Consider the following 56123-nt stretch of genomic DNA (forward strand, 5'->3'; position numbering starts at 1 on the left):
GAAGGCCCGGACGTACCCGGCGGTCCTCTTGGGTGGGGCGTCCACAGTGGCGGTGGCGGTCATGCCGAGCGGCGCGAACAGCCGGGTCTTCAGGTACTCCGCGAACGGCTGCCCGGCCACGACCTCGACGATCCGGGCGGCCACTTCGTAGTTCGGGTTGTGGTAGTGGAACCGCGTCCCGGGCTCGCTCGCCAGCTGCGCGTCCTGCAACCGCGAGACGGCCTCGGCGAGCGTGCGCGGCTGCGGCAGCGCCAGGTCGGGGAAGGCGGAGTCGGCCATCCCGGACGTCTGGTCCAGCAGCATCCGGACGGTGATCCGCGCACCGCGGCCGTCGGCGAGCCGGAAGTCCGGCAGGTAGCGCGTCACGGGTTCGTCCAGCCCGAGGTGTTCGGTTTCGACGAGCTGGAGCACGGCGAAGGCGGTCATGGACTTGCTCAGCGACGCGATCGGCAGCGGCGTCGACGCGGTGATCGGCGCGCCGGCGTTGTCGTGGCCGTAGCCGGCGACGCGGACGACGTCGCCCCCATGAGTGACGGCGACCGCGGCGCCGGGCAGGCCGGTGTGGTCGAGGTAGGCGCGGACGTACTCGTCGATGTCGAGCCTCTGCGCGGCGCCGGCCGGGGCCGCGGTGGCGAGCAAGAGCGTCGCGAGCAGGAGGAAAAGCCTGGTCATGGCGGTGAACGTAGGTCTTCCGCCGGGCGGCCGGCCGCTGCCGGACGACGTCGACCACCCCCGACTTTCGGCAGGTCTTGACAGCCTGGCTATATTCAACACATCGGTTGATAAACAGATTGGTTGATAAAGATGGCGGTTGACGAGGAGGCGCTGGACCGGGCGTTCACCGCGCTCGGCGACCCGGTCCGCCGGGCCTTGATCGCCCGGCTGTCGCGCGGCGAAGCGACGGTCAACGAACTGGCCGAGCCGTTCGCGATCACGAAGCAGGCGGTGTCCCGGCACATCCAGGTGCTGGAGCAGGCCGGCCTGATCACGCGCAGCCGCGACGGCCAGCGCCGGCCGTGCCACCTGGTGCCGGCCGCCCTCGAAGCCCTGACCGGCTGGATCGACACGTACCGGCTGGCCACCGAACGCAGCTACCGGCGGCTCGACGCCGTCTTGGAATCCTTGGAGGAGAAGAAATGAGCACGACGATCACCGCCCAGCCCGGAACGCCGTTCATCGAGATCACGCGCGAGTTCGCGGCCCCGCCGTCGGCGGTCCTGCGCGCCCACACGGACCCCGAGCTGATCGTGCAGTGGCTGGGCCCGCACCGGATGGAGATGGAGATAGTCGAGTTCGACGCCCGGTCAGGCGGCACTTACGACTACATCCACCGCGACTCGCAAGGGGAGCACCGCTTCCGCGGCGTGTACCACACGGTGAGCGCCGACCGGATCATCCAGACGTTCGAGTACCTGGGCGCGCCCGGCGAGGTGACCCTGGATTCGATGGTGCTGACGGACCTGGGCGGCCGGACGCGCATGGTGACGCAGTCGGTGTACCCCTCGGTCGCGGCGCGCGACGCGGCGCTGGAGAGCGGGATGAGCCGCGGGATCACGGAGTCGTACGAGCGGCTCGACAAGGTACTGGCGGACTGAGGTGGCCCGCGTCGTCGCGAGTTTCTGCATGTCGCTGGACGGGTTCGTCGCACGGCCCGACGATTCGGTCGGGCCGCTGTTCGACTGGTACACCGCCGGCGACGTCGAGATCCCGATGGTGGGGTACCCGATGACGTTCCGGGTTTCGCCGTCGAGCGCTTCGTATCTGCGGTCCTTTATGGACTCTGTCCGCGGTAGCGCTTTCGTTTGCGGGCGGCGGGTTTTCGACTACACCCAGGGTTGGGGTGGTCGACCTCCTGGTGGGGGTTCCGCCTTCGTCGTCACTCATCGTCCGCCACCTTCCTGGTCTTCTTCGGTTCTGGCGCCTTTCACCTTCGTCTCGGATGTCGCTCACGCCGTCGAGTTGGCTGCTGCCGCTGGGGATGGGACCGTTGGGGTTTCCGGGCCCTCCATTGCTCGGCAGTGCTTGGAGCTTGGGGTTCTCACTGAGGTTCGGGTCGATTTGGTTCCGGTGTTTCTGGGTTCCGGGGTTTCGTACTTCTCTGGTCTCTCGCCTTCTCGTGCTTCGCTTGAGCAGGTTGAGGTTGTGGTTGGGTCTGGTGTGACACACTTGGTTTATCGGGTTCACTACCCGGACTCTTGAAGATGACGGCTTCGCCGGGGCGTCGGAAATCGGCGCTTCTCATGGTCTTTCGCCGCTGGGTGCGAGAGCGCCGATTCCCCACGCAGTGGTGCCCCTGCCGGAGTTTTGTTCGGCACCTGATCGTGTGATGATCATGCGTTCGGGTTCGGCTAACCTTGTTGTATGGCAACGGAAGCGGTGTGGCAGACGGATGCGACGGTGCTGGCCGATCGCATCTGCGCGCTGCTCACCGTGGTGCGTTCCGCCGAGGCTTCGATCGGTGCGTTGCTGGTGGAAATCGAGTCCCGCGGGGTGATGGAGCTGTTCGGCTACCGCTCGGTGGCGCGGTTGCTTGAGCATCTGGCCGACATCCCCAAGTCCGCCGCGGAGACGATGGTCAAACGCGCCCGCGCCCTCCACCCCGGCCATCACCTCGACAGCGCCCCCACGGTCGCCCCCGCGACCGCTGCTGCCGCCGCGGAGGGCCGGCTGAGCAACCCGATGATCGACCCCATCGTCGGAGCGTTGACGCAGATCCCGCCCGAGCATCGCGAGGACGCCGAACAACACCTCCTGGGGTTGGCCGCCGACGCGGGCCACAAGCAGGTCGCCGCCCTGGGTGCCTGCATCATCGCCCACCTCGACCCCGACGGCCCCGAACCCGACACCGCCGAACCCGCGATCCCCGACCGCGAACTGTCCCTCCGCCGCAAAAGAACCGGAGTCTGGGAACTTCACGGCCGCTTCGACGACGAGACCGGCACGCGAGCCAGCGCCCTGCTGGACGCGTTGGCCGAACGCCGCACCACCACTGGCGAGGGCGCCGACCTGCGATCGCCGCAGGAACGCTACGGCGACGCCTTCTCCGACGCCGTCGACCTGGCCCTCAACTCGCCAACCCTGCCGATGCAGGCCGGCGAGCGAGCCCACGTGATGGTCGCAGTGCACTTGAAGGACTTGAAGTCAGGTCTCGGCGAGGCAACCCTGGGCGACACCGGCACGATGACGGCGGCCGAGGCCCGGATCCACGCCTGCGACGCCATGATCATCCCCGCGGTCCTCGGCGAGAAAAGCGAACCCCTCAACCTGGGCCGCCTCCGCCGCCTGATCTCCGCGGGCCTGCGCCGAGCGCTCTACCTCCGAGATCGAGGCTGCGCATTCCCCGGCTGCCACCGCCCGCCGAGGCATTGCCAGGGCCACCACATCCACCACTGGTCCGAAGGCGGCCGGACAGACCTGACCAACCTGGTGTTGATGTGCGCCCACCACCACCGGCTACTACACCGCTCAGGCTGGGAAGTCCGCATCGCCGCCGACGGCCTCCCCGAGTTCCTCCCACCAGCATTCCTGGACAAGGAACGAAAACCCAGGCGCAACAACCTGCATGACCCGCTGCCCTTCGCAGCGTGACAACCGAACACGGGAAAGGCCCGCAGCCAGACGGCTACGGGCCTACACCCACGCCCAGATCGCAAATCCCCGGCCCACATCAGCCGCACCAGGCAACAAGACAACCCCGATCCGCACGCGCGGGCACCGCGGACTACAGCGACGCCCAGCTGGAGACGGTCTTCGAGCGCGAGCTGGGCGTTTCCGGCGGCACCGCCGGCGAGCACGCGCAGAAGCTCGCCCGCGCGTGCTCCACAGGCCACAGCGACTTCAGCCATTACTCCGTCTGAAGCAAACCAGCCCCCGGGCACTGCACACACCACCCGCAAGCAGCCAACCAGGAACCGACTCGAGCCCGATCCGCAGCTGCTTCAGTAGCGCAGCAACGCCAGACACCACTCCGCCAGCCGACCGGCCGCAGGCAACTCCGAGCCACCCACTCCCGAGCGCGTAGCAACCCAAACCCACCATCAGCCGCTCGGCCGCCGGCATCCCCTAGCCAAGGCAACCCCATCCGCCCGCACTCGCGTCGAACCCGACGCAGGCCGTCAACAGCTCGCACCACCGCCAGCCCGGAGCACCGACCGGCTGGCAGCAAATCCCACCTCGGCAAGCGCAGCGCCACCATCCGACCCGGCCCCGGCTCGCCAAACCCAGCCAGTTGCTCCGGCAGCGATCGGCAGGAGACCGACCGAACCCACCTCAGGCGGCCGGCCAAAGCGACCGGCCGGCCAACCCCCTACTCCCCCACCTCGGCCAACAGCTGCTCAAAGGGAACAAACCCCGTTCCCCCACCACCGGCAACCCGACCCTCGACAGCCGCAGCCAACTCCGCCCCGGCCTTCTCGATCCGCCGCTGCAAAGCGCCCTCTCCGCTCCCCCAGTCCGAAGAAGCGGCATAAACCCCCGTAGCCACCGGATCCGCCTTCAAGTACCCGAACAACGGCCGCAGCTGGTAGTCCAGCACCAGCGAGTGCCGCTCGGTCCCACCCGTGGCCCCGAGCAGAACCGGCTTCCCCACCAGCGAATCCGCATCCAGCACATCGAAGAACGACTTGAACAACCCGCTGTACCCAGCCGTGAACACCGGCGTCACCACGATCAGCCCATCAGCGGAGACCACGGTGGAAATCGCCGACTGCAAAGCCGGGCTGGGAAACCCCGTCAGCAGGTTCTTCGTCACATCGAGAGCGACATCCCGCAACTCCACAACCGAGACAGAGCCACCCCCGGCAGCCGCAACAGTCGCAGCAGCCAGCCGATCCGCCAGCAACCGGGAAGACGACGGTACCGACAACCCCGCCGTCACCACCGCGAGCTTCATTCCGACGCCTCCGACGAAACCAGCGAAGCGTGCGTAGGCGCCTCAGGCACATGGGCCGGCCGCATGGAGTCCAACTCCTTCCGCAGCACCGGCACCACCTCCGACCCCAGCAGATCCAACTGCTCCAGCACCGTCTTCAACGGCAACCCCGCGTGGTCCATCAGGAACAACTGACGCTGGTAGTCCCCGAAGTGCTCCCGGAACGTCAACGTCTTGTCGATGACCTCCTGCGGGCTCCCCACGGTAAGCGGCGTCTGGTCGGTGAACTCCTCCAGCGTCGGCCCGTGCCCGTACACCGGGGCGTTGTCGAAGTACGGCCGGAACTCCTTCCACGCGTCCTGGGACCGCGGCCGGATGAACGCCTGGCCGCCCAGCCCCACGATCGCCTGGTCCGCCGCTCCGTGGCCGTAGTGCTCGAAGCGCTGGCGATAGAACGCGATCAGCTGCTGGAAGTGCGAGGTCGGCCAGAAGATGTGGTTGGCGAAGAACCCGTCTCCGTAGAACGCCGCCTGCTCGGCGATCTCCGGGCTGCGGATCGACCCGTGCCACACGAACGGCGGGACTCCGTCCAGCGGCCGGGGCGTCGACGTGAACCCCTGCAGGGGCGTGCGGAACTTGCCGGACCAGTCGACGACGTCCTCGCGCCACAGCCGGCGCAGCAACGCGTACTTCTCGATGGCAAGGGGGATGCCCTGGCGGATGTCCTCGCCGAACCACGGGTACACCGGTCCGGTGTTACCGCGGCCCATCATGAGGTCGACGCGGCCGTCGGCCAGGTGCTGCAGCATCGCGAAGTCCTCGGCGATCTTCACCGGGTCGTTCGTGGTGATCAGCGTCGTCGACGTCGACAAGATGATCTTGGACGTCCGGGCCGCGATGTAGCCCAGCATCGTCGTCGGCGACGACGGGACGAACGGCGGGTTGTGGTGCTCGCCCGTCGCGAAGACGTCGAGGCCGACCTCCTCCGCCTTCAGCGCGATGCGGACCATCGCCTTGATCCGCTCGTGCTCCGTCGGCGTGGTGCCGTTCGTGGGATCGGTCGTGACGTCGCCCACCGAGAAGATTCCGAACTGCATGACCTGACTCCCTTCGCGAGCCCCATCTTACATGCGCGTTCAACTACTTCCAAGCAAGAGATATTCCGGCCGTCAGTGCCGCGGGGGGCACCAAGTAAGGTCAGCACCATGGACGCGGAGCTCGGTCGGCTGGGTCTGGCAGAACGTTCGGTACGACTACTCACGGGCCGCGACATCTGGGGTTCGATCACCCCGCTGCTCGCGCCCCGCCGGAACCTGGTGGCGGCCTTCGGCCACGTCGGGCCCGGCGCGGCCGCGCTGCTGCCCCTGGAACCCGGCGACACGGTGATCACGGACGCCAGCCTGGACATGGTGCTGTCCGGGGCGACGAGCCCGCACGCCCTGCTGCACTGGGTGAAGGCGGGCGTGATCGTGCACTCGCTGCGGGGGCTGAACGCGAAGCTGGTGATCGCCGAGGACGACCCGTCGTTCGTGGTCGTCGGCTCGGCCGACGTCACCGCCGCCGGCCCGCGGCAGCTGTTCGAGGCCGTCACGGTCTCCCACGAGAAGCACACCGTCGAGGAGGCCCAGGAGGCCTGGCTCGAGTGGTGCGACCTCGCCGGACCAGCGCTGACGGCGGCCGACCTGGAGCCGCTCCTGGAGCAGTACGGCGCCGGCAAGCCGGTCACCGCGCCGCGCCCCGCCACCCCCACGCGCCCCGCCGCGCCAGCCCGGCCGGTCGTCACGAGCCGTCCGGCCGCGCCGGTCCGCCCCGCGGCCCCGGCGCCGGCACCCTCGCCGGTCCGGCCCGCCGCCGCGACCCCGCCGCCGTCCCCGGTCCGGCCGGCCCCCGCCGAATCCCCCGTCCGACCGGCCGAGGCGGAGCCCGAGGCCGAGCCGCGGCCCGCCGAGCCGGCCACCGAGACCGCGAAACCGGTTGCGGCCGCCGAGCCCCGAGCCACCGCGCCCGACGCCACCGCGTCCGAAACCGCCGCGTCCGAGAGCCCTGAGCCCGAGGCCGCCGACGTCCCCCGGCCCGCGTGGCCGCGCCCGGCCGAGCTGTACCTCGTCAGCCTCGTCGAAGGCGGCGAGCCGTCCGCCGAGGCCGAGTACCGCCTGGAAGAGCTGCAGCGCGAGTACACCCACCCCGGCGAAAACGGCGAACAGCCGTTCCGCGTCGAGATGTTCTGGGCCGACGACGGCCAGGGCCAGGACCCGCCGCGCACGCTGCGCGCGGGCGTGCACGTGATCCGCGTCTACAGCCAGAAACAGGGCCGCGCCCTGGTCGGCTCCCGGATCGAGGCCCCCGGTCTCGTGCTGCAGGCTTACGCCGACGAGTTCGCCTACCCGCGCCGCACGTACTGCTACATCCTGACCCGGGAGCCGGCCGCGCGGCCGGCGTTCGGCGACCTCCGGAAGGCGCTCGCCGCGATCGGCGAAAAGCCGAACTTCCGGAACAGCTTCCAGGTCCCGCGGAAGATCGAAGCCCTGCTGGGCCTGTGGCCCGACCTGGGCTACGACCCCCGTTAGGGGGCGGCGCGCGCCACTCCCGGGGCGACAGGGCGCGGAAACTGTCGGGGCGGGCGGATATCCTGCAGTACGGTGCAGGCCAGTCCGCACCGCCACCAGCACTTTCGCGAGCCACGATCCGGGAGAACGACCCTGTGACTGCCGAGACCTTGTACGGGGCCGACGACCTGACGCATCTCGAGGGTCTCGAAGCCGTCCGCAAACGCCCCGGGATGTACATCGGTTCCACCGACAGCCGGGGCATCAACCACCTCTTCTCCGAGGTGGTGGACAACTCGACGGACGAGGGTGTCGCCGGCCACGCGACGAAGATCGTCGTGACCCTGCACGCCGACGGCAGCGTCCAGGTGGACGACGACGGCCGCGGCATCCCGACCGGCACCCACGCCAAGTCCGGTTTGTCCGGCGTCGAACTGGTGCTGACGCGGCTGCACGCCGGCGGCAAGTTCGGCGGCTCCGGCTACAAGACCTCCGGTGGCCTGCACGGCGTCGGCGCTTCGGCGGTCAACGCGCTGTCGCACCGCTTCGACGTCACGGTGAAGCAGGACGGCAAGGTCCACCAGATGTCGTTCAAGCACGGCATCCCCGGCACCTTCGACGCGCCCGGCCCCAAGGCGAAGTTCACCCGCCGGTCCGGGCTGAACCTCGTCGGCAAGATGAAGCGCGGCGAGCGCAGCGGCACGTCGATCCGCTACTGGTACGACGCGCGCTACTTCGAGTCCGGCGCGGCGCTGGACGTCGAGGGCGTGCGGGCGAAGCTGCGCAACACCGCGTTCCTCGTCCCGGGTGTCACGTACGTGCTGCGCACGGCGATCGAAGACACCATCAACGAAGAGACGTTCCACTTCCCGAACGGCCTGGTCGACATGGTCGACTTCCTGACGCCGTCGGGCGAGAAGCCGGTCTGCGGCACGCTGCTGATCACCGGTGAGGGCACGTACAAGGAGAACGCGGCCGACGCCGCCGGCGTCATGCAGTCCAATGTGGAGCGCCACGCCGAGGTCGAGGTGGCGCTGCGCTGGGGCACCGGTTACGAGCGCACGGTCGAGTGCTTCACCAACACGATCCGCAACGTCCACGGCGGCACGCACCGCCGCGGCTTCGACCGCGCGGTCACGAAGGCGTTGCAGGAGGCCATCTCCAAGACCCGCGGGCTGCTCAAGCCCAAGGAGGACATGCCGACGATCGAGGACGTCCTCGAGGGCATGACCGCCGTCGTGCACGTCCGGCTGCCGGAGCCGCAGTTCACGTCGCAGACGAAGGACGAGCTGTCCACCGCCGGTATCACCCGGGTGCTGCAGGGCATCGTCGACAAGCACGTCAAGGCCTGGACCGAGGACCGCAAGACGAAGTCCGAAGCCAAGGTCGTGCTGCAGAAGGTGGTCGACGCCGCGCGCGTCCGGCTCACGCAGAAGCAGCAGAAGGACGCGGCGCGGCGCAAGACCGCGCTCGAAGGCGCGGCGATGCCGCCGAAGCTGGTCGACTGCCGCACCACCGGCGTCTCCCGCAGCGAGCTGTTCCTCGTCGAGGGCGACAGCGCGCTGGGGTCGGCCCGGATGGCGCGCGTGTCGGAGTACCAGGCGCTGCTGCCGCTGCGGGGCAAGATCCTGAACGTGCAGAAGGCGTCCTTGGGCGACACGCTGAAGAACGCCGAGATCGCGTCGATCGTGCAGGTCCTCGGCGCGGGCACCGGCCGCACGTTCGACCTCACGACGATGCGCTACGGCCGCGTCATCCTGATGGCGGACGCGGACGTCGACGGCTCGCACATCCGGACCCTGCTGATCACGCTGTTCGCGAAGTACATGCGCCCGGTGATCGAAGACGGCCGGCTGTACGCGGCGATGCCGCCGTTGCACAAGCTCGTCACGAAGGGCCGCAACCCGGAGACGCACTTCACGTACACGCAGCAGGAGATGGAAACCAAGTACGCCGAGCTGGAGCGGGCGGGCAAGAGCATCGTCACGCCGGTGCCGCGGTTCAAGGGCCTCGGCGAGATGGACGCCGACGAGCTGTGGGAAACCACGATGAACCCGGCCACCCGCTCGGTCCGCCGGATCACCATGGACGACGCCGAAGCGGCCGAGGGGGCGCTGGAGCTGCTGATGGGCGAGAAGGTCGAGCCCCGGCGGAACTGGCTGGTCGCCTCTTCGGACCGGATCGACCGCGACGCCATCGACGCTTAAATTTCGTAGCTACCAAGGAGTTCTGCCGTGGCACGCCGCAAGGGCACCACCACCAAGGTCGATCCCAGCGCGTTCGACTCCGCCGGGGCGCACGTCTTCGACAACTCGCTGAAGACCGAGATCGAAGACTCGTACCTGGAGTACGCGTATTCGGTCATCCACTCGCGCGCCCTGCCGGACGCGCGGGACGGGCTGAAGCCGGTGCACCGCCGGATCCTGTACTCGATGAACGAGAACGGCTACCGCCCGACGCACGCGTACGTGAAGTCGTCGCGCGTGGTCGGCGACGTGATGGGCAAGTACCACCCGCACGGTGACGTCGCGATCTACGACGCGATGGTGCGGCTGGCGCAGGACTTCTCGCTGAACGTCCCGCTGATCGATGGCCACGGCAACTTCGGTTCGCCGGACGACGGCCCCGCCGCCTCGCGGTACACCGAAGCCCGCATGTCGCCCGAGGCGATGCAGCTGGTCGGCGAGCTCGGCGAGGACACCGTCGACTTCCGGCCGAACTACGACGGCTCGCTCGAGGAGCCGTCCGTGCTGCCCGCGGCGTTCCCGAACCTGCTGGTCAACGGCACGTCCGGGATCGCGGTCGGGATGGCGACCAACATGATCCCGCACAACCTCGGCGAGGTCGTGGCGGCGGCGCGGTGGCTGATCACGCACCCGTCCGCGACGCTCGACAAGCTGATGGAGTTCGTGCCCGGCCCCGACCTGCCCACCGGCGGCAGCCTGCTGGGCCTCGACGAGGTCCGCCGGGCGTACGAGACGGGCCGCGGCGTGGTCCGGATGCGCGCGAACTGCGAGACCGGTCCGCTCGAAGGCAGCCGCGGCCGGCAGGCGATCACCGTCACCGAGCTGCCCTACGGCGTCGGGCCGGAGAAGGTGATCGAGAAGATCACCGACGAGGTCAACAAGTCCAAGCGGCTCACCGGCATCGCCGACGTCAAGGACCTCACCGACCGCGAGAACGGCACGCGGCTGGTCATCGAGTGCAAGGTCGGCGTCAACCCGCAGGCCCTGCTGGCCGACCTCTACCGGCTGACGCCGCTGGAGCAGTCGTTCGGCATCAACAACCTGGTGCTCGTCGACGGCCAGCCGCAGACGCTGGGCCTGAAGGAGCTGCTGGAAGTCTTCCTCCGGCACCGCTACGACGTCGTCACGCGGCGGACCAAGTACCGCCGCCGCAAGCGCGAAGAGCGGCTGCACCTGGTCGACGGCCTGCTGATCGCGCTGCTGAACATCGACAAGGTCATCAAGCTCATCCGCGAGAGCGAGAACGCGCAGGCCGCGAAGGACGGCTTGATGACGCGCTTCAAGCTGTCGGAGATCCAGGCGACGTACATCCTCGACACCCCGCTGCGCCGGCTCACGAAGTACGACCGGCTGGAGCTGGAGTCGGAGCAGGAGCGGCTGCGCGAGGAGATCGCGGAGCTGACGAAGATCCTCGACGACGACTCGGTGCTGAAGAAGCTGGTGTCGGCCGAGCTGGCGAAGATCGCGAAGGACTTCTCGACCGAGCGCCGCACGTCCCTGATCGACGGCGACCTGAAGGAGGTCCTGGCCGCGTCGAAGCCGTCGGGTCCCCTGGAGGTCGAAGACGACCCGTGCCAGGTGATCCTGTCGGCGACCGGCCTGGTGGCCCGCACGGCGGCGGAGTCCGAGGAGTCGACGGAGACGCGCCGCCGCAACGGCCGGGTGAAGCACGACGCCGTGGCGGCGGTGGTCCACACCACGGCGCGCGGCCAGGTCCTGCTGGTGACGAGCCGCGGCCGCGCGTTCAAGACGGACGTGCTCCCGTTGCCGGTGCTCCCGGAACAGGCGGGCACGGTCTCCCTGCGCGGCGGCATGGCGGCGCGCGAGCTGGTGCCGTTGGAGAAGGGCGAGACGGTCGTCGGCATCGCGCCGCTGGGCGAGCAGGCGGCGGGCTCCCCGGGCCTGGCGCTCGGCACGAAGGCCGGCGTCGTGAAGATCTGCTCGCCGGAGTGGCCGGTCCGCTCGGACGAGTTCGAAGTGATCTCCCTGAAGGACGGCGACGAGGTCGTCGGAGCAACGTGGCTGACGGACGGCTCGGAGACACTGGCGTTCGTGTCCTCGGAGGCGTCGCTGCTGAAGTACGCGGCATCGCTGGTCCGCCCCCAGGGCCTGAAGGGCGGCGGCATGGCGGGCATCAACGTCGGCGCGGGTTCGGTGGTCTTCTTCGGAGCGATCCGCACGGACGACGACGAGCACGGCGAGCCCCTGGTGATCACGTCCACGGGCCAGAGCGTGAAGGTGACACCGTTCAGCGAGTACCCGGCGAAAGGCCGGGCCACGGGCGGGGTTCGCGCCCAGCGGTTCCTCAAGGGCGAGACGGCGCTCCGAGTGGCCTGGATCGGCCCGCGCCCGGCAGGCGCGGCGAAGAACGGCGACCCGGTGGAGCTCCCGGAGATCGACGTCCGCAGGGACGGCTCAGGCCACGCCCACCCCGGCCCGGACGTGGTGGGCCACCTCATCGAGCGCGACTGACGTCGTGAGTGAGAAACAGTGTCAGAACACTGTTTCTCACTCACGACCCCTCAGCCCAGCGGGGCGACCGGACCCGGGTAGCGGGCCGGGTCGAGGCAGCTGCCGAGCCCGTCGACGACCGAGCAGAAGCCCGGCGGCCGCACCGGCGTGTAGCCGGCCGGGACGCCGTGGCCGGCGATCAGCTGCCGGTACGCCGCGACGGCGTCGGTCGGCCGCCGCGTCAGCGTTGCGTCCGAACTGGCGTCCACTGTGTACAGTCCGAACCGCGGCTGGTAGCTGCCCCACTCGTAGTTGTCGGTGAGGCTCCAGTAGTTGTAGCCGATGACGTTCATGCCGTCGGCCTTCGCGCGCTGCACCCAGTAGATGTGGTCGCGCAAGTGGTCCGAACGCGTGTAGCCGTCGGGGCGCGCGTTGCCGTTGTCGGTCGGCATCCCGTTCTCGACGACGTACAGCGGCAGGTTCGGGAACTTTCGCGCGTAGTAGCGCAGGGCGTAGTAGATCCCGTCCGGCTGCGGGGTCACCTTCCAGAACTCGCCGCTCGCCGCGTGGACGGCGCTGAGGTTGTCGAGGCTCGCGCCGTAGTAGTAGTCGACGCCGGCGAAGTCGAGCTTGTCCCGCACGCGGTCGAGGAACGACGCGTCGAGGATGCCCTGCGCCGCCGGGATGTAGGCGGTGTTGCTGGACACGAGCGCCCCCGGATCCAACGAGTGGATCAGGTCGTACGCCGCGCGGTGCACCGTCACCAGCCGGGTCTGCGCCCACGGCAGCTTCCAGCCGGCGAGCCCGCCGTTGGTGGTCTCGTTCTGCAGGTAGACGGTCGGCTCGTTGATCGTGATCCAGAGCGCGCCGAGCCCCTTGTACCGCTCGACGACGCGGCGGGCGTTGGCCAGCCAGGCGTCGACCGTGCGGTCGGAGTCCCAGCCGCCCTGGTCGGCGACCCAGCCCGGGTAGACCCAGTGGTCGAGGGTGATCATCGGCCGCATGCCCGCGGCGACGACGCGCCGGACGACGTCGTCGTAGTACGCGAGCTCCGCCTGGTCCACCTGGCCGGGCCGGGGTTCGATCCGCGCCCATTCGACGCTGAAGCGGAAGACGTTCACGCCGAGCTGCTTGGCGCGGTCGATGTCTTCGGCGTAGCGGTGCCGGAAGTCGACGGCGTCGCGGTAGGGCTCCTTGATCGACGACGTCTTCGCCTGCTCGTAGCGGCGCCAGTTGCTGTCGGGCGCCGAGCCCTCCGACTGGTAGCCCGAGGTGGCGACGCCCCAGAAGAACGCCGGCGAGGCGACCGCGGGACTCACCCCCGCGAACAGGCCCGCCAACAGGGCCAGGACGACGACGATCGCTCGGTTCCGGCGCACCACGGCACCCTCCTCAGCCAACGTGAAGATCATTCATGTTAGCTGAGGAGGCGCCGACCCGCTAGGCGACCTTGAACGACTGAGCGGCGCTGCCGTTGCAGGTTGCCTGGACCAGCTGGACGCTGTCCGCGGTGGAAGCGCCCGGCACGGTCAGGCACTTGCCGCTGTGGCGGGCGACGAAGTGGTAGTAGCCGCTGCCTTCCGACACCGGCTGCCACTGCTGGTTGGTCCCGCCGCCGTACGCCCACAGCTGCAGGCCGGCGTTGTCGGCCGTGGAAACGCCGGTCACGTCGATGACCTGGGCGGGGTTCGTGCGGTTGTTGATCCGGTCGTAGCCGCCGCTGGTCGCGGCGAACTGGTACTGCTGCGCGGTGGTGCCGTTGCAGGTGTACTGCTGGATGACGGTGCCGTTGGCGCTGGCCGCGGCGCGGGCGTCGACGCACTTGCCGCTCGCCTTGTTCGACACGGCGTACCACGCCGACGGGTCGATCGTGCCCGGGTCGGTCGGCGTGCTTGAACCGCCGCCGAGCCACTTCAGCCCGTCGAGCACGAACCGGTTCTGGTCGGCGCTCTCGAACGTCGACGACAGCGCGGTGTTCGTGTCGTAGTTCATCGCGTTGTGGCCGAAGTTGGCGTAGAGCATCTTGTAGTTCTTGTTCGTCCACGCGATCGGGTAGTACCCGCTGTACCAGGTCTGGTTCGGGTCGGTGCCGATCGGGAAGGTGGACTGGTCCATCGACGCCAGGATGGTGATGTTGCCGTTCTGGCGCAGGTCGTTCTGCCAGGCGTACCACTCCGACGTCGACGACTTGATCGTCGCCGGCAGGTTCACCGTCGAGGGGTGCGTGCGGTTCTCGATCTTCAGCGTCTCCGGCGTCGGGCCCCACGTGTTCGACGTGAACCGGCCGGTGCCGAGGAAGTCGTTGTGGAACCAGTTGGCGTACGACGGCGTCGAGCTGTCGTTGTACGCCGTGACGTGGAAGCCGAAGAACCCGCCGCCGTTCTGCATGTAGGCCTGGAAGCCCTGGAACTGCGCGGCCGACTGCGGCTGGTCGTCGAGGAACATGACGACATCCGCCGTGGACTTGGTCAGCGAAGTGAGCCGGTTCCAGTCGGTCGTCGAGGAGTAGGTGTAGCCGTTGGCCGCCGCCTGCTGGGCGAACCAGACGTTGGCCTCCTTCTCGAAGCTGATGTGCGCGGCGTCGTAGGTACCGCTGTAGAACGCGAGCACCTTGAACGGCGTCGCGGCCTGCACGGCGGGGCTGGCGAAACTCAGCCCCAGGCAGGCGGCGAAGAAGGCCAGGACTCTGACCAGGGGACGGCGGGGCATGCGATGTTCCTTCCGGTGGGGGACGGGGATCACCAGTGGCGCGAGTAGTGCAGGCCGTAGCCGAAGGGGAACAGCGCGGGCTTGCCGTCGCCGACGTTGATGGGCTGCTGGTCGGCGCTGCGCATCCACGTCACCGGCAGCTTTCCGGTCGGGTTGTAGTCGCCGAAGAGGACGTCGGCGACGCCTTGGCCCTCACTGCCCGGCAGCCACGATTCGACCAGCCCGGCCCAGTCCGGCAGCTGCGCCGCGATGTCCAGCGGCCGCCCGGACACGAGCACGACCACTGTCGGCACGCCGGAGTCCTTCAGCTTCTGCAGCGTGGCGAGGTCGGTAGCGTCCAGACCCATCCCTTGTGGACGGTCGCCCTTGCCTTCCGCGTACGGCGTCTCCCCCACGACGGCGACGGCGACGTCGTAGCTCTTGTCGATCCCGGTGCCGTCCTTGGCGTAGGTGACCTTCGAAGAGCTGCTTCGGATGCCCTGCAGGATCGTGGTGCCGGGGATGACCGGGCCGCTGGTGCCCTGCCAGCCGACCGTCCAGCCGCCGGACTGGTTGCCGATGTCGTCCGCGCTCTTGCCGGCCACGAAGATCTTGTCCCGCTTGGACAGTGGCAGCACATGGTTCTCGTTCTTCAGCAGCACCTGGGATTCGCGGACCGCCTGGCGCGCGAGGTCGCGGTGCTGCTTGCTGCCGATGGTGTTCAGGAACCGGCGGTCGGTCAGCGGGTGCTCGAACAGGCCCAGCTCGAACTTCTTGGTGAGGATCCGCTTGTTCGCGTCGTCGATCCGGGACATCGGCACCCGGCCTTCTTGGACGAGCGTGCGCAGCGTGTCGATGAACTTCTGCCACTCGTAGGGCACCATCACCATGTCGATGCCCGCGTTGATCGAGGCCTCGACCTCTTCGGGGGTGAACCCGGTCTTGCCGTCGATCTTGTCGACGCCGTTGTAGTCCGAGACGACGATGCCCTGGAAGCCGAGCTCCTTCTTGAGGACGTCGTTGATCAGGTAGGAGTTCGCGTGCAGCTTCACACTGTTCCAGCTGCTGTAGCTGATCATCACCGAGCCGACCTCGCGCTGGACGGCGGCCTTGAACGGCGGCAGGTGGATCTGGCGCAGCTCCTGCTCGCTGATCTCGGTGTTGCCTTCGTTGACGCCGCCGGTCGTGCCGCCGTCGCCGACGTAGTGCTTGGCCGTGGCCAGCACCGAGCCCGGCTGGTCCAGCCGGCGGCCCTGCAGGCCGGTGATGATCGACGTCATCTCGGTGGCCAGCTGCGGGACCTCGCCGAAGGACTCGTAGGTGCGGCCCCAGCGGTCGTTGCGGGCGACGCACAGGCAGGGCGCGAAGTCCCAGTCGATGCCGGTGCCGGAGACCTCTTCCGCGGTGGCGCGGCCGATGCGTTGCACGAGGTTCGGATCCCGCGTCGCGCCGAGGCCGATGTTGTGCGGGAAGACGGTGGCGCCGTAGAGGCCGTTGTGCCCGTGGACCGCGTCGACACCGTAGATGAGCGGGATGCCGAGCGGCGTGGCGAGGGCGGCCTTCTGGAAGCCGTCGTACATGTCGGCCCAGGTGACGGGCGTGTTCGGGGTGGGCTGCGAGCTACCGCCGGACAGCAGCGAGCCGAGCCGCCCGGTGGTGACGTCCTGGGGCGACTTCACGCCGAGGCGTTCGGCCTGCATCATCTGGCCGAGCTTGTCGTCGAGGGTCATCCGCGACATCAGGTCGGCCACGCGGACCTTCACCGGTCGCCAGGAATCCTGGTACACCGGGCCGTTCCCGGCGAGGGCGGGGGGTTCGGAAGCGAGCAGCAACCCCACCGCCAGCGCGCCGATGCCCAGTCTGCGTCCGAGACCCATCCGGGTCCTCCTCGTCGAGAGACCGAAATTCACGCCTTGAATTAAGACACAGGTTTTCGACGTTGGTCCAGACCTCTGCGCGAACTCGGTTTCCGCTCAGCGGGATCGTGGGTCCCGGCCGGGAACTGACACGGCGCGAACTCCACAGCGCAGCTGGCGTGACGGCACTCCGGTAGGCTGGCGGGTGATGCCGGAAACCCGCCACCTCACTCCCCCTGCCGGGAAAACGCCGGAAGGCAAAGGCTGGCTGCCGCACGGCTTCCACCTCGGCACCCACCGCCACACCGACGGCCAGCTGGTGTACGCGGCCGCCGGCGGCTTCGCCACGACCACCGCGCTCGGCACCTGGGTCGCGCCCGCCAACCGCGTCACCTGGACGCCGCCCGGGTTCGACCACTCCCACCGCTGCTACGGCCGCACCGACTTCCGGCTCGTCGTCATCCCGGCCGAGTCGTGCGGCGAGCTCGTGGCGCACCCCGGCGTGTTCTCGGTGAGTCCGCTCCTACGCGAAGCCCTTCTGGCGCTGACCGACCCGCGGGAGAGCCGGCCGGGCGCCCATCGCCGGCTGCGCGCGGTCGTGATCGACGAGCTCGCCGGGGCGCCCGAGCAGTCCCTGCACCTGCCCGAACCGCGCGACGACCGGCTGCGTGCCGTCACCGATCTCCTGCACGCCGACCCCGCGCGGCCCGAGACGCTGAGCGAGCTGGGCCGGACGGCCGGGGCGAGCGAACGCACCCTCAGCCGCCTGTTCCAGGCCGAGCTGGGCATGGGTTTCCTGCGCTGGCGCACCATCCTGCGCATCCACCACGCCCTGGTCCACCTGACCGAAGGCCGGTCGGTCCTCGACACGGCGATGGCGTGCGGGTGGTCCAACCCTTCGAGCTTCATCGAGGCGTTCACCGACGTCGTCGGCCAGACGCCGGGCCGGTACCAGGCCGAGCTGAACCGGCCGGGCTGACTTGGCGGGTTTCCGGTATCCGGTGTCGCCGCACCGGTTGGTGGCGGCCGCGCCCGGGTCCACAGTGGAGCCATGACCGAACACACCACCGTCGTCGTCATCGGGGCCGGGGTTGCCGGGCTCACCCTCGGGAACATCCTGCTGCGCAACGGAATCGACTGCGTCGTCTTGGAGAAGCACAGCCGCGCGTACGTCGAACAGCGGCAACGGGCCGGGACCATCGACAGCCGCGGCGTGCGCATGTTCCGCGAGTGGGGGCTCGAAGAGGTGCTGGCGACCGACGCCCCGACCGAGGTCGAGGGCGGCTTCTTCGTCGACGGCGAGGAACTGCCCATCGAGTTCGGCGACGACGACAGCGAAAGCGTCTTCCTGCCCCAGCAGGTCCTGGTCCGGAACCTCACGGACTTCTTCCTGCGCGCCGGCGGCGACCTCCGCTTCGAAGCCGACGACGTCACCCTGGAGAACCTCGACCGCCCCGTCGTGCGGTACGCGGACCAGGTCGTCACCGCCGACTTCATCGCCGGGTGCGACGGCGACCGCGGGGTCAGCCGGACGGCCGTCCCCGCCGGCGTCCTCACCCGGTATTCCCGCGAATACGGCTACGCCTGGCTGAGCGTCCTGGCCGAGGTGCCCGCGAACCCGTCGGGCATGGCGATCCATGCCCGTGGCCTGGCGGGGATGATCCCGCGCGGCCCGCACGCCAGCCGCGTCTACCTCCAGTGCGACCTCGACGACGGCCTCGAGCAGTGGCCGGACGAACGCGTCTGGAGCGAGCTGGGCGCCCGGTTCGGCCGGCCGGTCACGCCCGGGCGGATCGCCGACAAACGGCTGGTGCCGCTGCGGAACGTCGTCCACAGCCCGATGCACCACGGAAAGCTGTACCTGCTCGGGGACGCGGCGCACATCGTCCCGCCGATGAGCGCCAAGGGAATCCACCTCGCCCTCTTCGACACCGAGGTCTTCGCCCGCGGTGTCATCCGGCACGTCAAGGAGGACGACCCGAGCCTGCTCGACAGCTACTCGGAAACGTGCCTGCGCCACGTCTGGAACTACCAGGCCTTCGCGTCGTGGATCACCGACCTCATGCACGACGCCGGGGACGCTTCCCACGCCGGGGAGTTCCGCAAGCGGATCGCCCGCGCGGAGCTGGAGCGCCAGTTCACCTCGCCCGCCGCGAGCCGCCTGTTCGGCGAGTTCATGGCCGGGGAGAGCTAACGGTCCGAGCGCAGCGAAGCCGGGTCGAAGGACTCCCAGTACGCGTCTTCGTCCTCGGCGCTCGTCACCGGTCCGGGCGATTCCGCAGGCGCCGACCCGAGCCGCTCGGCCCGCAGCCGCTGGAACTCCTCGACCGTCATGCCCGGGTCGTCGTCCTCGGCGCGGGCCGGGGCCGGCATCCCGGTCATCTGCTCGATCAGGTACGTCATGTCTTCGCCCAGCAGCAACGCCACTTTGTTGTAGCCGTCCTGGGTCGCCTCGCGCATCGCCGCCTGGGCGATCTCCACGACCAGCGGCCCGAGCTGCTCGCCCAGGTTCACCGCCGACGGCGCCAGCCACAGCCGCAGCAGCTTGCCGCGGCCGTCGACCGTCGCCTCCACCTGGCCGTCCCGGTCGTGGGCGGTGCCGGTGGCGGACGCGAGCAGCTCGTCCACTTTGGACATCGCTTCTTCGCGGGCCCGGGCCTGGGAAATCAGGTCACGCGTCGAGATCACCGGTGCTCACCTTCCGTACGAGTAGGTGTCGGCGTCCGGGTCGTCGTCCGGGATCGGTTCGTAGCCGAGGACGTCCAGCTGCGACGCGTCCACCACCGGCGCCAGCGCGTGGTACATCTTGTCGCCCGCGCGGCGGGTCGCGCGCTGGGCCAGCTCGAGGATCTGGTCGGCGAGGACCGCCGACCCGTGCCGCAGCGCGGACCGGTGGATCGTCACGCCGGTCAGCAACCCGCCGGGCGCCACCTGGACCTCGATGGTGCTGTCCGAAGAGGACGCCTTGCCCACCACCGGACCCGAGCGCTCGAGCCGGGCCGAAACGTCGGCCTCCACGCGGTCCGCCTGCTCGGCGATCCGGGCGGCCGCCAGGTCCACGTCGAATTCAGCCACGACTCACCCCGTCGGCCGGTAGAAACCGATGAACGACTGTCCCGCGTTGGTGGTGCGGATCTTGCTGATCTGCACCGGGTCGCCGGCTTCGACCATCTGGCCGTCGCCGATCACCATCGCCACGTGCCCGGACCAGACGACGAGGTCCCCGGGCAGCAGCTGGTCGATCGAGGGCACCTCGGCCCCGACCGTCTGCTGCGCCGCCGTCCGCGGCAGCTGCAGGCCCGCGTCCTGGTAGGACGTCATGACCAGGCCGCTGCAGTCGAGACCGACACCGCGCGCGGTGCCACCCCAGACGTACGGCACACCGAGCTGCGAAAGCGCCGCGCGCACGGCCTTGGCCGCGGTCTCGTTCGGCGCCATGACCTGCTTGCCGCCGGGCAGGTTGATCGCCACGCCGGAGCCGGGCTGCGGCGGGATCGCGACCGGCAGCCGCGGCTTGTGGACGGCGCCGCCGCCCCCGCCCCCGCCGCCGCCTCCGCCGCCACCGCCGCCGGAATCGCCGCCCCCGGAGTAGCCGCTGTTGCTGTTGAAGGACGAGCCCACCTTCGTCGAGGACGCGCTGGACGTCGACGTCGACTGCTCGCCGCCGCCCAGCCGGGTGCCGATGTCGGTGAGCTGGTTGATGGTCTGCTCGCTGAAGGTCGCGGCCTGCCCGGTGAGCTGGCTGATCTTCGTCTGCAGCTTCATCAGGATGTCGCGCGACGCGGCGGCGCGGCTCTCCGGCGGCTGGATCGACTTCACCGCCGCCAGCGCCTTCATCGACGCCGAGATCTCCTTGATGATCTGGTCGCGGACCTGGTCGTTCTTGATCTCGCCGACGTGCAGGGTCTCGGCCGCGTCGGCGACGGCCTTCTCGATCTCGGCGCTCTCGTCGAGGAGGTCCTGGACCTCCTGCTCGAGGCTCTTCGACGTCGCGGTGGCGCGGTCGGTCGTCGAGCCGGAGCTGGCCGACGCGAGGTTGACGCGCTGGTCGGACGCGTGGTCCCGGGTCTGCCCCACCGACGTCTGCAGCGCGTAGTGCGCGTCCCGCGCGCCGCTGATCGCGACGGGGTCGTGCCGCAGCTTCTGCGCGAACTGGTTGGTGGGTTCCAGGCTGTGCCGGACGAGCTGGTCGGTGTGGTGCTCGGTCACGCGCGGTCCCCGAGGTCGGTGCCGAGTCTGCGCACGACGTCGCCGTGGTCGGCCTCGACGGCCGAGTAGTTGCGGTCGGTCTGCCGGGCGGCCTCGCCGACCTGCCGCCAGCCGCCGCCGACGCGGTGCATCTTCTCCTGCAGCGCGCGCATCCGGCCGCTGTAGGCGCCGGAGAAGCCGGACTCGCCGCCCATCTCGGAGAAGCCGTGGCCGCCGAGCGTCACGTGCGGGCCGACGTGCTTGTCCGCCGCGCCCTTGACGTCGTCGCCGAGCGGGTCGACTTCGCGCGCGTACCGCGCGTAGGCGCCCTCATCGACGTGAAACCCCTGATGCGAACCGTCCACTGGCCCTCCCTGTCACCGGGGGTGCGACGTGCGCGCGCGACCCCCGGTTCCCCTGTGACATCCGGGCTTCGCCCGGGCCGGGGGCTCCGCCACCCGGACCCCCCGAAAGAAATGGTGCGGGAACCAGCCTAGTCCACGGTCCGTACCCGGGTGGGCGAATTGCCCGGACTCAGCCGGTGACCTTCGAGAGCCAGCCCGGGTCCTGCCAGTTGACGATCGCGCCGTTCGCGGTGACGGTCGGCGTGCCGAAGCCGCTCTGCCCGTTGCCGAAGTCCTGCGCCAGCTTCGGGTCGGTCTCGATCTGCTGGAACGCGGTGTTGAGCTGCTGGTCGTACGTGCCCGCGTTGACCGTCTGGGCGAACGCGGGGTCGGTGATCCCGACGTCCTGGCCGAGCTTGATCAGCTGCGCCTTGTCGTAGCCGCGCTTGCCCTCCTCGGGCTGGTTCGCGAACAGCGAGTCGTGGAACTGGAGGAACTTGCCGGCGTCGGCCGCGGCCAGCGCCGCGTTCGCCGAATCGAGCGAGTAGCCGGGCGGGTCCGAGCGGTCGTTGAGCAGCGGCACCATGTGGTAGCGCACCTGCAGCTTGCCGTCGTTGATCGCCTGCTCGACGTCGGTCTTGTAGGTCTTCTCGAACTGGCCGCAGATCGGGCAGAGGAAGTCGGCGTAGACGTCGATCGAGGCCTTCGCGCCCGCCTTGCCGACGGTGACGACGACGCCGTCGCGCTTCTGCGTGACGTCGCCGGCCAGCGACGTCCCGCCGGGGGTGATCGTCTGGCCCTCGGTCTTGTTCTTGTCCGAGATCGTCCAGATCACGCCGCCGATGACCAGCGCGGCCACGACGACCACGGCGGCGATCCCGATGATCCACTTCCGCTTGTCGGCCGACGCGCCCCTGGCCTGGGCCACCGCCTTCGCTCCCCCGGCCTGTGCGGCCTGACGACGCTTCCGAGCGGTCCGCTCAGCTCCACCCACTGTGTATCAGTTCCCTTCCGCGATACCCGAGTAGTCGTGCCCGGGCTCGGTGGAGTTCCCGCGACCCCGCGCGAGCCAGCCGTCGACCGACAGCCACGTGCGCGGGCGCGCCAGCAGCCAGACGGCCAGCAGCGCGAAGCCGGAGTCGCGGAGGATCTCCTGCGGGTACTCGGTCTGCCCCGCCGCCACCTGGCCGCCGCCGCCGAAGCACCCGCAGTCGATGCTCAGCCCGCGCGCCCACGACTGGGCGATCCCGGCGATGAGCACGACGAGCAGCACCAGCGCGGCGCCGGCGACCCAGCGGGTCGCGAGGCCGGCGAGCAGGAACAGCCCGAGCACGAGTTCGACGAGCGGCAGCGCGATGGCCACCACGTTGGCGAGTGCGTCCGGCAGCACTTGGTACGCCTTCACGGCGATCAGCGTCTGCCCCGGATCCGCCAGCTTGAGCGCACCGGAAACGAGCCAGACGGCCGCCAGCCCGAGCCGGGCGAGCGTGCCGACGGCGTCCAGCACGGGTTGGGACGGTCGCACCACGCACTTAGGCTAACGGGAGGACCTGAGAACTTCGTGAGGGCACGGCGGTGGTGGAGGGAGCGGCGGAATGCGGTGGCGCACGCTCCTCGCTTCGGCGTTGCTGCTGGTCACGGCGGCGGCGTGCGGGCCGGGGAAGGTCTCGCCGACCGACTCGCTGGTGACCCGCGCCAGTGCCACGGATCACCTGACCATCGGCATCCGGTTCGACGCGCCGGGGCTTTCCGAGCGCACCGTGGACGGCCGGTTCGTCGGGTTCGACGTCGACGTCGCGACTTTCGTCGCATCGGAACTGGGTGTCGCCGCGAAGGACATCACGTGGCGCGAGACAACGTCGGCGACACGCGAAACGGACCTCACCTCCGGCGCGGTCGACCTGGTCGTCGCGACGTATTCGATCACCGACAAGCGCAAGCAGCAGGTGGCGTTCGCCGGGCCGTACTTCACCACCGGGCAGGACCTGCTGGTGCGGCGCACGTCCCCGGACATCACCGGCCCGGAGACGCTCAACGGGCGGCGGCTGTGCTCGGTCACCGGCTCGACGCCCGCGGAGCAGGTGCGCGACCGGTTCGCCCAGGCCGTGCAGCTGGTCGAGTACCCGCGCTACCCGGACTGCGTGACGGCGCTGCTCGCCGGCCAGATCGACGCGGTGACCACCGACGGGGTGATCCTCGCGGGGTACGTCACGCGCGATCCGGAGCTGCTGAAGGTCGTCGGGAAGCCGTTTTCGAAGGAGAGCTACGGCGTGGGCCTGCGCAAGGGCGACAGCCAGGGCGTGAACGCGGTCGACGACGCGATCCGCAAGATGATCTCCTCCGGCGAATGGCTGCGCTCGCTGAACGCGAACATCGGGCCGTCCGGATACCAGCTGCCGGCTCCCCCCGAGGTCACCGAGAAGTGAAGCTGCCCGACCTGCCCGTGCGCGCGGTCCTGCCCGAGGTCCTTTCGGCGCTGGACGCCCACGGCACCGCCGTGCTCGTCGCCCCGCCGGGGACGGGGAAGACGACGCTGGTGCCGCTGGCGCTGGCTTCGGCGGGGTCCGGCCGGGTCGTGGTCGCCGAGCCGCGGCGTCTGGCCGCGCGAGCCGCCGCGGCGCGGATGGCCGCGATCCTGGGCGAACCGGTCGGCGAGACGGTGGGCTACGCGGTGCGCGGCGACCGGAAGGTGTCGGCGCGGACCCGCGTCGAGGTCGTGACGTCGGGGCTGCTGGTGCGGCGCGTCCAGGGCGACCCGGAGCTGCCCGGGGTGTCGACGGTGCTGCTGGACGAGTGCCACGAGCGGCACCTGGACGCGGACCTGCTCTTGGCGCTGCTCCTGGACGTCCGCGCCGGGCTGCGCGACGACCTGCGCCTGCTGGCGACGTCGGCGACGGTGGCTTCGGGCCGGCTTGCCACACTTTTGGGTGAAGCTCCGGTGGTCACGGCGACGGCGCCGACGTACCCGGTGTCGTTCTCGTACGTCCCGCCGGCGCGGGGTGAGCGCGTCGAGGCGTGCGTCGCGCGTGCGGTGCGGACGGCACTGTCCTCCGGGGACGGTGACGTGCTCGCCTTTCTTCCGGGAGCGGGTGAGATCGCGCGGACGTCGGGGTTGCTGCGGTTGTCCGAATTGGACACTGTGGACGTCCTCCCGCTGCACGGCCGGCTTTCGGCGGCCCACCAGGACGAGGCGCTGCGGCCGCGAGACCGGCGGCGCGTGGTGCTGGCGACGGCGGTGGCGGAGTCGAGCCTGACGGTGCCGGGCGTGCGCGCGGTCGTGGACTCGGGGCTGGCGCGGGTGCCGCGGGTGGACCACCGGCGCGGCCTGCCCGGCCTGGCGACGGTGCGGGTCTCCGCGGCGGTGGCGACCCAGCGGTCCGGTCGTGCGGGGCGCGAGGGGCCGGGGCGGGCGTACCGCTGCTGGGCATCGCATGAGCAGGCGTTGCTGCCGGCGTACCCGGAGCCGGAGATCCGGACGGCCGAGCTGGCGCGGCTGGCGCTGGAACTGGCGTGCTGGTCGACGCCGGACGGGAGCGGGCTCGCCTGGTGGGACCCGCCGGGCGAGGGCGCGCTGGCGGCGGGCCGGGCGTTGCTGGAGACGTTGGGCGCGACTGCGGACGGTGTGGTCACCGCGCGTGGGCGCCGGATGGCGGAGCTGGGGCTGCACCCGCGGCTGGCGCGGGCGTTGCTGGACGGCGCTTCGGAGGTCGGCGCCCGCGCGGCGGCCGAGGTGGTGGCGCTGCTGGACGCGGGGGCGACGCTGACGGACGTGGACGCCGAGTTGCGGAGGCTGCGCTCGGCGAGCGACGAACCCGCGCGCCGCTGGAAGCGCGAAGTCCAACGCCTTTCGAAGCTGGTGACCGGAGAAGGAAAGCCGGATCCCGCACTCGTCGTCGCCCTCGCGCATCCCGAGCGGCTCGCGCGGCGGCGAACCGGCACCACCTCCGTCTACCTCATGGCCGGCGGTACCGCCGCCGAACTCCCGCCCCGCAGCGGACTCGACTCCGAGTGGCTGGCCGTCGCCGAAGCCACCCGGGATCCCGGGCGCGTCCACGGCACCATCCGGCTCGCCGCGGCCGCCGACGAACGCCTCGCCACCCGCGTCACCCCCGTGTCCGAAGTGGACGAAGTCACCTGGGACGGCGATGTCGTCGCCCGTCGCGTCCGCAAGCTCGGCGCCATCACCCTCTCCGAACGCCCCCTTCGCGACGCGGACGTCCACGACGCCCTCGTCACCGGCCTCCGCGAGAACGGCCTCGGCCTCCTCAAGTGGAGCCAGGACGCGACGAGGCTCCGCGAGCGCATGGCCTTCCTCCACCGCGTCGTCGGCGCCCCTTGGCCGGCCGTCGACGACGCGACTCTCCTGTCCGATGTGGACAAGTGGCTGGACCTGACGAGCGCCCGTCGCAAAGCCGACCTCGCGAACATCAACGCGGGCACCGCGCTCAAAGCCCTCCTCCCCTGGCCGGAAGCGTCCAAACTGGACGAACTCGCCCCGGACCGGCTGGAAGTCCCGTCCGGCTCGCACATCCGCGTCGACTACCACGGCGACCAGCCGGTCCTCGCCGTCAAGCTGCAGGAAACCTTCGGCTGGACCGAAACCCCCACCGTCGCCGGCGTGCCGGTCGTCCTGCACCTGCTCTCGCCCGCCGGCCGCCCGGCCGCGATCACCGCGGACCTCGGGTCGTTCTGGACCACCGGCTACCCGTCCGTGCGCGCCGACCTGCGCGGCCGGTACCCGAAGCACCCCTGGCCCGAGGACCCGGCCGGCGCCGTCCCGACCCGGCACACACGCCGCCGGACCTGACGAAAGTCGGGGGCCGGTCCCGACCGTCGGCCGATGCCCGCGCACCCCCGCGGGCCGCAGACTCCGAGGCATGATCACACTCAGGGGACTGACGAAACGCTATGGGGAGAAGACCGTCGTCGACGCGCTGACCTGCGATGTCGCCGCGGGGCAGGTGACCGGGTTCCTCGGCCCGAACGGCGCGGGCAAGTCGACGACCATGCGGATGACCGTCGGGCTCGACCACCCGCAGGAAGGCGAGGTCCTGGTCGGCGGCCGGCGCTACGCCGAGCTGCGGCACCCGCTGCGCGAGGTCGGCGCGCTGCTCGACGCGAAGGCGCTGCACCCCGGGCGCAGCGCCGGCAAGCACCTCACGGCCATGGCGCGCAGCAACGGCATCCCGGTGAGCCGCGTCGAGGAGGTGCTGGCGACCGTCGGGCTTTCGGACGTCGCGGGCAAGCGGGCCGGGCAGTTCTCGCTCGGCATGGGACAGCGCCTCGGCATCGCCGGCGCGCTGCTCGGCGACCCGGGCACGCTGCTGTTCGACGAGCCGGTCAACGGCCTCGACCCGGACGGCGTCCGCTGGGTCCGGCAGCTGATGCGCTCGCTGGCCGCCGAAGGGCGCACGGTGTTCGTCTCCAGCCACCTGATGAGCGAGATGCAGCTGACGGCCGACCACCTCATCGTGATCGGCAAGGGCAAGCTGCTGGCCGACGCGCCGGTCGCGGAGTTCATCGCGGGCAACTCCCGCACAACGGTCTCGGTCCGCGTCCCGGCCGACGCCGAACGCTCCGCATTGCACGCGCGGTTGCGCGCCGAAGGCGGCCTGACGCACCCCGGCGAGCCGGACGAGCTGGTGGTGGACGGCCTCGACGTCACCCGAGTCGGCGACCTGGTGCACGAACTGGGCATCCGGGTGCACGGGCTGACCGAGCGGACGGCGTCGCTCGAGCAGGCGTACATGGAATTGACGGCTTCTTCGGTGGAATACGGGGTGTCGGCATGACGACGACGGAAGTACGCGGCGGCGGTCTTCCGGGCGCGGTGGCGTCGGAGTGGACGAAGTTCTGGTCGGTCCGGGCAACGTGGTGGTCCTTGGCGGGCGCGGCGGCGCTGATGCTGGGCTACAGCACGCTGTCGGCGATGGCCCAGCGCTACGACGGCGACCAGCCGCTGGGCAGCCACACGATCGCGATCGGCGGCGGGTTCTACCTGGCCCAGTTCGCGGTGATCGCGCTGGCGACGCTGTTCGTGACGAGCGAGTACGCGGGCGGAGGAATCCGCTCGACACTGTTGTGGACCCCGGTGCGCCCGTCGGTCGCCCTCGCGAAGGCGGCGGTGATCTTGCCAGTGCTGTTCGTCTCGGGAGTGGTTTTGTCGTGCGCGGCAATGGGTCTGGCGGGGGTGGTGAAGAACGGCCACGGCCTGCCGACGACCTTCTCGGCCGGCTTCACGACGGCGATCGGAATGGGCGGCTACTTCGCGTTCCTGGGCGTGTTGTGCACGGGCATCGGCTGGGCATTGCGAAGCGCGGCGGGGACGTTGGTGTCGGTGATCGTGCTGCTGGTGCCGGTGCCGCTGATCGTGGGTTCGCTGGGGCTGGCGGAGCTGGTGCCGTACTTCCCGGGAATCGCGGGGGTGAACGCGATGGTGGAGTCCGGACAGCCGAACCCGGTGACGCAGTCGGTGGCACCGTACGCGCCTTGGGTGGGCTTGCTGATCTGCGCGGTTTGGGCGGCGGTGGCGCTGGCAGTGGGCGCGGGGGTGCTGCGCCGCCGGGACGCCTGAGGTCCGGCGGCACCTCGCTGCCAGTGCGGTCCTAGCCGGGGCGCTCGCCGCCGGAGCGGTCCTTGCCAGGGCGATCGCTGCCAGAGCGACCCCGGCCGGAACGATCCCTGCCTGAGCGGTCCTTGCCAGAGCGACCCCGGCCGGAACGATCCCTGCCTGAGCGGTCCTTGCCAGAGCGACCCCGGCCGGAACGATCCCTGCCGGAGCGGTCTTGCCAGGGCGGTTTACCGCTCCGGCGCGGACAGCCCACCCGGCCGCGACGGCCCGCCCTCCCTGGGGGCTGCCCCCGTTTCCAGCGTATCCGGGCCCCCCGACAAAACCCCGCGAAAAGCGCGCGCCGACGCCCGGTTGTCCACATCCGCTCGCCCCTGTGGACAACCGGGCTCAGCCCACGCCGATCCCCGCCAGGATCTCCCGCGCACTCGCCAGCAGCGACTCCCGCGACGGCGCCGCCGACGCCCCCGCCAGCGCCCCGAAAATCGTCCCCTCCATCCAGTCCACCACCAGCGCCGCGTGCCGGGCGGGGTCGGCCGAGCCCGCCGCCGCCAGCGCCTCGGTGGCCAGGCGCCGGATCAGCGCCCCGCCCGAGTCGTACTGCTCCCGCAACTCGGGACGCCGAGTCGCCTCCAACGCGAACTCGTACCGCGCCAGCATCCGGGCCCGGCCCGCGCCGAGAGCCTCGGACACGTACGCAGCGATCGACTCCGCCAGCCCTCCCGACGAAGAAGAGACCTGGTCCAATTCGAGGATCCGCGCGAAAGTCAAAGACAACAACGCTGCCCGTGTGCGCGCGTAGTACGACGTCGACCCCGCCGGCAACCCCGCCGCCCGGTCGACCGCCCGGTGGGTCAGTCCACGCATGCCCGATTCGGCGATCACCTCGATCGCCGCGTCGCCGATCGCCTGAACTCGCTCCACGGATCACACTCTACAGGTGTAGAGTCTGTCTCATGCACGCAGTCGTAGTCGGCGGGGGTATCGGGGGCCTGAGCGCGGCCGCCGGGCTGCACCGGATCGGGTGGACCGTCACCGTTCTCGAACAAGCCGAGGAGTTCGGTGACGTCGGCGCCGGCATCTCGCTCTGGCCGAACGCCCTGCGCTGCCTCGACGAACTCGGCGTCGACCTCGGAGACCACCTCGCTCCGCAGCGGGAAGGCGGGTTCCGGAACAAGAACGGCCGGTGGGTCACCCGCTTCGACGCCGCCGCCTTCGAACGCCTCCACGGCCGTCCGCTCGGAGCCATCCACCGGAAGGACCTGATCGCCGCGCTGAAGAACGCCGTCCCGGCCGAAAGCCTGAAGACCGGCGCCGAAGTCACCGAAGTCCACGAAGACGGGCGAGTCCGCTTCACCGGCGGAGAACTCCAAGCCGACCTCGTCGTCGCCGCCGACGGCATCCACAGCGCCGTCCGCCGCGCGCTCTTCCCGGACCACCCCGCGCCGGTCTACTCCGGCAGCACGGCGTTCCGCGGCGTCACGAAGTTCCCCGGCGCCCGGCTCGGCACCAGCTTCGACCGCGGCACCGAGATCGGCGTCCTCCCGCTGACCGGCGACGACGTCTACTGGTTCGTCTCCTACGCCACGGAACCCGGCAGCCCACCGGACGACCTCCGGAGCAAGGTCGAGACCTGGCACGACCCCATCCCGGCCCTGGTCGACGCCACACCAAGAGAAGCCGTGCTGCACCACGACCTCTACTACCTGGCCACGCCGCTCAAGACGTACGTGAGAGGCCGGATAGCCCTGCTCGGCGACGCCGCCCACGCCATGCCGCCGTTCCTCGGCCAGGGCGGCTGCCAGGCCATCGAAGACGCGACCGTCCTGGCGTACGAACTATCCACAAAGGACACAAAACAGGCACTCCATGCCTACGACGAACAACGACGGCCGCGCAGCCAGAAGGTCGTCCGCGAGTCGGTCCGGATGGGCAAACTCACGTCGCAGCTGGCCAACCCGGTCGCCATCAGGATCCGCACCGCCCTGCTGAAGGCTCTCCCGGCGAAAGCGACGGTCTACATAGGACGCGAGATCACGGGGTGGCGGCCTCCGCGTCTCCCCCGACCAGTCCCGCCTCGTACGCCGTGATCGCCGCCTGCACCCGGTTCTTCGCCCCGAGCCGGGTCAGGATCGTGCTCACGTGCGCCTTCACCGTGCCCTCGACGACGAACATCTTCGCCGCGATGTCCGCATTGGACAGTCCGGAACCCAGCAGTGTCAGCACTTCCCGCTCGCGTGGCGTCAGCAGGTCGAGCTTCGACCGCGCCGCCGCGGCCCGGGTCAGCCGGCCGCCCGACAGCCGCGCGATCACCCGCTGAGCCACCTTCGGCGAGAGGAACGCCGCGCCGTCGGCGACGGCGTGGATGCCGGCCAGGAGCTCACGCGGGTCACCCGACTTCAGCAGGAACCCGCCCGCGCCGAGCCCCAGAGCGCGCTCGATGTACTCGTCTTCGCCGAACGTCGTGAGCATGATGACGCCGGTCGACGGCAGCAGCCGCCGGATCTCGGCGGCCGCGCCCAGCCCGTCCAGCCCGGGCATCCGGATGTCGAGCAGCACAACGTCCGGATGGGTGGCGAGCGCCTGGGCCACCGCCGACCGCCCGTCGGCGGCTTCGGCGACGACCTCGATCCCCGGGTCCGCGCCGAGGATCGCCGCCACCCCCGCCCGCATCATCGCCTCGTCGTCGGCCAGTACGACCCTGATCACGATCCCCCCTCGGCGAACCAGTCCTTCGAAACCAGCTTGCCATCGGCGAAACACAGCCGGTAGGCAGCGTAGTCGTCGTTCAGGAACGACCGCCCGGCGCCGTAGTACTCGCAACGAGCACCCGGCGGCGTAGCCGGCTCCCCGCGCGTCGGACGGGCGACGCGCTGGCGTTCCGGCAGCGCCAGCTCGCCGCGCGCCTGCCCGAGCCGCATGCCGTCGTAGGCCGCGGCGGGCAGTTCCGAGGTGTTCCACTGGTAGAGGAACGCGATCCCGCCGATCGCGAGGACCAGCCCGAACAGCGCCAGCGGGATGGCGACGGCCAGCACCAGGCTGCGCCGGACGTCGCGGCGGGCCAGCTCCAGCGCCCGCGCGGACGTCGAGTCGCTCGCCACCTCCGGCGTCTCCTCGGCCGGCTCGGCGTCGTGCGGCAGCGTCGCGGTGACAGCGAACCCGCCGTCGTGCGGCTCCGCCCGGAGGGTCCCGCCGACGAGCCGGACCCGCTCGCGCAGCCCGATCAGCCCCACGTGCCCGGACGCGGCCCCCGGCAACGGCCCGGCGGGCGGCCGCGCGTTCACGACCTCCACGAGGGTCTCGGCGCCGGAACTCAGGACGCGCACGGTCACCGCGGCTCCCGGCGCGTGCTTCGCCACGTTCGTCAAGGCTTCCTGCACCACGCGGTAGGCGGCCCGCGCCACCATCGGCGGGGCCGCCGAGGTGTCCACAGTGGAGTCGATGCACAGCCCGGACGCCTGCGCCCGGGCGATCAGCTCACCGAGGTCGCCCTGCACCGGCTCGACCGGCGCGGCGTCCTCCCGCAGCACGCCGATGATCTCGCGCAGCCGTTCGGTCGCGGCCGCGGCGCTGGTCCGCAGCTGGGCGGCCGCGTCGCGCTGGGCGTCGTCGAGGCCGCCGGCGACCTCCAGGGCCGCCGCGCGGACCGCGATCAGGCTGAGCTCGTGGCCCAGCGAGTCGTGCATGTCGCTGGCGATCCGCGCGCGTTCACGCAGCCGGGCCTGGTCGGCGACCAGCCGCTGCCTGCTTTCCATCTCCTCGGCGCGCCGCCAGCCCGTGCGGGCCAGGTCGCCGCGCAGCCGGACGTACCGGCCGAGCAGCCACGGCGACAGCCCGGCGAACACGAGGATCGCGACCATCGCGGCCCAGTCGCCGACGCCGTCGGGGCCGACGACCAGCGCCAGGGGCAGGCCGAGCACCACGACGGCGGCGCCGATCAGCAGGCCCGTGCGGGGCCGGTCCATCCGCAGCGCGGCCTGGTAGCACATCGCCACCAGCACGAACACCACCCAGACGGGCACGCGGTCGCGGTACGGGAACGGCACGGCGAGGGCCCCGGCCAGCGCGATGCCGAGCGAGACGGCGGGGTGGCGCCGGGCCGTCGCGACCGACCCGGCGACGACGGCGAGACCGCCCGCCAGCTCCCAGTACGACCGCGAACCGACGGTGTCCGTGGCGACGATGAACGCCAGGAACAGCCCGAGCAGCACGTCGAGCACCACGCGCCACCTGCGCTTCGTCACCTCTCGCACGGGTTCGAAGCTACAAGGACGTCAGCGGGCCGGACCACTGCCGAAAGTCAAGGTGTCGACGAAGGCGAGGGTCTGCGGCCAGGACAGGGCGAACGCCTCGGCGTTGACGCCCGCGCCGTGCCGCGCGGAGTCGCTGAAACCGTGCTCGGCGCCCGGGAAGTGCTGGGTGAAGGTCGCGCCCCGCGCCCGGGACTGCAGCGCGGACTGGAGCAGGTCGAACGTCTCGTGCGAGACGACGGAGTCGGCCTCCGGGTAGGCGACGAGCACCGGCGCCGTGATCCGGGTCGACAAATCGACCGTGTCCAGCTCGTGGTTCGGCGGCGCCGGATCGCGGACCGTCGGGTGGTAGGCGACGACCCCGGAAAGCCGCTGGTCACGGGCGGCGAGCAGGAGCGCGAACCGGCCGCCGAGACACCAGCCCATGACCCCGGCGGAGGTGCAGCCGAGGTCGCCGAGCAGGTGGTCGAGCAACGCCGTCTGCTCCGCCAGCGCGGCCTCGTCGCGCAGCTCGCCCAGCTTCGCGCCGAGGTCCTCGCGGGAGGTGTTGTCGGTGCTCGCGCCGTGGAAGACGTCCCAGGTCAGCGCGGTGATCCCCCGGCCGGCCAGCTCGTCGGCCCAGGCACGGACCTGCACGCCGATGCCGGTGATCATCGGCAGGAGCAGCATCCCGCGTGCGGAGCCACCGTCCGGGCGGGCCAGGTACGCGGAGAGGTCGCCGACACGGACGGTGGACGTCTCGATGGTCATGTCCCGCATGATGCATGATGATCCACCATGGCCGAGCGCACACCCGCCGAACAGCTGGGCGGCACCCTCCCCGGCGGCATCGAGGCCCTCGAAGAGCACGAGCGGCAGGACCTCGCCGACGCGCTGCGCGACGCGCGCAGGCGGCAGGCGAAAGCGCTCGCCGAAGCCGGCGAAGAGGGCCTTCGTTACGTCCCCGCGCTGCTGCGCGGCGCGGTCCGGAAGGCAGTCGGGCTGTGACGGACTACGCCGCCGAAGCCGAGATCCTCAAGCTCGCCCGCGTCCTCGGCGTCGAGCCCGCGCGGCTCGAGTACCTCGCCCGCGTCGACGCCGGCGACCTCCAGGCGTTCCGCGAACAGGTCACCGACACGCTGTTCGACGCGAACATCGCCGTGCTGCAGCGGATGGCCCTGGCGGCGCGGCTGCTGCCCGGCGGCGTGCTCGCCAAGATCGCCGAGAAGGTGTTCGGCCCGCTGCTGTGCGCCCGGATCGCCGGCGTGGTGGACGTCGCCCGCGGTGTCGACGTCGCCAAGCGGCTGCCCCCGCGGTTCCTCGCCGAGGTCGCGGCCGAGCTCGACCCGCGGCGGGCGAGCGCGATCATCTCCCGCATCCCCCTCGACACCGTCCTCGCCGTCGCGAACGAGCTGGCGCGCAGGGAGGACTGGATCACCCTCGGCCGGTTCGTCGGGCACCTGCCCGACCCGACCGTGCGGCGGGCCCTCGACGAGATCGACGACCCCGGCCTGCTGCGGATCGCGTTCGTGCTCGACGACAAGAACCGCGTCGACCACGTCGTCGGCCTGCTGCCGGCGCACCGGCTCGGCCGGCTGATCACCGCCGCCGGGGCCGACGAAGACCTCTGGGTCCCGGCCCTGGACCTGCTGGGCCACCTGGGCGACACGCGCCGCGCGACGCTGAAGCCGATGCTCGGCGCGCTCCCGGACGGGTTCCGGGAACGCGCTCAGGCGACGATCAAGTAGATCCCGTAGCCGACGATCGCCGCGCACAGCGCGAAGCAGATGACCGCGCCGGCCAGCGGGCCCGTGCCCGAGCCGCCCGCCGCGCGGGCCGAGTCGCGCTGCGAAAGCCCGACCACCCCGAAGGAGAAGAGGCTCGTCAGCACGACGACCGAGCCCAGCGCGACGACGAAGACGAGACCGAGGGAACCCCAATCGATGTGCACGGCGCTCCTCAGGCGTTGGCCGGCTGCGCGGCCGGCTCGGACTCGGTGACGGAGTGGGCGTTGACCGGGTTCCGCTTCGACGCGAGGTAGATGCCCAGCGCGACGACGACCCCGGCCAGGCCGACCAGGACCGTGCCCCAGGTCCCGAGCGTCGAGACCTCGGCGGCGACGGCGCCGACGATCGCGGCGGCCGGCAGCGTCAGCGCCCAGGCGAGCACCATCCGCCCCGCGACGCCCCAGCGGACCTCGGCGAGCTTGCGGCCGAGGCCGGAGCCGATGATGCCGCCCGAGCAGACGTGCGTCGTGGACAGCGCGAACCCGAGGTGCGCCGAGGTCAGGATGACCGCCGCGGCGCTCGTCTCGGCCGCGAACCCCTGCGGCGTCTGGATTTCGGTGAGCTTCTTGCCCATCGTCTGGATGATCCGCCAGCCGCCCAGGTAGGTGCCGAGCGCGATCGCGGTGCCCGCGGTCAGGACCACCCACAGCGGCGGGCCCGAGTTCGGCGCGAGCGAACCGGAGGCGATCAACGTCAGCGTGATGACCCCCATGGTCTTCTGCGCGTCGTTCGTGCCGTGCGCGAGCGACACCAGCGACGCCGAGGCGATCTGGCCGGCCTTGAACGTCCGGCCCACCGTGTCCCGCTTCGCCCGCGCGGTGATCCGGTAGACGAGGAACGTGCCCAGCGTCGCGACGATCCCGGCGACGATCGGCGAGGCGAGCGCGGGGATGAGGACCTTCTCGACGACCTTCCCGAAGTGGACGGCGTCCGAGCCCGAGGCGATCCAGGTGGCGCCGATCAGCCCGCCGAAGAGGGCGTGGGACGAACTCGACGGCAACCCGATGAGCCAGGTCACCAGGTTCCACACGATCGCCCCGACCAGGCCGGCGAAGATGATCACCGGGGTCACCTTCGTGTCGTCCACGATCCCGCCGGAGATCGTCTTGGCGACTTCGACCGAGAGGAACGCGCCGACGAGGTTCAGCACCGCGGACACGGCGACCGCGATCCGCGGTTTCAGCGCGCCGGTGGCGATCGAGGTGGCCATCGCGTTGGCCGTGTCGTGGAAGCCGTTGGTGAAGTCGAAGGCGAGCGCCGCGACGATCACCACCAGCACGATCAGCGAGAAGTCCATGGTGGCTCTCTTTCGTAGCTGTCCGTTGGCAACGCTACTGATCGACAAGGACGGCTCCGATCCCTGTCGTGTGACGGCTTACTGAACTCTCCGTGAACCGGGGTGAGGAAAACCCCACCAAGACCCGGTGGTTCAGCCCAGTGTGCGCGGCCGCTTCGCCTGGAACCCTCGAAACCGGGCGAAAGGGGCCATGATGACCAAGCTGGGGTGGGCAGTCGTCGCGACGGCGGCGTCGGCGTTGTTGTTCTTCTTCGGCACCGGACTGGATCCGGTGCCGGAGCTGGCCTGGCTGGCTCCGCTGCCGATCCTGCTGCTGGCGCCCCGCGTCCACGGCGGGATCGCGCTGCTCTGCGCGTTCGCCGCCTACCTCGCGGGCAGCGCCGGCAGCTGGAGCTACTTCTGGCACTCCCTGGCGGTCCCCCGGCCCGCGGCGCTCGCCATCCTCGGCGGCAGCGCGCTGCTGTTCGCGTTGTCCGCCGGGCTCTTCCGGCTCCTGGTCCGTCGCGGGAACCGCTTTCTGGCCGCCGTCGCCGCGCCCGCGTTGTGGACCGCCGCGCTCTGCGGCGTCTCGCTGCTCAACCCGACCGGCCTGATGGGCACCCTGATGACGACCCAGGCCGACCGGCCGTCCGTGCTGCGGCTCGCCGCGGTCACCGGCGGCTGGGGTGTGGAGTTCCTGGTGCTGTTCGTCCCGGCCGCGGTCGCCGCCGCGCTCGCCCCCGGCGTCCGGGTCCGCTCGCGGTTGACCGGGCTGGTCGCCGTCGCCGCCGCGCTGGGCGCGCTGATCTTCTGGAGCACGCCGAGCGCCTCCGGACCGGTGACGCGCCTCGCCCTGATCGCGCCCGGGCAAAGCCGCTGGGCGGTCGACGTCGCCACGCCGGACGGCCAGGCGCTCGTCCGGTCCTATGTGGACCGGATCGGCCGGCTGCCGGACGGCGTCCAGGCCGTCGTCCTTCCCGAAGCGGCCTTCGCGGTGGACCAGGCCAGCCGGCCACGGCTCGTCGAAGCCTTCGCGGGTGTAGCCCGCACGCGCAACCTCGACGTCGTCACCGGTGTTCTCGACACCACGCCGGAAGGCCGGTTCAACGCGGCGCTCGCCGTGCCACCGTCCGGCGCGCCGGTCGAATACCGCAAGTGGCACAACGGGGATTCGCCGAACATCGCGTCCGGCACCCAGCTCGCGCACCTCGCCGGGATCGGGCTGATGGTCTGCATGGACGTCAACTTCGCCGACCCCAGCGGCGAATACGGCGAAGCCGGCACGGGTTTGGTGCTCATCCCGGCGTCCGACGAGGACGTCGACGGCTGGGCGCACAGCCGCACGGCGCTGATCCGCGGCGTCGAAAACGGTTTCTCGGTGGCGTGGAGCGCGGCCCGCGGGACGTCGATGCTGGCGGACGCCCAAGGCCACGTGCTGGCCGACGCCCACACCGGCGCCGGCCCGTTCACGGTGGTCGTCGCCGACGTCCCGATCGGCTCGGGGAAGACGCCGTACGCCCGGTTCGGCGACTGGTTCGCATGGCTCTGCGCCCTGATCGCGGTGACCGGGATTGCCGTCGGAGCCCGGAAAGCGTCAGATTTCGAGCGCCTTGGCGTTGCGTAGCACCTTCGACCACGCCGGGTCGGCGCACAGCGCGCAGCCCGGCCCGAAGAAGACCCCGCGCGCCTGCTCGTCGCCGGCCAGCCAGTAGCGGAACCACGCGGTGATCGCGCCGCGGAAGCCGCCGCCGTCGCCGGCCGGGGTGAAGTGGGTGGCCCCGGCGAGCTCGCCGTAGACCGCGGGGACGTGCGACGCGGCGTAGTAGCGCGGGATCACCAGCAGCGCGGGCGGCACGATGACGTCGAACTGGCCGCCGAGGAAGAGCGCCGGGCCGTGCAGCGCTTCGACGGACCCGAGCGGCCCGGGTTCGATCGGGACGGTGGTGGTGACGAGCGGGTCGGCACCCGCGGCGATGGCCCCGCCGCCGCCTTGGGAGTGCCCGGTCGCGCCGATGTGCGCGGTGTCGATCCGGCCGAAGTACGCGCTGCCGGGGCGGGAGTTCTCGGCGACGAGCGTGCGGGCGCCGTCGAGCATCTCGCGGCCGGTCCCGGAGTTCACCGCGTTCGCGGCGGCGACGACGAAGCCGTAGGACGCGAGGTGCCGCAGCAGCCCCGCGTAGACGGCGGGCACCGCGCCGGTGCCGTTGCCCCAGACGATCACCGGGTGCTGGGCACCGCCGAGATCGGCCGGGCGGAAGACGGTGTGCGTGGCGTCGAGGGCCTCGCTGACGACGGCGAAGGGACCTGGCTGGTCCCACCGCGCCGGCGCCGCCTGCGCGGGCTGCGGAGTCACGAAAAGGACCGTCAAGAGCGCCACGAGCCACAGCCGTCGCATGTCTTCTCCCTGTCACGTCGTCGGAACAGCCGAGAAGATGATCGGCTGGGAAGGGGCCCAGCCTGATTGTGACCTGGCACAAAGAACCGTCCCCATCTCTGAGCGTCTTCCCAGGTCATCTCCGGTGACATGTGACCGACCATGATCTGCGTCACGTACTGACGGGTAACTGGAGGCAACGGAATGCGGGTCACCAACGGCGGTGTCAAGCGAACCCTGGCCGTGCTCGCCGCGGCGCTCAGCTTCGGCGTGGTCGCCCCGGCGGTCGCCGACGCGGCGCCGAGCAGCGGCTGGAACGACTGGGGCTGCCGGCCGGCGGCCGCGCACCCCGAGCCCGTCGTGCTCGTGCACGGCCTCGGCGCGAACGACTCCGTCAACTGGTTCTTCCACGCCCCGAAGATCGCCGCCCAGGGCTACTGCGTCTTCTCGCTGACTTACGGCACCGGCGTGCTCGGCCCCGGCGTCGGCGGGCTCGCGTCCATGCGGGACAGCGCCGCGCAGCTCGGCCGGTTCGTCGACAAGGTCAGGTCCACCACCGGCGCGGCGAAGGTCGACATCGTCGGCCACTCCGAGGGCAGCACGATGCCCGCGTACTACCTGAAGTACGGCGGCGGCGCGGCGAAGGTCGCGCACTTCGTCGGCTTCGGCGCGAACTACCGCGGCACCACGCTCGGCGGCCTCGACGCGCTCGCCAAGGCGCTGCTGACGACCGTGCCCGGGCTCGGCGCGGTTGTCCGGACGGCCTGCGGGGCCTGTACGGAGTACCTGGCGCCGTCGGCGTTCCTGGACGACCTCGCCCGCGGCGGCGTGCACGTCGCCGGTCCGACGTACACGAGCATCGTGAGCAAGTACGACGAGGTCGTGACGCCGTACACGAGCGGCATCCTGAACGAACCGGGCACGACGGACATCGTGCTGCAGGACTTCTGCGGCTCGGACAAGTCAGGCCACCTGAGCCAGGCGATCGACCCGAACGTCACCGGGCTCATCCTGCACGCCCTCGACTCGTCCTACACGCCGGCGTGCACGCCGTTCACCCTGCCGCTGTGAGCGGGTTCTGCCCGAGGTACCGCCGGCCGTTTTCGGCGGACTCCCGCACGGCCGCGAACCCGTAGTCCACCATCGCGGTTTCGTAGGCCGCGACGGCCTCGAGCAGCGGGGCCCCGGCCAGCGCGGACGCCAACGCCGCACCGTCGCGCAACGCGGTGTTGGCGCCCGCGCCGCCGGCCGGGCTCATCGCGTGGATCGCGTCGCCGACGAGCGTCACGCGCGACGGTTCCCACGGCCCGATCGGCACGCTCGTGCGGATCGGCTGCGGGAACGTCGCCGGGACGTCCCAGTGCCCGACCATCGCGCGGGCCAGCGGGTGCCAGCCGTCGACCAGGCCGAGCGCGACCTTCTGCAGGTCGCCCGGGGTCATCGCGGCGAGTTCCGCCTCGGCGTGGCCGACGACTTCCCAGCGAGCCCCGACCGAGCAGGTGAGGTACGGCCGATCGTCGCGCAACCGCAGGTCCGGCACCAGCCGCGCGCACGCGTCGGCGACCGGTTCGGGGTAGTCGACGGGCGCGAACCCGGCCATCGTGCGGTCCGGGCCGAGCATCATGTTGAACACCGCGAACATCTCGGGTTCGAACAGCGCCCGGGTTTCCGGCGTGAGCGGGATCCGGCCGTAGAGGTGCACGAGCCCGGCGTCGACGACCCGGGCGTGCGGCAGGTACTGCTGCCGTACCGGCGAGTTGATCCCGTCCGCTCCGACCAGCAGGCTGCCACGGGCGGAAGTTCCGTCGGCGAAGTGCGCCGTCACGCCGTCTTCGTCGGTTTCGTAGTGCGTGAATCGCTTGCCGTAGCGGACTTCCTGGCCGTGCAGCAGGATCTGGCGTAGGGTGAAGCGGTTGATGTTGAGGTGGGTGCCCTCGTCTTCCAGGCGAGTGAGCAGCCGCAACCGGTCGTCGTAGACGTTCGTGTGCGGCAGCGCCCGGCCCGCGGTGGCCCGGAAGAGTTCGTGCAGTTCCGGGCGCAGGACTTCGCTCAGCGCCGCATCGCCGACGTCGCCGATGTGCAGCCGGTAGCCCTGCTTGCGGGCGCCGGGCGCCTCGTCGCGTTCGTAGACCTGGCACGGGATTCCGGCCCGGCGCAGCCCGTGGGCGAGGCTCAGGCCACCCAGACCGGCACCGATGATGATCACAGACACAGCTGTCCCTTCGTCGCTTCCGAGGAAGGGACGCACAGGTAAGCCTGCTCGATCTGCCCGGACTAACCCATACCGGACTGTGTCTTCGCGCGTCCTCGCGTCCGACGTTAGCGCACTCGATCTCCGGCGCGCCACACCGATTTCGTGAGCGGCACGCCGGGCCGGTAGGCCAGGTGCGTCACCGACGGCGCGTCGAGGACGTGGACGTCCGCCCGCGCGCCGGGCCGCAGGACGCCGACGTCGTCGCGGCGCAACGCCCGCGCGCCACCCGCCGTCGCGGCCCAGACCGCTTCCTCGATCGTCATGCGCATCTGCAGCACCGCCGTCGCGACGCAGAACGCCATCGACGTCGTGTACGAGCTGCCCGGGTTGGCGTTGCTGGCCAGCGCGACCGTCGCGCCCGCGTCGAGCAGCCGCCGCGCCGGCGCCAGCGCCTGCCGGGTCGACAAATCGCACGCCGGCAGCAAAGTCGCCACGGTGTCCGACGTCGCGAGCGCCGAGACATCCGCGTCCGAAAGGTACGTGCAGTGGTCGACGCTCGCCGCGCCCAGCTCCACCGCCAGCCGGACGCCCGGGCCTTCCCCGAGCTGGTTTCCGTGCACCCGCAAGCCGAGCCCGCGCTCGGCCGCGGCCTTCAGCACCCGCGTCGACTGGGCTTCGTCGAACGCCCCCGTCTCGCAGAAGACGTCCGCCCAGCGCACGATTCCCGCGACGGCGTCGAGCATTTCGCCGCACACCAGGTCCACATAGGACTCCGCGTCGGCGCCCGGCGGCACGAGGTGCGCGCCGAGGAACGTGACCTCGTCGGCGACCTCCCCGGCGATCCGCGCGGATCGGGCTTCGTCGGCGACGGTCAGCCCGTAGCCCGTCTTCGTCTCCAGGCAAGTTGTCCCCTGCCGGGCCGCCTCGTCGACGTGGCGGCGCAGGTTCGCGGCCAGCTGCTCGTCGGACGCTTCCCGCGTCGCGCCGACCGTGATCGCGATTCCCCCGGCGGTGTAGGGCTTTCCGGCCATCCGCGCCTCGAACTCGGCCGTGCGGTCGCCGGCGAAGACGAGGTGCGTGTGGCTGTCGACCCAGCCGGGCAGCACCGCGCGGCCCTCGACGTCGACGCGCTCGTCGGCGTCCGGCGCGCTCTTCGCCGCTCCCACCCAGGCGATCTTGTCGTGTTCCACGACCAATGCCGCGTCGGTCAGCCGCCCCAGTTCGGGGTCGTTCGTCGTGAGTTCGCCGATGCCCGTGATCAGGACTGCCACAGTGCCTCGATCTCCTTCGCCAGCAGAGTTTCCGGACGCTCGATGAGCAGGTGCGCGCCGTCCCGCACGACCCCGCGACCGGCGACGACGACGTGCCGGACGTCCGCGCCGGACGCGGCGAACACCACGCCGGACGGCTCGATCCCGGCCGTCCGGACCGAATCCAGGCCGACGGTGACGAAGTCCGCGCCCGCCCCCTCGGCGAGCGCGCCGACCTCGGCCCACCCGATCGCCGCGTGGTCCGTGCCCGCTTCCAGGAGTTCTTCAGCGCTGAACCGGCCGCGTTCCTCGCTGGCCAGCCGGTCGTCCAGCTCCAGCGCGCGAGTCTCTTCGAACGCGTCGACGACGGCGTTGCTGTCGCTGCCGATGCTCAGCCGCACCCCGGCGTCCCGCAGGGCGCGGGCCGGGCCGATGCCGTCGCCGAGGTCGCGTTCGGTGGTCGGGCAGAAGCACGCCCGGGCGCCGCTCAGCCGGTCGATGTCCGAGGCGGTGAGGTGCGTGGCGTGCACGGCGACCAGCCGGTCGGTCAGCACCCCGTGCTCGTCGAGCAGCTCGGTCGGCGTGCGGCCGTAGGCGGCCTGGCACTGCCCGTTTTCGGCCCGCTGCTCCGACAGGTGGACGTGCACGACGCGCGGGCTGTCCACAAGCGACAGTTCGGCCGCCGGGACCGCCCGCACCGAGTGGATCGCCGCGCCGACGCGGAACAGCTCGCCTTCCTTCAGCGCGGCCACCCGCGTGGCCCACGCCGAAGCCGAGCCGTCGGAGAACCGCCGCTGGACCTCGTCCGGTTCGACGCCGATCCCGCCGGCCAGGTAACAGGTGTCGAGGAGCGTCAGCCGGATCCCGGCGTCGGCGGCGGCTTGCCGCAGGGCCTCCCCCATCGCGTTCGGATCGGCGTACGGCTTCCCGCCGGGCGCGTGGTGCAGGTAGTGGAACTCCCCCACGCTCGTGTACCCGCCGAGCACCATCTCGGCGTACACCCCGCGGGCCAGCCGGTAGTAGGTGTCCGGGTCGAGCCGGGACGCCAGGGCGTACATCCGCTCGCGCCACGTCCAGAACGTGCCGCGCTCGTGGTGCGTCCGGCCGCGCAGCGCCCGGTGGAACGCGTGCGAGTGCCCGTTCGCGAACCCGGGCAACGTCAGCCCTCCGAGCACGACGCCGGTCGGCGGCGCCCCGGGAGTCACGCCCGTGATCCGGCCGTCGGCGACGTCGATCCGCACGCCGGACGCGATCCCGTCCGGCAGCCAGGCCTGTTCGCACCAGAAAACTGTCGGTGCCGAGCGATAGGCTGGAAACGGGGGGCGCCCCCGCGGGCCGACGGTCATCGCGCCAGCCGTTCCAGGACCGTGGCCAGCGCCGCGGCGCCCGCCTCGACGTCGCCGGCCTCGGCGAACTCCTCCGGCGAGTGGCTGATCCCGGTCGGGTTGCGCACGTACAGCATCCCGGCCGGGACGAACCCGGCGAGGATGGCCGCGTCGTGCCCGGCGCCGGTCGGCAGCTCCGGCGGACCGCCGAGCCACTCACCGAGGTCGCGCCGGAGCGAGTCGTCGAACACCACATCGTCCGAATAGGACTCCCGCGCAACGGTAACCCGGCAGCCTTCTTCTTCCGCGGCGGATTCGGCAGCCCGGGTGATCTCCGCGACCAGCTCGGGAGTCGCGGTGCCGGGCACCCGTGCGTCCAACCACAGGTCCACAGTGGACGCGATGACGTTGGTGCCGCCCGGTGTCGGGACCAGCCGGCCGACGGTCGCCCGCGCGCCCGGCACCGCGCGGGCCAGCCGCCGGACCGCGGTGACCGTCGCGGCGGCGGGCAGCATCGGGTCGGCGCGGTCGGCCAGCAGCGTCGCCCCGGCGTGGTTCCCCTGCCCCGCGAAGGAGAACCGCCACCGCCCGTGCGCGATCACCGTGCTGCCGACGGCCACCGGCGAGCCGAGGTCGATCAGCCCGCGCCCCTGCTCGACGTGCAGTTCGAGGAACTTCCCGATCAGCCCGAGCCGGCCGGGATCGGACCCCACCCGCGCCGGGTCGAAGCCCGACTTCGCCGCGGCCTCGGCGAACGTGACGCCGTCGGCGTCCCGCAGGCTCCGGGCCTTGTCCGCGTCGATCGTGCCGGTGAGCAGCCGGGAACCGAGGCAGGGAACGCCGAACCGGCCGCCCTCCTCTTCGGCGAACACCACGACGGCGAACGGCTTTCCCGGGCGAAAACCTCTCTCCCGCAACGCTTCCACCGCGGCCAGCGCGCTGACCACACCGAGGGGGCCGTCGAAGGCGCCGCCGCCGGGCACCGAGTCGAGGTGGCTGCCGGTGACGACGGCGTCCGGCCCCGGCGGTCCCCACCAGGCCCAGATGTTGCCGTTGTGGTCGGTGTCGACGTCCAGGCCCAGCCCCAGCGCGCGTTCGACGAACCAGACCCGCAGGTCCTGCTCGGGCGAGTCGAAGGCGTGCCGCGAATAGCCGCCGCGCTTCGGATCGCGCCCGACGTCGCCGATCTCGGCGAGCAACCCGGAAGCGGTCACGCGTCCTCCCGCATCGGCACCCGCACGCCACGCTCGTCGGCGACTTCGGCCGCGCGGTCGTAGCCGGCGTCGACGTGCCGGATGACGCCCATGCCCGGGTCGTTGGTGAGCACGCGCTCGAGCTTCCGCGCGGCCAGCTCCGTCCCGTCGGCGACGCTGACCTGACCCGCGTGGATGGACCGGCCCATGCCGACGCCGCCGCCGTGGTGGATCGACACCCAGCTCGCCCCGGACGACGTGTTGACCAGCGCGTTGAGCAGCGGCCAGTCGGCGATCGCGTCGGAGCCGTCGGCCATGCCTTCGGTCTCGCGGTACGGCGAGGCGACGCTGCCGGAGTCGAGGTGGTCGCGGCCGATGACGACCGGCGCCTTCAGCTCGCCGCTGGCGACCATCTCGTTGAAGCGCACGCCGGCCAGGTGCCGCTCGCCGTAGCCGAGCCAGCAGATCCGCGCCGGAAGTCCCTGGAACGCCACACGTTCGCCGGCGAGCCGGATCCAGCGAGCGAGGGATTCGTTCTCCGGGAACAGTTCCAGCATCGCGCGGTCGGTGGCGGCGATGTCCTCGGGGTCGCCCGAGAGCGCGGCCCAGCGGAACGGGCCGTTGCCCTCGCAGAACAGCGGCCGGATGTAGGCGGGCACGAAGCCGGGGAAGTCGAACGCGCGCTCACAGCCGCCGAGCTTGGCCTCGCCGCGCAGCGAGTTGCCGTAGTCGAAGACCTCGGCGCCGCGGTCGAGGAAACCGAGCATGGCGTCGACGTGGTCGGCCATCGACTCGCGCGAGCGGTCGGTGAACTCGTCGGGCTTCTTGGCCGCGTAGTCGTGCCAGTCGTCGACGTCGATGCCCTTGGGCAGGTAGGACAGCGGGTCGTGCGCGGACGTCTGGTCGGTGACGATGTCGACCTCGACGCCCCGGCGCAACAGCTCCGGCAGCACCTCGGCGGCGTTGCCGACGACACCCACCGACAGCGGCCTCTTCTCCTGCTTGGCCTTGGTGACGCGGGCGATCGCGTCGTCGAGGTCGTCGGCGACCTCGTCGAGGTAGCGCGTCTCGACGCGGCGGTGCGCGCGCTGCGGGTCGCACTCGATGACCAGCGCGACGCCGTCGTTCATGGTGACGGCGAGGGGCTGCGCGCCGCCCATGCCGCCGAGACCGGCCGTGACGGTCAGCGTTCCACGCAGCGACCCGCCGAACTTCTTCTTCGCGACGGCGGCGAACGTCTCGTACGTGCCCTGCAGGATGCCCTGGGTGCCGATGTAGATCCACGAGCCCGCGGTCATCTGCCCGTACATCGTCAGGCCCTGCTGCTCGAGCCGCCGGAACTCGGGCCACGTGGCCCAGTCGCCGACGAGGTTCGAGTTGGCGATGAGCACGCGGGGGGCCCACTCGTGCGTGCGGAAGACGCCGACCGGCTTGCCGGACTGGACGAGCAGCGTCTCGTCGATGTCCAAAGTGGTCAGTTCGCGGGTGATGGCGTCGAAGCTGGCCCAGTTGCGGGCGGCCTTGCCGGTGCCGCCGTAGACGACCAGGTCCTCGGGCCGCTCGGCGACGTCGGGGTCGAGGTTGTTGTGGAACATCCGCAGCGCGGCTTCGGTCTGCCACGACTTGGCGGTGAGCTGGGTGCCGCGGGCGGCACGGACGACGCGGGACATCAGACCTCCAGACGGGCGGCGTCGAGGACGGCGCCGGAGCGGACGAGTTCTTCGGCAGCAGCGATTTCGGGTGCCAGGTGACGGTCGGGGCCCGGACCGTCCACTTTGGTGCGCAGCAGATCCCGGACGCGGCCGGTGACCGGCGACGGCTCGAGCGGCGCCCGGAAGTCCAGCGCCCGGGCCGCCGTCAGCAGTTCGATGGCGAGCACGGTGGTCAGGCCGTCGACGGCCTTGCGCAGCTTCCGCGCGGCCGACCAGCCCATGGAGACGTGGTCCTCCTGCATGGCGCTGCTCGGAATCGAGTCGACGGACGCGGGCACGGCGAGCCGCTTCAGCTCGCTGACCACGGCGGCCTGCGTGTACTGGGCGATCATGTGCCCGGAGTCGACGCCGGGGTCGTCGGCGAGGAACGGCGGCAGGCCGTGCGAGCGCGCCTTGTCGAGCATCCGGTCGGTGCGGCGCTCGGCGATGCTGGCGACGTCGGCGATCGGGATGGCCAGGAAGTCCAGCACGTACGCGACGGGCGCGCCGTGGAAGTTGCCGTTGGACTCGACGCGGCCGTCAGCCAGCACGACAGGATTGTCCACAGCGGACATCAGCTCGCGCTCGCCGACGAGCTCGGCGTGGGCGAGGCTGTCGCGCGCGGCGCCGTGCACCTGCGGGGCGCAACGCAGCGAATAGGCGTCCTGGACGCGGTTGCAGTCCGGGCCGCGGTGGCTTTCGACGATCTTCGAGCCCTGCAGCGCCTGCCACATCCGGGCCGCGGACGTCGCCTGCCCGGGGTGCGGCCGGAGGGCCTGCAGGTCGGCGGCGAAGGCGCGGTCGGTGCCGAGCAGGGCTTCGACGCTCATCGCGGCGGTGAGGTCGGCGATGTCGAAGAGCCGGTGCAGGTCGGCGGCGGCCAGCAGGAGCATGCCGAGCATGCCGTCGGTGCCGTTGGTGAGGGCGAGGCCCTCCTTCTCGGCGAGGACGACGGGCTCGATGCCGGCGTGCTTCAGCGCTTCTTCCGCCTTCATCACTTCACCGCGGTACATCGCTTCGCCCTCGCCCATGAGCGCGAGCGCGACGGCGGCCAGCGGCGCGAGGTCGCCGGAGCAGCCGAGCGAGCCGTACTCGTGGACGATCGGCGTGATATCGGCGTTGAGCAGGGCCGCAAGCGTTTGCGCGGTACCCGGGCGGACGCCGGTGTAGCCGCTGGCGAGGGTCCGCAGCCGCAGCAGCATCAGCGCGCGGACGACCTCGGGCTCGACGGCGGGCCCGGCGCCGGCGGCGTGGGACCGGATCAGGCTGCGCTGGAGCGCGGTCCGGCTCTCGACGGGGATGTGACGGGTGGCGAGGGCGCCGAAGCCGGTCGAGACGCCGTAGGTGGGCGTGACGGCGTGGGCGAGGTTCTCGATGTGCTGACGGGTCGCGGCGAGGGTCTTCTCGGCCGCGTCCCCGAGCGCGACCGGCGCGTGGCCGCGGACAACGTCGACGACCTGGGCGGCGGTCAGTGGTTCGAGGCCCAGGAGCACTTTTTCCGGCATGGGCCCATTGGACATCGTCCTTCCCGCTGGTGGGATGCCCCACGGAGTGGTTCCGTCTGGGATCCCAGACACACGGGTTTACCCTGGCCAAAGCGCCCCAATGTGGCCTTCGGTGCGCCAGACGCAACCAAGGCGGCCTTCGGTGCGTAAGACGCAACCAAGGCCGCCTTGGGGCGCTCGGGTCGGGAGGTGCCATGGGTGACAGCAGCGAGGTGCCGGCGTTGCGCCGCGGCCTCACCGTGCTGCGCCTCCTGGCCACCCGGCCGGGTCCGGTGACCGCGGCGGCGATCGCGCGCGAGGCCGGTCTCCCCCGCTCGACGACGTACCACCTGCTCAGCGAACTCGAGACCGCCGGTTTCGTCGTCCACCTGCCCGCCGAACGCCGCTACGGCCTCGGCATCGCGGCCTTCGAGCTGGGCTCGGCCTACCTGCGTCACGACCCCCTCGAACGGCTGGCCGGGCCGTTGCTGCGCAAGCTCGTCGACCGCGTCGGCCACACCGCGCACCTGGGCGTCCTGCACGGCAACGAGTCGCTCTACCTCATCAAGGAACGCCCGGCGCGGCCGGAAACCCTCGTGACCGAGGTCGGCGTCCGGCTGCCGGCCCAGCTGACCGCGTCCGGCCGCGCGATCCTGCGGCACCTGCCCGCCCCGCACGTCCGCGCGCTGTTCCCGTCGGCGTCGGCGTTCGTCCTCCGCACCGGCCGCGGTCCGCGCACCCTCGCCGAGCTGCGCCGCACCCTGACCGCGGAGCGCCGCCTCGGCTGGTCGGTCGAGGACGGCCACGTCACGGCCGGCTTCGCCTCGGTCGCCACCCCGGTCTTCGACCACGGCGCCCGCCCGCTGGCGGCGATCAGCGTGACCCTGCGCCACCACTGCGCGGCCGAGCCGTGCGAAGAGACGTGGCCGGAACTGGCGGCCGAAGTGGCGGCGACGGCGGCCGAGCTGACCAGCCGCATCGGCGGCCACCCGGGCTGACGCGCTGCTGCGATCGGGGCAACTGTCACCGAACGCCTCGATTCCACTCCGCTCGGTGATTACCGTTTGCGGATAGCGTTTTGAGGGGCACCGATGGTGGATGACGCACGCGTGACGAAGGTGGGGTTCGGCGCCGTGCTCGCCGTCGCCGAGTTCCGGGCGATGTGGCTCGCCGAGCTGCTGTCCGTCTGCGGCGACCAGCTCGCCCGCGTCGCGCTCGCGGTGCTCGTCTACCAGCGCACTTCGTCGGCGGCCCTGACCGGCCTGACCTACGCCCTGACGTACGTGCCGTCCCTGCTCGGCGGGATCCTCCTGGCCGGCGCGGGCGACCGGTGGCCGCGCCGCGACGTGATGGTCGCGGCCGACGTGGCCCGCGCCGCGCTCGTCGGCGTCATCGCGATCCCCGGCGTCCCGCTGTGGGTGCTGTGCGTGCTGGTCGCGGTGCTGACGGCGCTGGGCGGGCCGTTCAAGGCGGCGCAGCAGGCGCTGCTGCCGACGGTGCTCGAAGGCGAGCGGTACCTGGTCGGGATGGCCCTGCGGAACGTGACGATCCAGGCCGCGCAGCTGGCCGGGTTCGCCGGCGGCGGCCTGCTGATCGCCGCGTTGACGCCCTCCGCGGCGCTGGCGCTGGACGCCGTGACGTTCGTGCTCTCGGCGCTGTTCCTGGTCACCGGCGTCCGGCGGCGGGCGGCGGTCGCGCAGGCGGTGCGGCCGGCCTGGCTGTCGACGACCGGCGCCGGCATCCGGCTGATCTGGCGCGACCCGGCGTTGCGGACGCTGGTGGCGCTCAACTGGCTGGCGGGGTTCTACATCGTGCCGGAGGCGCTGGCCGCGCCGTACGCGGCGGGCATCGGCGCGGGCGCGACGCTGGTGGGGCTGCTGATGGCCGCGGACCCGGCGGGCAGCGTGCTCGGCGGCGTCGTGTTCGGCAAGTGGATCCCCGAGCGCGCGCAGGTCCGCGTGCTCGGCTGGCTGGGGATCGCGGCGGGGCTGCCGCTGGTGGTGTTCGCCTTCCGGCCGGGCCTCGTCGCGTCGGTGGCGCTACTGGCGGCGTCCGGCCTGCTGGCGACGGGCTACAACATCACCGGCACGGTGTCGTTCATGCGTCGGGTGCCGGACGAGCACCGCGCGCAGTGCGCCGGCGTGAACTCGGCCGGCTTGATCACCGTGCAGGGCGTAGGCGCGGCCGCGGCGGGCGCGCTGGCCGACGTGCTGAGCCCGGCGCACACCATCGCCGTGGCCGGGGCGGCGGGCGCCGCGGTGGCCGTGCCGATCGCGAGGGCGTGGCGCCGGGCCGGGCTGGAGGATCGATGACCTCAGTTGTCGCGTCCGCACATGGCGCGCCTCCCTTCGCCACCTCGGGCCGACCCGGCTCCGTCACCGGCCGGACACCATGAGTATGCGGACCGGCGCCGCGACCCCGCGCGGTGGACCCCGCTTTCGTGACGCGCTCGTGCCACGGCGCTGGTCGCTGTGGCGCCAGGGTCCACGCGTGATCGTCTACTGCCTGCTCACCGAAGCGGCGGCGGTCGTCCTGACGCTGCGCCCGTTCCCGGTCGCGGTGGACCGCCGCACGGTGCTGATCCTGCTGGTGCTGCTGCTCCTCGGCGTGACCCAGTCGGAGATGGGCCGCCGCGTCGAGCGCATCCGCCGCCGCGTGTCGGGGACCCCGCACATCAACATGACGTCGGTCTGGACGTTCGCCGGCGTGCTGGTGCTCCCGCCGCCGCTGCTGGCGGTGCTGGTCGCCGGCCTCTACGGGCACCTGGCGATCCGCAGCTGGTACCGCCTGCAGCGGGTCCCGGCGTCCAGGACGGTCAGCAACGCGGCCATCATCCTGCTCTCGTGCTACGCGGCCCAGGCGGTCATGCGCGTTTCGGGTTCCCCGGACGTGCGCGCGGCGTTCCCGCGCGGCTGGGCGGGCACGTTCGCGATCGCGGCCGCGGGCGTGACGTTCTTCGTGGTGAACGCTCTGCTGGTGCTCCCGGCCCGCCGCGAGATCGGCCGGACGCCGGAGGCGCTGTTCGGCACGTGGGCGGACAACGGCCTGGAGGTGGCGACGCTCTGCCTGGGCGCGCTGAACGCGCTGGCACTGGCGGTGCTGCCGGGGCTGACGGTGCTGGTGCTCCCGCCGTTGCTGCTGTTGCACCGGACGGTGCTGGTGAAGCAGCTGGAGGTGGCGGCCCACCGCGACGCGAAGACGGGGTTGTACAACACGAGCGGCTGGCACGCGCTGGCGGAGCGAACGCTGGCGGCCGCCGCCCGCCAGCGGTCGACGTTCGGCCTGCTGATGCTGGATCTGGACCACTTCAAGCAGGTGAACGACACGTATGGCCACCTGGCGGGCGACGCGGTGTTACGGGCGGTAGCCGAAGCGATCATCTCCGCGGTCCGCGGCCGGGGCGACGCGGTGGGGCGGTTCGGCGGCGAGGAGTTCGTGGTGCTGCTGCCGGGCATCGCCCACCCGGACATCGGCGCGGTGGCGGAACGCATCCGCCGAGCGGTGGCGGCGCTGAAGGTCCCGGCGGGCAACCTGTCGATCACGGGTCTCTCGACCTCGATCGGCATGGCGGTCTACCCGACGGCGGGGACCTCGTTGCAGCGCCTGCTCGACGCGGCGGATACGGCGCTGTACCACGCGAAGGCGACGGGCCGGAACAAGGTGGTCCACGTAGCGGACCTGGCGTGATCAGGCGATCTTGTGCCGCCGCCCGGCATCCAGCCCGAGCATCGCGAGCAGTTCGGTGCACTCCCGCACATCGGAGGAGTGCCCGGCAACGGTGATGACGGCTCGATCGTTCTGTTCGGCAAGCCGAACGGCTTCTTCAGCCCGGATAACACCCATCCGGCTGTCTTCGTCGTTGGCGGTGGAGCTGCCATTGGAACGGGCCCAGGTCATCTGGCCACCTACTTCCGACCCCACGGGTGCGGAGCCATGGTCGGGGCTTCAGCATGACACTCACAAAAACTTCACTCACAAGTGGGGCCCGTCACAAGGCTGGAGCTGCGGAGAGTAGCGGGGTGGGTGGAGGCGCGAAGGGGACTTCGGGAGTTGCTTGGGGACGGGAGCGATCTCGCGGTGGGAGGGGGAAACCGGCGGGTTCGCGGGGCGGCGGGCGTCCTGCTCACGGCTCACGGCTCACGGCTCACGGCTCACGGCTCACGGCTCACGGCTCACGGCTCACGGCTCACGGCTCACGGCTCACGGCTCACGGCTCACGGCTCACGGCTCACGGCTCACGGCTCACGGCTCACGGCTCACGGCTCACGGCTCACGGCTCACGGCTCACGGCTCACGGCTCACGGCTCACGGCTCACGGCTCACGGCTCACGGCTCACGGCTCACGGCTCACGGCTCACGGCTCACGGCTCACGGCTCACGGCTCACGGCTCACGGCTCACGGCTCACGGCTCACGGCTCACGGCTCACGGCTCACGGCTCACGGCTCACGGCTCACGGCTCACGGCTCACGGCTCACGGCTCACGGCTCACGGCTCACGGCTCACGGCTCACGGCTCACGGCTCACGGCTCACGGCTCACGGCTCACGGCTCACGGCTCACGGCTCACGGCTCACGGCTCACGGCTCACGGCTCACGGCTCACGGCTCACGGCTCACGGCTCACGGCTCACGGCTCACGGCTCACGGCTCACGGCTCACGGCTCACGGCTCACGGCTCACGGCTCACGGCTCACGGCTCACGGCTCACGGCTCACGGCTCACGGCTCACGGCTCACGGCTCACGGCTCACGGCTCACGGCTCACGGCTCACGGCTCACGGCTCACGGCTCACGGCTCACGGCTCACGGCTCACGGCTCACGGCTCACGGCTCACGGCTCACGGCTCACGGCTCACGGCTCACGGCTCACGGCTCACGGCTCACGGCTCACGGCTCACGGCTCACGGCTCACGGCTCACGGCTCACGGCTCACGGCTCACGGCTCACGGCTCACGGCTCACGGCTCACGGCTCACGGCTCACGGCTCACGGCTCACGGCTCACGGCTCACGGCTCACGGCTCACGGCTCACGGCTCACGGCTCACGGCTCACGGCTCACGGCTCACGGCTCACGGCTCACGGCTCACGGCTCACGGCTCACGGCTCACGGCTCACGGCTCACGGCTCACGGCTCACGGCGAGCGTGGCGGTTTCGTGGTCCCTCCGGCACCCCGAAGCTGTCATTGTGACTACGGCCGGCAACACCGCGTCAAGGCGGGAAAGATGCCTTGACCCGGCGCTGCCGGCCGTGTTCTGGCTTCGGATCGGGGTGCGGGGGAGTCTGGGTTCTCGTCGGTGCCGGTTCTCGTGTCGGCTCGCTCCTGGGATGGCGCGGCGCGGCTGTCATGTTGGCGAGGCCTGTGGCATCGCGGCAGCCGGGTGCGCGCGGAAAGGCCCGGGGCATACCCCCGAGAAGGCGCGCGGGGCAAAGCTCCACGAGGCGTATGCGGGGCCAAGCCCGACATAACAAGGGGCAAGGCGCGAGAGGGCCCCGAAAGGGGACGAGGGCCGATTCTCGACTCAAGGGCACCGGGGGCGCGGCCCTGAGAGAGGGTCGGGGCGCGAGCCAAGACGGGCAAGCTCGCGACAGCGGGCGCCAGCCGGACCCCGCGCAGCAGATGCAGGGCACAGCCCCGAGAAAGGGGAAGTGGGCGAAGTCTGAGCCAGCAGAGGCAAAGGCCCCACGACAGCGGACGCAAGCCGGGCCCGTGCAGAGCGGGCGGGGCGCAGCCGCGCGAGAGAGGTGCGCGGACGAAACCCCGAGCCAGACAGGGCACCGAGCAACTCAGCAGCTACGCCGCCGACACCCATGAAGCCGCCGAAGAGCTGGTCCGCAGACGGAGAGCGCCAGCCGGACCCACGCAGAAGAGGGCGCGGGGCGCAGCCCCGCAAAGGCGGCTGGGGCGCAACCCGCGAGCAGGGGCGCGGGCGCGGGGCGCAGCCCCGAGAAGGAGGCCCGAGGCGCAGCCTGAGCCACCAAGGGGGGCGCAGCCCCGCAAAGGGGGGCCGGGGCGCAGCCCCGAAGAGGAGGCGCAAGGCGAAGCCTGAGCCACCAAGGGGCGCAGCCCCGCAAAAGGGGCCCGGGCCGCGGGCCCCGAGAAGGAGGCCCGAGGCGCAGCGTGAGCCACCAAGGGGCGCAGCCCCGCAAAGGGGGCCCGGGGCGCAGCCCCGAAGAAGAGGCGCAAGGCGAAGCCTGAGCCAAAAAGGGGCGAAGCCCCGCAGGGGGCAAGGGGCGAAGCCCCAAGAAAGGGCGCAGGGCGAAGCCCGAGCCAGAGAGGGGCCCGGGGCGAAGCCCAGGAGAAGGGGGTCCAGGGGGCGAAGCCCGCCTGGCGGGGGTCTGGGGGTTCGACCCCCAGAGGACATGGACGTAACCGAAGAGAAGGCCCAAGCTCCGAAGGAGCGAGGGCCTTCTCGAAGGTGGAGGTGCCGGGAATTGAACCCGGGTCCTCTGGCGTATCAACAGGGCTTCTCCGTGCGCAGTCCGCTACGTCTCTACTTGGCTCCCTCAGTCACGCGAACAAGCTGAGGTGACGAGCCCAGCCACTGTTTGCTTCACGACAGTTCCCCGTGGCCGGGACTGCCGCTGAGCCTCCTAGCTGATGCCGGTACCCGGGCCGGAGGCGAACCCGGGCCGACAGAGACGCACTCGCTCAGGCGGCGAGGGCGTACTCGCGCTGACTGGAGTCGGCGCTTATTTGGTTGCGATGACGCTTAACGGTGGTCTCTCGCCTGCACCGGCACGCTTCTCCTGAATCAACGTCCAAAGTCGAAACCGTTCACCCCCTTGGTGGGAACACAACCTGTACATCATAACGCGTGGGGCCACCTCTTTACTCCAGGTGGGTAGGGCCAGCCCTACCGCGAGGATGCCCGCGCGCACCATGTCGTGGGCGGCCTCGGAAGACGACTCTGGACTCCAGCAGAAGGGAGTCCGGTGATGGGTAGCGCGAGGCGGGATCCGCCGTTCGGTGGCTCGGTGGTGTTCTTGCTGATGAACCTGCCGGTGGGGGTGCTGGCGTTCGTCTTCTTGACGGCGTTCACCGCGGCCGGGCTGGGGACCGCCGTCGTGTGGGTGGGTGTCGGCCTGCTCGCGCTGCTCGTGCTGGCCGTCCGGGGGGCCGGGCGGTTGGAGCGGGCCCGGGTCTACGCGCTGCTCGACCGGTACATCGATCTCCCCTACCTGCCGCTGCCCGCCCACGGGCAGAAGGACCGGTGGAAGGCGCGGCTGAAGGACCCGTCGACATGGCGGGACTTCGCCTACTTCTTCCTCCTCTTCCCGCTCGGCATCGTCGAGTTCGTGCTGGTGACGACGTTCTGGTCGACGAGCCTGGCGCTGGCCGGCCTGCCGATCTACTTCCGGTGGCTGCCCGACGGCGCGTACTACTTCCCCTCGGACGAGCTGCGGTGGCTGACCGTGGATTCGACCGTGGAAGCGCTACCGTGGGCAGCGCTGGGGGTGTTGTTCGTCGCGCTGTCGGTGGCGCTGACCAAGGCGCTCGCCGGGGTGCACGCCCGGCTGGCGAACGCGCTGCTGGGCACGACCGTGGCCCAGCGTCGTCGGATGGAGCGCTGGTGGGAAGACGCGGAAGAGAAGAACCTGGTGGCGGGATGACCGAGGCTCAACCCCTGGAGCACCCGCGGCCGCACCCGGCTCGCACGATCGTGTACATGATCGTCAGCTTCTTCTTCCGGATCCTGCAGTTCGTGCTGATCGTGACGGGCATCGCGGTGGGGGTCGCGACGGCGGTGGTGTGGATCGGGTTCCCGATCCTGCTGGCGACGACGAGCTTCATCCGCTGGTCGGGTGATCGCGAGCGGAGCTGGCTGGGGAAGATGCTGCGGGTGCCGCTGCCGCCGGTGCAGCGCCGCCCGTACGAAGAGGGACAGCCATTGCTGCGGCGGTGGATGGTCCGGCTGAGCGACGCGACGACGTGGCGTGACCTGGCCTACCTGATGGCGGCGTTCCCGCTGGCGTGCGCGGAGCTCGGGATCGCGCTGGCGTCGATCGTGCTGCTGCCGATGGCCGTCTGGGTGACGCCGTGGCTGGGCTGGCTGCACGGTGAGCTGGGTCTCGCGCTGCTGGGTCCGGACCGCACGAAGCGGCTCGAGCAGAAGGCCGAGCGGTTGCAGGCTTCGCGGGCGCGGGGCGTCGACGCCGCCGAAGCGGAGCGGCGCCGCATCGAGCGTGACCTGCACGACGGCGCCCAGCAGCGGCTGGTCGCGGTCGCGATGAGCCTCGGGCGCGCGAAGTCGAAGTTCGACCAGGACCCGGACATGGCGCGCGAGCTGATCGACGAGGCGCACTCGGACGCGAAGCTCGCCGTGTCGGAGCTGCGGGACCTCGCGCGCGGCATCTACCCGGCGGTGCTCGGCGACCGGGGGCTGGACGCGGCGCTGTCGGCGCAGGCGGCGAAGTCGCCGATCCCGGTGGACGTCCACGTGGACGTCGAACCGCGGCCGCCGGCGGCGGTGGAGACGACGGCGTACTTCATCGTCGGCGAGACCCTGACGAACATCGCGAAGCACTCCGGAGCGTCCGAAGCGGGTGTGAAGGTGTGGCGGACCGACGACCACGTCGTCGTCGAGATCACCGACAACGGCCACGGCGGCGCCGAGGTGCGCCCCGGCGGCGGGCTGGCCGGGCTGGCCGACCGCGCCGCGACGATCGACGGCGTCATCACGGTCGTCAGCCCGGTGGGCGGGCCGACGGTGATCCGGGCTGACCTCCCCTGCCAGTGGTGAATAGGCTGGACCCCGTTCATCCACGAGCTTGGGGGCCGGATGCGGGTAGTCATCGCCGAAGACGCCGTGCTGCTGCGGGCCGGGGTGACCCGCCTGCTCGCCGACGAAGGCATCGAGACGGCGGCGGCCGTCGACAACGGCGACGATCTGCTCGGCGCGATCAAAGAACACCGTCCCGACCTGGCGATCGTCGACGTCCGGATGCCCCCGACGTTCACCGACGAGGGCCTGCGCGCGGCGCTGGCGGCCCGCAAGGAGATCCCCGGGCTGCCGGTGCTGGTGCTGTCGCAGTACGTCGAGGAGTCGTACGCGGTGGAGCTGCTGTCGGGCGGCGCCGGCGGGGTCGGCTACCTGCTGAAGGAGCGCGTGGCCGACGTCGACGAGTTCCTGGACGCGGTCCGCCGCGTGGCCAACGGCGGCACGGCGATCGACCCGGACGTGATCGCCCAGCTGATGGCCCGCGGCCGCCGCAACCCCCTGGACGCGCTGACCGCGCGGGAGTCCGAGGTGCTGGGGCTGATGGCGCAGGGGCTCTCGAACACGGCGATCGCGAACTCCCTGGTGGTTTCGCACGGCGCGGTGGAGAAGCACATCGGCAACATCTTCTCGAAGCTCGGCCTCGAAGCGAGCGCGGAGGAGCACCGCCGCGTCCGCGCGGTGCTGACCTACTTGGGGCGCTGAGCCATCAGGTAGGCCTGGGGCACCTGCTCCGGTTCCTGCGGCGCCCGGACCAGGCGCGCTTCCATCACCAGGCCGGCGGCCTCGAACAGCCCCGCCACGAAGTCCGGCGGCAGGCGGTACGCGTCGAAGGAAACCTCGTGG

The 56123-nt window shown here is 71.2% G+C and carries 50 protein-coding genes, 1 other RNA gene and 2 pseudogenes (2 of these 53 running past the window's edge); 25 read left to right on the forward strand and 28 right to left on the reverse strand.

Annotation, left to right across the window (positions count from 1 at the left end; translation table 11 throughout):
• Nucleotides 1-672, reverse strand: partial view of a serine hydrolase domain-containing protein gene (locus ABFJ78_RS32720; protein ID WP_436390579.1) — the start only. The gene continues 756 nt to the left of window position 1, outside the view; 672 of the gene's 1428 nt are visible here — the first part of the coding sequence; its start codon is at nucleotides 670-672; the stop codon falls past the left edge of the window.
• 132 nt (nucleotides 673-804) lie between these two features.
• On the opposite strand from ABFJ78_RS32720, the gene ABFJ78_RS32725 reads away from it, so the two are divergent.
• From ABFJ78_RS32725 to ABFJ78_RS32735, 3 genes are all read left to right on the forward strand, one after another.
• Entirely contained in the window at nucleotides 805-1140 is a 336-nt protein-coding gene (locus ABFJ78_RS32725; RefSeq protein WP_436390581.1) for an ArsR/SmtB family transcription factor, read from the forward strand.
• On the forward strand, nucleotides 1137-1595 hold the full coding sequence (locus ABFJ78_RS32730) for an SRPBCC family protein (RefSeq protein WP_436390583.1): 459 nt from the start codon (nucleotides 1137-1139) through the stop codon (nucleotides 1593-1595). The genes ABFJ78_RS32725 and ABFJ78_RS32730 overlap by 4 nt, the downstream gene beginning before the upstream one ends.
• A gap of 766 nt (nucleotides 1596-2361) precedes the next feature.
• Nucleotides 2362-3588, forward strand: coding sequence for a DUF222 domain-containing protein (locus ABFJ78_RS32735; RefSeq protein ID WP_436390585.1), 1227 nt, complete (start codon nucleotides 2362-2364; stop codon nucleotides 3586-3588).
• Between the two features lie 718 nt (nucleotides 3589-4306).
• Here the strand turns inward: ABFJ78_RS32735 and ABFJ78_RS32740 are convergent.
• The gene (locus tag ABFJ78_RS32740; protein ID WP_436390587.1) at nucleotides 4307-4891 is read right to left on the reverse strand and encodes a CE1759 family FMN reductase; all 585 of its coding nucleotides are present in this window, start codon (nucleotides 4889-4891) and stop codon (nucleotides 4307-4309) included.
• Nucleotides 4888-5967: an LLM class flavin-dependent oxidoreductase gene (locus tag ABFJ78_RS32745; RefSeq protein ID WP_436390589.1), complete on the reverse strand. Its 1080-nt coding sequence runs from the start codon at nucleotides 5965-5967 to the stop codon at nucleotides 4888-4890. Before ABFJ78_RS32745 ends, ABFJ78_RS32740 begins: the two co-directional genes overlap by 4 nt.
• A gap of 108 nt (nucleotides 5968-6075) precedes the next feature.
• Between ABFJ78_RS32745 and ABFJ78_RS32750 the strand changes: the two genes are divergently transcribed.
• From ABFJ78_RS32750 to ABFJ78_RS32760, 3 genes are all read left to right on the forward strand, one after another.
• Entirely contained in the window at nucleotides 6076-7437 is a 1362-nt protein-coding gene (locus ABFJ78_RS32750; protein ID WP_436390590.1) for a hypothetical protein, read from the forward strand.
• A 134-nt stretch (nucleotides 7438-7571) separates the two neighbouring features.
• The gene (locus ABFJ78_RS32755; RefSeq protein WP_372669582.1) at nucleotides 7572-9623 is read left to right on the forward strand and encodes a DNA gyrase/topoisomerase IV subunit B; all 2052 of its coding nucleotides are present in this window, start codon (nucleotides 7572-7574) and stop codon (nucleotides 9621-9623) included.
• Nucleotides 9624-9650: 27 nt separating this feature from the next.
• On the forward strand, nucleotides 9651-12134 hold the full coding sequence (locus tag ABFJ78_RS32760; protein WP_436390593.1) for a DNA gyrase/topoisomerase IV subunit A: 2484 nt from the start codon (nucleotides 9651-9653) through the stop codon (nucleotides 12132-12134).
• 50 nt (nucleotides 12135-12184) lie between these two features.
• Here the strand turns inward: ABFJ78_RS32760 and ABFJ78_RS32765 are convergent, their stop codons facing one another.
• The 3 genes from ABFJ78_RS32765 to ABFJ78_RS32775 all read right to left on the reverse strand — a co-directional run bounded on the left by ABFJ78_RS32765 (nucleotide 12185) and on the right by ABFJ78_RS32775 (nucleotide 16678).
• Nucleotides 12185-13492 carry a glycoside hydrolase family 1 protein gene (locus ABFJ78_RS32765; RefSeq protein ID WP_436390595.1) on the reverse strand — a complete coding sequence of 436 codons (1308 nt, stop codon included), beginning with the start codon at nucleotides 13490-13492 and terminating at the stop codon, nucleotides 12185-12187.
• A 61-nt stretch (nucleotides 13493-13553) separates the two neighbouring features.
• Nucleotides 13554-14822 carry an RICIN domain-containing protein gene (locus tag ABFJ78_RS32770; RefSeq protein ID WP_436390597.1) on the reverse strand — a complete coding sequence of 423 codons (1269 nt, stop codon included), beginning with the start codon at nucleotides 14820-14822 and terminating at the stop codon, nucleotides 13554-13556.
• Between the two features lie 29 nt (nucleotides 14823-14851).
• A complete protein-coding gene (locus ABFJ78_RS32775) occupies nucleotides 14852-16678 on the reverse strand; it encodes a glycoside hydrolase family 3 protein (RefSeq protein ID WP_436390599.1) in 1827 nt (608 codons plus the stop codon).
• A gap of 187 nt (nucleotides 16679-16865) precedes the next feature.
• Between ABFJ78_RS32775 and ABFJ78_RS32780 the strand changes: the two genes are divergently transcribed.
• Both ABFJ78_RS32780 and ABFJ78_RS32785 read left to right on the forward strand, forming a co-directional pair.
• Nucleotides 16866-17636 (forward strand): helix-turn-helix domain-containing protein, encoded by a 771-nt coding sequence (locus ABFJ78_RS32780; RefSeq protein ID WP_436390601.1) that lies wholly within the window; start codon nucleotides 16866-16868, stop codon nucleotides 17634-17636.
• 72 nt (nucleotides 17637-17708) lie between these two features.
• A complete protein-coding gene (locus ABFJ78_RS32785; RefSeq protein WP_436390603.1) occupies nucleotides 17709-18851 on the forward strand; it encodes a 4-hydroxybenzoate 3-monooxygenase in 1143 nt (380 codons plus the stop codon).
• On the opposite strand, the gene ABFJ78_RS32790 is transcribed toward ABFJ78_RS32785, so the two are convergent.
• From ABFJ78_RS32790 to ABFJ78_RS32815, 6 genes are all read right to left on the reverse strand, one after another.
• Nucleotides 18848-19345, reverse strand: coding sequence for a YbaB/EbfC family nucleoid-associated protein (locus tag ABFJ78_RS32790; RefSeq protein WP_436390605.1), 498 nt, complete (start codon nucleotides 19343-19345; stop codon nucleotides 18848-18850). The genes ABFJ78_RS32785 and ABFJ78_RS32790 overlap by 4 nt on opposite strands.
• Before the next feature lie 6 nt (nucleotides 19346-19351).
• Entirely contained in the window at nucleotides 19352-19732 is a 381-nt protein-coding gene (locus tag ABFJ78_RS32795; protein WP_436390607.1) for a YbaB/EbfC family nucleoid-associated protein, read from the reverse strand.
• A 3-nt stretch (nucleotides 19733-19735) separates the two neighbouring features.
• Nucleotides 19736-20866, reverse strand: coding sequence for an NlpC/P60 family protein (locus ABFJ78_RS32800; RefSeq protein WP_436390609.1), 1131 nt, complete (start codon nucleotides 20864-20866; stop codon nucleotides 19736-19738).
• Nucleotides 20863-21210, reverse strand: coding sequence for a hypothetical protein (locus tag ABFJ78_RS32805; RefSeq protein WP_436390610.1), 348 nt, complete (start codon nucleotides 21208-21210; stop codon nucleotides 20863-20865). Before ABFJ78_RS32805 ends, ABFJ78_RS32800 begins: the two co-directional genes overlap by 4 nt.
• A gap of 169 nt (nucleotides 21211-21379) precedes the next feature.
• Nucleotides 21380-22117, reverse strand: a complete 738-nt coding sequence (locus tag ABFJ78_RS32810) for a DsbA family protein (protein ID WP_436390612.1) — start codon at nucleotides 22115-22117, stop codon at nucleotides 21380-21382.
• Nucleotides 22118-22189: 72 nt separating this feature from the next.
• Nucleotides 22190-22696: a MauE/DoxX family redox-associated membrane protein gene (locus ABFJ78_RS32815; protein WP_436390739.1), complete on the reverse strand. Its 507-nt coding sequence runs from the start codon at nucleotides 22694-22696 to the stop codon at nucleotides 22190-22192.
• A gap of 88 nt (nucleotides 22697-22784) precedes the next feature.
• Here ABFJ78_RS32815 and ABFJ78_RS32820 point away from each other — a divergent pair, with 88 nt between their 5' ends.
• The 4 genes from ABFJ78_RS32820 to ABFJ78_RS32835 all read left to right on the forward strand — a co-directional run bounded on the left by ABFJ78_RS32820 (nucleotide 22785) and on the right by ABFJ78_RS32835 (nucleotide 27763).
• Nucleotides 22785-23615, forward strand: a complete 831-nt coding sequence (locus ABFJ78_RS32820; RefSeq protein WP_436390614.1) for a glutamate ABC transporter substrate-binding protein — start codon at nucleotides 22785-22787, stop codon at nucleotides 23613-23615.
• Complete coding sequence (hrpB, locus tag ABFJ78_RS32825) at nucleotides 23612-25996, forward strand: ATP-dependent helicase HrpB (protein ID WP_436390616.1); 2385 nt, start codon at nucleotides 23612-23614, stop codon at nucleotides 25994-25996. The genes ABFJ78_RS32820 and hrpB overlap by 4 nt, the downstream gene beginning before the upstream one ends.
• Nucleotides 25997-26066: 70 nt before the next feature.
• Nucleotides 26067-26981 (forward strand): ATP-binding cassette domain-containing protein, encoded by a 915-nt coding sequence (locus ABFJ78_RS32830; RefSeq protein WP_436390618.1) that lies wholly within the window; start codon nucleotides 26067-26069, stop codon nucleotides 26979-26981.
• The gene (locus ABFJ78_RS32835; RefSeq protein ID WP_436390619.1) at nucleotides 26978-27763 is read left to right on the forward strand and encodes an ABC transporter permease; all 786 of its coding nucleotides are present in this window, start codon (nucleotides 26978-26980) and stop codon (nucleotides 27761-27763) included. Before ABFJ78_RS32830 ends, ABFJ78_RS32835 begins: the two co-directional genes overlap by 4 nt.
• A 384-nt stretch (nucleotides 27764-28147) precedes the next feature.
• Here ABFJ78_RS32835 and ABFJ78_RS32840 read toward each other — a convergent pair whose 3' ends face one another.
• On the reverse strand, nucleotides 28148-28681 hold the full coding sequence (locus ABFJ78_RS32840) for a TetR/AcrR family transcriptional regulator (protein ID WP_436390621.1): 534 nt from the start codon (nucleotides 28679-28681) through the stop codon (nucleotides 28148-28150).
• A gap of 32 nt (nucleotides 28682-28713) precedes the next feature.
• Between ABFJ78_RS32840 and ABFJ78_RS32845 the strand changes: the two genes are divergently transcribed.
• Complete coding sequence (locus ABFJ78_RS32845; protein WP_436390623.1) at nucleotides 28714-29847, forward strand: FAD-dependent monooxygenase; 1134 nt, start codon at nucleotides 28714-28716, stop codon at nucleotides 29845-29847.
• Here the strand turns inward: ABFJ78_RS32845 and ABFJ78_RS32850 are convergent.
• From ABFJ78_RS32850 to ABFJ78_RS32860, 3 genes are read right to left on the reverse strand one after another with little or no spacing between them, the layout of a single operon-like run.
• Entirely contained in the window at nucleotides 29792-30466 is a 675-nt protein-coding gene (locus ABFJ78_RS32850; protein ID WP_436390625.1) for a response regulator, read from the reverse strand. The genes ABFJ78_RS32845 and ABFJ78_RS32850 overlap by 56 nt on opposite strands.
• Entirely contained in the window at nucleotides 30463-32010 is a 1548-nt protein-coding gene (locus ABFJ78_RS32855) for a sensor histidine kinase (protein WP_436390627.1), read from the reverse strand. The genes ABFJ78_RS32850 and ABFJ78_RS32855 overlap by 4 nt, the downstream gene beginning before the upstream one ends.
• A gap of 21 nt (nucleotides 32011-32031) precedes the next feature.
• Entirely contained in the window at nucleotides 32032-32757 is a 726-nt protein-coding gene (locus ABFJ78_RS32860; protein WP_436390629.1) for a dienelactone hydrolase family protein, read from the reverse strand.
• A 27-nt stretch (nucleotides 32758-32784) separates the two neighbouring features.
• Here ABFJ78_RS32860 and ABFJ78_RS32865 point away from each other — a divergent pair, with 27 nt between their 5' ends.
• Entirely contained in the window at nucleotides 32785-32994 is a 210-nt protein-coding gene (locus tag ABFJ78_RS32865; protein WP_436390631.1) for a hypothetical protein, read from the forward strand.
• Complete coding sequence (locus tag ABFJ78_RS32870; protein WP_436390633.1) at nucleotides 32991-33734, forward strand: hypothetical protein; 744 nt, start codon at nucleotides 32991-32993, stop codon at nucleotides 33732-33734. The genes ABFJ78_RS32865 and ABFJ78_RS32870 overlap by 4 nt, the downstream gene beginning before the upstream one ends.
• On the opposite strand, the gene ABFJ78_RS32875 is transcribed toward ABFJ78_RS32870, so the two are convergent.
• Complete coding sequence (locus tag ABFJ78_RS32875; RefSeq protein ID WP_436390635.1) at nucleotides 33716-33937, reverse strand: hypothetical protein; 222 nt, start codon at nucleotides 33935-33937, stop codon at nucleotides 33716-33718. The genes ABFJ78_RS32870 and ABFJ78_RS32875 overlap by 19 nt on opposite strands.
• 8 nt (nucleotides 33938-33945) lie before the next feature.
• Nucleotides 33946-35070: an anion permease gene (locus ABFJ78_RS32880; protein ID WP_436390637.1), complete on the reverse strand. Its 1125-nt coding sequence runs from the start codon at nucleotides 35068-35070 to the stop codon at nucleotides 33946-33948.
• A gap of 193 nt (nucleotides 35071-35263) precedes the next feature.
• Here ABFJ78_RS32880 and ABFJ78_RS32885 point away from each other — a divergent pair, with 193 nt between their 5' ends.
• Nucleotides 35264-36673, forward strand: coding sequence for a nitrilase-related carbon-nitrogen hydrolase (locus ABFJ78_RS32885; RefSeq protein ID WP_436390639.1), 1410 nt, complete (start codon nucleotides 35264-35266; stop codon nucleotides 36671-36673).
• Here the strand turns inward: ABFJ78_RS32885 and ABFJ78_RS32890 are convergent.
• Entirely contained in the window at nucleotides 36644-37444 is an 801-nt protein-coding gene (locus tag ABFJ78_RS32890; protein ID WP_436390641.1) for a poly(ethylene terephthalate) hydrolase family protein, read from the reverse strand. The genes ABFJ78_RS32885 and ABFJ78_RS32890 overlap by 30 nt on opposite strands.
• 183 nt (nucleotides 37445-37627) lie before the next feature.
• Here ABFJ78_RS32890 and ABFJ78_RS32895 point away from each other — a divergent pair, with 183 nt between their 5' ends.
• Nucleotides 37628-38494 (forward strand): esterase/lipase family protein, encoded by an 867-nt coding sequence (locus tag ABFJ78_RS32895; protein WP_436390643.1) that lies wholly within the window; start codon nucleotides 37628-37630, stop codon nucleotides 38492-38494.
• Here ABFJ78_RS32895 and ABFJ78_RS32900 read toward each other — a convergent pair.
• The 6 genes from ABFJ78_RS32900 to hutH form a co-directional block, all read right to left on the reverse strand.
• Nucleotides 38478-39635, reverse strand: coding sequence for an FAD-dependent oxidoreductase (locus ABFJ78_RS32900; protein ID WP_436390645.1), 1158 nt, complete (start codon nucleotides 39633-39635; stop codon nucleotides 38478-38480). The genes ABFJ78_RS32895 and ABFJ78_RS32900 overlap by 17 nt on opposite strands.
• 107 nt (nucleotides 39636-39742) lie before the next feature.
• Nucleotides 39743-40888 carry an imidazolonepropionase gene (gene hutI, locus ABFJ78_RS32905; protein ID WP_436390647.1) on the reverse strand — a complete coding sequence of 382 codons (1146 nt, stop codon included), beginning with the start codon at nucleotides 40886-40888 and terminating at the stop codon, nucleotides 39743-39745.
• Nucleotides 40876-42213 (reverse strand): formimidoylglutamate deiminase, encoded by a 1338-nt coding sequence (locus ABFJ78_RS32910; RefSeq protein WP_436390649.1) that lies wholly within the window; start codon nucleotides 42211-42213, stop codon nucleotides 40876-40878. Before ABFJ78_RS32910 ends, hutI begins: the two co-directional genes overlap by 13 nt.
• The gene (locus tag ABFJ78_RS32915) at nucleotides 42210-43406 is read right to left on the reverse strand and encodes an allantoate amidohydrolase (RefSeq protein ID WP_436390650.1); all 1197 of its coding nucleotides are present in this window, start codon (nucleotides 43404-43406) and stop codon (nucleotides 42210-42212) included. Before ABFJ78_RS32915 ends, ABFJ78_RS32910 begins: the two co-directional genes overlap by 4 nt.
• Nucleotides 43403-45055: a urocanate hydratase gene (gene hutU / locus ABFJ78_RS32920; RefSeq protein WP_436390652.1), complete on the reverse strand. Its 1653-nt coding sequence runs from the start codon at nucleotides 45053-45055 to the stop codon at nucleotides 43403-43405. The genes ABFJ78_RS32915 and hutU overlap by 4 nt, the downstream gene beginning before the upstream one ends.
• Complete coding sequence (hutH, locus tag ABFJ78_RS32925) at nucleotides 45055-46581, reverse strand: histidine ammonia-lyase (RefSeq protein WP_436390654.1); 1527 nt, start codon at nucleotides 46579-46581, stop codon at nucleotides 45055-45057. Before hutH ends, hutU begins: the two co-directional genes overlap by 1 nt.
• A gap of 194 nt (nucleotides 46582-46775) precedes the next feature.
• Between hutH and ABFJ78_RS32930 the strand changes: the two genes are divergently transcribed.
• The 3 genes from ABFJ78_RS32930 to ABFJ78_RS32940 all read left to right on the forward strand — a co-directional run bounded on the left by ABFJ78_RS32930 (nucleotide 46776) and on the right by ABFJ78_RS32940 (nucleotide 50247).
• Nucleotides 46776-47558, forward strand: a complete 783-nt coding sequence (locus ABFJ78_RS32930) for an IclR family transcriptional regulator (protein ID WP_436390656.1) — start codon at nucleotides 46776-46778, stop codon at nucleotides 47556-47558.
• A gap of 93 nt (nucleotides 47559-47651) precedes the next feature.
• Complete coding sequence (locus ABFJ78_RS32935) at nucleotides 47652-48872, forward strand: MFS transporter (RefSeq protein WP_436390658.1); 1221 nt, start codon at nucleotides 47652-47654, stop codon at nucleotides 48870-48872.
• An 85-nt stretch (nucleotides 48873-48957) separates the two neighbouring features.
• Complete coding sequence (locus ABFJ78_RS32940) at nucleotides 48958-50247, forward strand: diguanylate cyclase (protein ID WP_436390660.1); 1290 nt, start codon at nucleotides 48958-48960, stop codon at nucleotides 50245-50247.
• On the opposite strand, the gene ABFJ78_RS32945 is transcribed toward ABFJ78_RS32940, so the two are convergent.
• A complete protein-coding gene (locus tag ABFJ78_RS32945) occupies nucleotides 50248-50457 on the reverse strand; it encodes a hypothetical protein (RefSeq protein WP_436390662.1) in 210 nt (69 codons plus the stop codon).
• A gap of 180 nt (nucleotides 50458-50637) precedes the next feature.
• Here ABFJ78_RS32945 and ABFJ78_RS32950 point away from each other — a divergent pair.
• Nucleotides 50638-51192: pseudogene (locus ABFJ78_RS32950) on the forward strand (DUF6944 family repetitive protein); the annotation flags it as partial.
• Nucleotides 51164-51748 (forward strand): annotated as a pseudogene (locus ABFJ78_RS32955) (hypothetical protein); the annotation flags it as partial. The pseudogenes ABFJ78_RS32950 and ABFJ78_RS32955, both read left to right, overlap by 29 nt.
• 1226 nt (nucleotides 51749-52974) lie before the next feature.
• On the opposite strand, the gene ssrA reads toward ABFJ78_RS32955, so the two are convergent.
• Nucleotides 52975-53343, reverse strand: a transfer-messenger RNA (tmRNA) gene (gene ssrA, locus ABFJ78_RS32960).
• Between the two features lie 153 nt (nucleotides 53344-53496).
• Between ssrA and ABFJ78_RS32965 the strand changes: the two genes are divergently transcribed.
• From ABFJ78_RS32965 to ABFJ78_RS32975, 3 genes are read left to right on the forward strand one after another with little or no spacing between them, the layout of a single operon-like run.
• Nucleotides 53497-54171 (forward strand): sensor domain-containing protein, encoded by a 675-nt coding sequence (locus ABFJ78_RS32965; protein WP_436390664.1) that lies wholly within the window; start codon nucleotides 53497-53499, stop codon nucleotides 54169-54171.
• Nucleotides 54168-55301: a sensor histidine kinase gene (locus ABFJ78_RS32970; protein ID WP_436390666.1), complete on the forward strand. Its 1134-nt coding sequence runs from the start codon at nucleotides 54168-54170 to the stop codon at nucleotides 55299-55301. The genes ABFJ78_RS32965 and ABFJ78_RS32970 overlap by 4 nt, the downstream gene beginning before the upstream one ends.
• A gap of 39 nt (nucleotides 55302-55340) precedes the next feature.
• A complete protein-coding gene (locus ABFJ78_RS32975) occupies nucleotides 55341-55982 on the forward strand; it encodes a response regulator transcription factor (RefSeq protein ID WP_155544593.1) in 642 nt (213 codons plus the stop codon).
• Here ABFJ78_RS32975 and ABFJ78_RS32980 read toward each other — a convergent pair.
• Nucleotides 55967-56123, reverse strand: the 3' portion of a protein-coding gene (locus ABFJ78_RS32980; protein WP_436390668.1) for a class I SAM-dependent DNA methyltransferase. 485 nt of this gene lie beyond the right edge of the window; 157 of the gene's 642 nt are visible here — the last part of the coding sequence; its start codon lies off the right edge, out of view; the stop codon is at nucleotides 55967-55969. The two genes, ABFJ78_RS32975 and ABFJ78_RS32980, sit on opposite strands and share 16 nt — an antisense overlap.

This window comes from Amycolatopsis sp. MEPSY49 (assembly GCF_051337345.1).
Taxonomy (GTDB): domain Bacteria; phylum Actinomycetota; class Actinomycetes; order Mycobacteriales; family Pseudonocardiaceae; genus Amycolatopsis.

Coding starts and splice junctions, on each gene's coding strand:
- ABFJ78_RS32820 (WP_436390614.1), top strand. CDS start 22,785: ATGCGGTGGCGCACGCTCCTCGCTTCGGCGTTGCTGCTGGTCACGGCG.
- ABFJ78_RS32750 (WP_436390590.1), top strand. CDS start 6,076: ATGGACGCGGAGCTCGGTCGGCTGGGTCTGGCAGAACGTTCGGTACGA.
- ABFJ78_RS32975 (WP_155544593.1), top strand. CDS start 55,341: ATGCGGGTAGTCATCGCCGAAGACGCCGTGCTGCTGCGGGCCGGGGTG.
- ABFJ78_RS32860 (WP_436390629.1), bottom strand. CDS start 32,757: ATGACCATCGAGACGTCCACCGTCCGTGTCGGCGACCTCTCCGCGTAC.
- ABFJ78_RS32880 (WP_436390637.1), bottom strand. CDS start 35,070: ATGGACTTCTCGCTGATCGTGCTGGTGGTGATCGTCGCGGCGCTCGCC.
- ABFJ78_RS32770 (WP_436390597.1), bottom strand. CDS start 14,822: ATGCCCCGCCGTCCCCTGGTCAGAGTCCTGGCCTTCTTCGCCGCCTGC.
- ABFJ78_RS32745 (WP_436390589.1), bottom strand. CDS start 5,967: ATGCAGTTCGGAATCTTCTCGGTGGGCGACGTCACGACCGATCCCACG.
- ABFJ78_RS32910 (WP_436390649.1), bottom strand. CDS start 42,213: ATGACCGTCGGCCCGCGGGGGCGCCCCCCGTTTCCAGCCTATCGCTCG.
- ABFJ78_RS32890 (WP_436390641.1), bottom strand. CDS start 37,444: ATGCGACGGCTGTGGCTCGTGGCGCTCTTGACGGTCCTTTTCGTGACT.
- ABFJ78_RS32895 (WP_436390643.1), top strand. CDS start 37,628: ATGCGGGTCACCAACGGCGGTGTCAAGCGAACCCTGGCCGTGCTCGCC.
- ABFJ78_RS32780 (WP_436390601.1), top strand. CDS start 16,866: ATGCCGGAAACCCGCCACCTCACTCCCCCTGCCGGGAAAACGCCGGAA.
- ABFJ78_RS32785 (WP_436390603.1), top strand. CDS start 17,709: ATGACCGAACACACCACCGTCGTCGTCATCGGGGCCGGGGTTGCCGGG.
- ABFJ78_RS32945 (WP_436390662.1), bottom strand. CDS start 50,457: ATGACCTGGGCCCGTTCCAATGGCAGCTCCACCGCCAACGACGAAGAC.
- ABFJ78_RS32740 (WP_436390587.1), bottom strand. CDS start 4,891: ATGAAGCTCGCGGTGGTGACGGCGGGGTTGTCGGTACCGTCGTCTTCC.
- ABFJ78_RS32965 (WP_436390664.1), top strand. CDS start 53,497: ATGGGTAGCGCGAGGCGGGATCCGCCGTTCGGTGGCTCGGTGGTGTTC.
- ABFJ78_RS32845 (WP_436390623.1), top strand. CDS start 28,714: ATGCACGCAGTCGTAGTCGGCGGGGGTATCGGGGGCCTGAGCGCGGCC.
- ABFJ78_RS32865 (WP_436390631.1), top strand. CDS start 32,785: ATGGCCGAGCGCACACCCGCCGAACAGCTGGGCGGCACCCTCCCCGGC.
- ABFJ78_RS32940 (WP_436390660.1), top strand. CDS start 48,958: ATGCGGACCGGCGCCGCGACCCCGCGCGGTGGACCCCGCTTTCGTGAC.
- ABFJ78_RS32970 (WP_436390666.1), top strand. CDS start 54,168: ATGACCGAGGCTCAACCCCTGGAGCACCCGCGGCCGCACCCGGCTCGC.
- ABFJ78_RS32725 (WP_436390581.1), top strand. CDS start 805: ATGGCGGTTGACGAGGAGGCGCTGGACCGGGCGTTCACCGCGCTCGGC.
- hutH (WP_436390654.1), bottom strand. CDS start 46,581: ATGCCGGAAAAAGTGCTCCTGGGCCTCGAACCACTGACCGCCGCCCAG.
- ABFJ78_RS32775 (WP_436390599.1), bottom strand. CDS start 16,678: ATGGGTCTCGGACGCAGACTGGGCATCGGCGCGCTGGCGGTGGGGTTG.
- ABFJ78_RS32735 (WP_436390585.1), top strand. CDS start 2,362: ATGGCAACGGAAGCGGTGTGGCAGACGGATGCGACGGTGCTGGCCGAT.
- ABFJ78_RS32730 (WP_436390583.1), top strand. CDS start 1,137: ATGAGCACGACGATCACCGCCCAGCCCGGAACGCCGTTCATCGAGATC.
- hutU (WP_436390652.1), bottom strand. CDS start 45,055: ATGTCCCGCGTCGTCCGTGCCGCCCGCGGCACCCAGCTCACCGCCAAG.
- ABFJ78_RS32935 (WP_436390658.1), top strand. CDS start 47,652: ATGGTGGATGACGCACGCGTGACGAAGGTGGGGTTCGGCGCCGTGCTC.
- ABFJ78_RS32930 (WP_436390656.1), top strand. CDS start 46,776: ATGGGTGACAGCAGCGAGGTGCCGGCGTTGCGCCGCGGCCTCACCGTG.
- ABFJ78_RS32885 (WP_436390639.1), top strand. CDS start 35,264: ATGACCAAGCTGGGGTGGGCAGTCGTCGCGACGGCGGCGTCGGCGTTG.
- ABFJ78_RS32835 (WP_436390619.1), top strand. CDS start 26,978: ATGACGACGACGGAAGTACGCGGCGGCGGTCTTCCGGGCGCGGTGGCG.
- ABFJ78_RS32830 (WP_436390618.1), top strand. CDS start 26,067: ATGATCACACTCAGGGGACTGACGAAACGCTATGGGGAGAAGACCGTC.